Raw genomic sequence first — 57,671 nt, 5'->3', positions numbered from 1 at the left:
AAAGTCCCTGCCCTATTAAATCCTTATAAAGCTTGCGGCTTTCGTTTCCATTGTATTTAAAACTTGCAGCAGTTGGAATCAGGATTTTTGCCCCTTTGAAAATATAAAGAATGCAGAAAATAACTGAGATTCCCTGAGCAATTACAGTTGCAACCGCAGTTCCGCCAACACCCATCTTAAGTTTTGTAATCAAAAGGATATCTAAAATCACATTTATAATAGAAGAAAGTACTAAAAAAATGAGGGGCATAAAGGAATTTCCAATGGCGCGCAGCATTCCAGCAAAAAGATTGTAGGCAAACAAAACTCCGCAGAAAGTTCCTATCACAGAAATATATTCCAAAGCTTCTGAAAGAATTTCTTCAGGCGTTCCAAGAGCAACTAAAACCGGTCTGAGGCAGAAAATACAGAAAAGAGAAATGGCAATAAAAACTGCAGCCATTATGATCAGAGAAGCCGCAACCGCCTTTTTTAGATAATCGCGGTTTCCGGACCCAAAAGCCCGGGCAATTACAATACTGCAGCCGCTTCCAAAACCGTTTCCAAGATTAAGTACCAGCTCAAAAATTGCAGCACAGGCACCAATTGCCGCAAGAGATTTTTCACTTAAATAGTGACCGACGATTACCGTGTCTGCAGTGTTATAAAGCTGCTGAAAAAGATATGAAGTAATAATCGGAAGCATAAAAAAGAGGATTGCCTTAAAAATACTGCCATTAAGAAGGTCTGGATAAATCAGTCGCTTTAAATTCATAAATGGTATTTTAGAAAATTTCGAAATATGCTACAACATCTGCATGGCAAACCTTATTTCTATTAAAAACTGTCGAATTGAAAACAGCCGCAGCACCCTGATTCCCCACCTTGACTGGACTTTTGAGGAAGGGCAGGCTTGGCTTGTAATTGGCCCCAACGGCGGCGGAAAAGCCGATTTTGTAAACGCCCTTAGCGGAAGCAGTCTTAAAATTGTGCCCAACAGTCAGAATGCGGCTGACGGTGCACTTTATTCAAGCGTTTTTGGCGACAGCGTAGAAATAGTTTCGCTGGAACGCGCAGCACGATTAATAGAAGAAGAGCGCCTTAACGACGAAAGTGAATATGTAGAAGGCGGCGTTGATATCGGGCGAACAGGACGCGTTTTTATTGCAGAATCAATCTGCGGAAAAATCAAAAAAAATGCGCCACTTCCGCCGGAAGCACAGCGAATTGAAACTTACCCTGCCATCAAGCTTTGCGGAATAGAAAAAATCCTTGACCGCGGCTTAAAATACATGTCTACCGGCGAAATCCGCCGAACTCTTCTTGCCCGCGCCCTAATCAGCGGCAAAAAACTTTTGATTTTGAGCGATCCTTTTGCCGGGCTAGACATTCAGAGCCGCACAATTCTTCTGGACTTTTTTAATACCATCGTAAAAAAACAGGGCGGCGACCTTCCCCACGTAATTCTTGGCATGGAACGCTGGCACGAAATCCCGGATGCAATTACACACGTTCTGGAATTCAGCGGAAAGGAAATCACCTTCTGCGGTAAACGTGCAGACTACGAAAAATTGATGGCTGAGCGTACGGCTAATAATCAGAATAAAAAAGATGAAGCTAAAGCAGAATTTTCAGATGCCTTTAGCGAAACTTTAGCCGACACTGCCGTCTTAAGAGCCGATTCTGAAAACGCCAGCTCGGGTGCTGCGAAGGCAGAGGAAGAACATGCAGCCGGACCCCAAGCTTCTGAAGGCACTGTCCCTCTTATAGAAATGAACCACGTTAACGTCGGCTGGGACGACCACAAGGTTCTTGTAGATTTGAACTGGAAACTTCTGCGGGGCCAGCACTGGCTGATTCAAGGCCCAAACGGAAGCGGAAAAACCACCTTCCTTGAGCTGATTACCGGCGACAACATGCAGGTTTTCTGCAACGACGTTCGTCTTTTTGGTGCCCGCCGTGGTTCCGGCGAATCAATCTGGGACATTAAAAAACAGCTGGGAATCGTTTCATACAGACTGCACGTTGAATACAGGATGGTAGGGGGCACTTCGCTTTTGAACGTAATTGTTTCCGGCTTCCGCGATTCAATCGGTTTGTACGGTGCCGCCACCGACGTAGAAGCTGCCGCCGCAAGAAAATGGCTGGCACTGGGCGGTTTTGCCGGCCGCGAAAACGAAAGTTTCGGCAACCTCAGCTACGGCGAACAGCGCGCAATTTTAATTCTTCGTTCTGCAGTAAAAACACCAAAAGTTTTAATTCTGGATGAGCCTTGTCACGGCCTTGATGAAGAATACCGTCAAAAAATCTTAAATCTGCTGGAATTAATTGGCGAAGGCGGAACTACAACAATGCTTCACGTTACCCACGACCCGAGCGAAGCCCTTGCCTGCGAACATCACGTCCTGCAGCTTTGCCCGGACGAAAGCCCGATGTATAAGATTTTGGAAAGATAATTTCTATCTATTAATCTTAATCCAGTCCCAAAGGGCCGGGTCTTCAAAGCCTACGCGCCAGAAGCCCATTTTGTGGATGTCAAAGCTTTCGTAGAGGCGGCAGAATTCAAGGACTGAATAAACGTCGTTAAACCAGCCGGTTACTTCTACGTTGGCGGTGTATTTAAATTTCGGGATTTCGCCGTCGTATTCAATTTTTTCAACTCCGTGTTCCGTCATAATGCGGTTGGCCCCGCTGAAGTACCATGCGCCGGCGGTAGTTTCGTTTGCCCAGCTGCGACCGTAAAGAGGAATTCCCATTATCAGTTTTTTTTCAGGAATAGATTTTTTTGCGTATTCGGTGATTTTACGGCACCAGTCCAGAGAGGCAACCGGCCCCGGTGTTCCTCCTGACCAGTGTTCGTCGTAAGCCATTACAAAAACGCGGTCGCAGTATCTGGCAATATCCTTGTAGGGGTAAACGTCCTCTGTCAGCTGCTTAAAGCGGGCAGGCACGCAGACTGTAAACCATTTTTTCTGCCCCAGCATGTAACGTAAGTCGGCAAGGAAGGTGATAAAGTGCCCCCTGTCACGAGCCGGTACCAGTTCAAAATCAATCTGAACGCCGTCGTAAGCCGCGCCCGCCTTTACAATGTCGCGTAAAAGCTTTTTTCGGACTTCCGAGCCCGGCTGCAAGACAAAATGTGTCAAAGATTTACTGTCGCAAACAATTACAAGGTGGCAGCGGGCGCCGTTTGTGTTGATTTTTGAGCGGGCTGGTACACCCACAAGTTCGCCGTAGCAGTTTACCTCGGCAGCAAAAAAACAAATATCTGTAAGGGGAAGTCCAGGAGTGTATTCTCCCAAGCGGGTCTGCATTACATAGCCCCAGCTTTCACGGAGTTTTACAGGTTCACCCAGTGGAGTTTTCAGAGTATATAAAGGAAGAGGTTCGGCAGTTTTTCCGTCCGGCAAGTCATCTGCGCTGATACTGAATTCTATTTCTTCTGCGGGCAAATCATTATTAGGCTTTACCTTTGGCTTAGCCTTTTTTTTAGCAAAACTGGAGTTCAACAAAACCAAAAGGGCGAGTAAAAAACTGATGCATTTCTTCATATTAATATTATCGGTTTTTAGACACCCTTTCCTTACAAGCCTTTTTTCAGTATTATTAAACAAATTTAAGTATTTTTATTGAAAATCGAGGGTATTATGATTTTTTCACCGGTAGAAATTCAGGAAACTGTAAATATGTTTATGCGCCAGAAGCTGGATATCCGCTGCATTACTATGGGTATTTCTCTTCTGGACTGTGCGGATTCTGACAACAAGCGAGCCTGCGACAAGATTTATGACAAGATTATGAAAAAGGCAGGCAATCTTGTAAAGGTCGGTCAGGATATTGAAAAGGAATTCGGTGTTCCTATCATCAACAAGCGTATTTCCGTTACTCCGATTGCCCTGGTTGCCGGTGCCAGCAATGCTAAATCTTATGTTGACTACTGTAAGACGCTCGACCGCGCCGCAAAAGACCTTGGCGTGAACTTTTTGGGCGGATTTTCGGCTCTGGTTCAGAAGGGTATTACTCCGGCTGACCGCATTCTGATTGATTCTATTCCGGAAGCCCTGGCTTCTACTGATTTTGTTTGCTCTTCGGTAAACGTTGGTTCGACAAAATCGGGTATCAACATGGATGCCGTTAAGCTGATGGGAGAAACTGTTGCAAAAACTGCCGAGGTTTCTAAAAACAACGAAGTAAACGGCTGTGCCAAGCTGGTAATTTTCTGTAATGCGCCTGAGGACAATCCTTTTATGGCCGGTGCTTTCCATGGTCCCGGAGAGGGCGACAGCGTTATCAATGTTGGTGTTTCTGGTCCTGGCGTAATTCTTGCGGCTGCCCGCGAATACAAGGGTCAGCCGATTAACGTTCTGGCTGACGGTATTAAAAAAATGGCTTTCAAAATCACCCGTATGGGTCAGCTGGTTGGAAGTGAAGCTGCAAAGCGTCTTGAGACTAACTTTGGTATTCTTGACCTGTCGCTTGCACCTACTCCTGCCGTTGGCGATTCAGTTGCCCGAATTCTTGAAGAAATCGGTCTTGAAGGCTGCGGTGCGCCGGGAACAACAGCTGCTCTTGCCATGCTGACAGATATGGTTAAAAAAGGCGGTGTTATGGCCAGCACAAATGTCGGTGGCCTTTCGGGTGCCTTTATTCCGGTTTCTGAAGATGAGGGTATGATTCACGCCGTAGAAACAGGCTCTATCTGCCTTGAAAAGCTTGAAGCTATGACTACAGTATGTTCAGTCGGCCTTGATATGATTGCAATTCCGGGCGATACTCCGGCAACTACAATTTCGGGCATTATGGCTGATGAATTTGCAATCGGTATGGTAAACAACAAGACTACTGCCTGCCGCTTGATTCCTGCTCCTGGCAAAAAAGCCGGCGACTGGGTTGAGTTCGGCGGACTTCTCGGTGGCTGCCCGGTTATGGACGTAAATAAGTTCAGCTGCGCAGACTTCATCAACCGCGGCGGAAGAATCCCGGCACCAATCCACAGTTTTAGAAACTAGATTACAATGCAAGTTTCGAAGAAACTTGAGGCAAAGGTGCGAAACGCCTGCATTGTAGACTTGATTACGACCTTTGCCAGAAATTAGATGATAATCGAAAATCCGTTAAAAACTGAGCTGCGACAGCGGGTCAGTTTAGGATTATCGATAAAAACATCTCAGCAGCGAGACTAGCGAGCTGCCATCCACTTAAAAACTTCTAAACTCACCTTTTAATAATCCGATAATGACATTATGAAGACTTCTAACAAATCTAACATTACTACAGGCGTTGTTCTGCTTTTAATTGCCGCAATTTTTTCAATCAGTTTGATTTTGCAGGCTTTGGATTTTGGCTCAATGGGAGCAGGAAGCAGCAATCCTTTATTCATTCTTGGAAATGTAATTTTTACCGTTTACGGTTTTTCTAGTACTTTAATTCCGCTTTTTCTTTTTATTGCCGGACTTTCCTGCTTTGCAACAAAATGGTCAGCACGCAAAACAATGCGTCTTTTGACCGCTATCGTTCCATTTTTTACTGCCGTTATCACAGAAAATATCTGCCGCTCGATTCTTGCCCTTGAACATTCGGGATTCCCGGGCGTAAAGGTTTTTGTTGCCGTTGTAACCGGCCTTATGCTCATCATCATTGAATTTTTGGGTGCCGGTATTATTGCGGACAAAATCAATCCGATTTTATTTGGCCCTAAATCTAAGCGCGCTTCTTCTGCTCAGCCAAGAAGAGAATATGAAGAATCTCAGACAGCTGAAAATGAAGGCGATGAAATTTCTGAAGAAAAGGTAAATCCTGCAGAATCTTTTGATTCAATCGGCAAACTGAATACTGAAGGTCTGATTTTTGGAAAGGGAAATGAGGCTCCAGCTGAAACTAAGGTTGAAGTTAAATCTAAGGAAGAACCTGCTCCTCAGGTTGCAACCCTTTCTTGTTCTGACAATTTTGACTCTATAAAATCTGATGAGATTGAAGAACTTGATCCAAATGAAGTTGTTGAAGATGACGAAGACCTTGAGGGTATTAGTGCCGTTAACGCCGTCGACACTGACGAAGTAAATGGAAGTGACCTTCAGGCAGTAAATCAGGAAATCAAGAACGAAGTTTCAAACGTTTTTGATGCCGCTTTGAGCGAAATTAAACCTCACGCAGAGCCTTCAATCGATGTTGAAGAAGAGGATGAGGCTGCAACTCCTGGCGCTTCTATCATCACAGAAGAAGAATACGCTGCCCTCACAGACTTCAGCGATGAACTTGAAGACGAAAGTGAAGAAGAGGAAGCTCCTGCTGAAGAACTGAAATGGGACAATCTGCCGCCAGAGCAGGAGACACTTCCACCTGAATACGATGAAGACTATGCTGAAGAGGATGCCGGAGCAGACTCAGTTGAAGAAGAAATAGACGAGAATGATCCGGCCCTGGAATTTCCGCCAAAAGAGGAAGAGGGCGCTGCCAACTCGGAAGATGACCCATTTTCTGCCTTCGACGTAGATGATGAAAAGGTTTCAAACGCAAAGAAAAACTCAAACGCTGAAAATCCATACAGCGCTGCAAAATACATTGATTCAGTTGTAGAAAATCCGAACTTTGGACACGGAATTACTTTGCGGGACGGCACTGAGCCGGAAGAAAGCGAAGAAGAAAAAAAAACTCCTGAGCAGCCAAAATCAAAATTCCCAAGCCGAATAAATCTTTCTGATTCTGAAAACGAAGACGGTTACGTGGAAGACGAAACTCTTCCATTCCCGGATATTCCGGATGAAGAACCTGAACTTGAAAAAGAAGAAGAGCCCCGCAATCATGCTGTAGGACTTTCAAGCTTTGTTCCTGCAACTTTTGATGATGACGCAATTTCACGCGCCGCAGCAAATTCTTCTGCCCTTTACGCCGCATCTCACGAAAAACCGGCAGAAACATTTGGCTCTGGAAACGTTTTTGATGAAATGGAAGAGGAAATCCGCCGCGAAAGCTTAAAAAAGCTTTCGGAAGAAACTGAAAAAGCTTACCAGAAGGGAGAACTTGAAGAGCCTGAACTCGAGCAGATTGACGCAGAAATTATCGATAACGAAGATGTCGCTGATATAAAAGACACAGACGAAGAACCTCTTCCAACTGTAAATGACCTGACAGCTACAAACGAAGAAGAAATTCAGGCAGAAATCGATGACTCAGAGCACGACGATGTTTTTGAAGATGAAAGCGTCGCCTTCAACGATGAAGTAAACTCTTACACCCCGAACGATGCCTTTGCCCATGAAGATGAACCAAAATCTCAGGAAATTATGGCAAACCCACCAAAGATTGGAAACCGCGCCGTTAAAAAAGGTCCTTATGTAATTCCGTCAAACCTTTTGACCGCTTACAAGGACGACCAGTACTGGATTATTGACGATGCAACAAAAGAATCTGCAATGAATCTTACTCAGACTCTGGCAGAATTCAACATTGAAGCCCAGGTTATAGGAATTAAAAAAGGTCCTGTAGTTACAATGTTCGAGATTTTACCGGCCCCTGGTGTCCGCCTGCAGAAAATTGTTGCCCTTCAGGATAACATCGCCCTCAGCCTTGCCGCTCAGTCGGTTCGTATCGTAGCGCCAATTCCTGGAAAACAGGCCGTTGGTATTGAAGTTCCAAACCGCCACCGCTCAATCGTTGGCTTCCGCGAGCTTATTGAAATGAAGCTGGACGAATGGGACAAGATGGCAGTTCCTGTTGTTCTTGGTAAGGATATTTTGGGTAAGGCTCAGCTTATCGACCTGGTAAAAACACCTCATATGCTGATTGCCGGTGCCACAGGTTCAGGTAAATCTGTCTGCGTAAACTCGCTCATTCTTTCTATATTATATAAGCGTTCTTTCCGCGACGTAAAACTCATTCTTGTTGACCCGAAGGTAGTTGAACTGAAGCTTTACAACAACATTCCTCACCTGCTGGTTCCTGTAATCACAGAACCGAAGAAGGCATTGCAGGCTTTACAGTGGTGTCTTTGTGAGATGGAGCGCCGTTATGCCCTTCTGGACAGCATGGGTGTCCGCGATATTTCTACTTACAACCAGCGTATTAAGGAACGTGACATTGCTACAGAAAAGCTTCCTTATATTGTCGTAATTATTGATGAATTTGCTGACCTTATGGCAACCAGCGGACGCGAGCTTGAATCTACAGTTGCCCGCCTTACAGCCATGAGCCGTGCGGTTGGTATTCACCTTGTACTTGCAACCCAGCGTCCTTCTGTAAACGTAATCACCGGTTTGATTAAGGCAAATATTCCTAGCCGAATTGCCTTTATGGTTTCAAGCCGAACAGACTCTAACATCATCATTGATAGCGTTGGTGCTGAAAAACTCCTTGGCCGCGGTGATATGCTTTACGCTTCTGCCGTTGACCCAGCCCCTGTCCGCATTCAGGGAACCTTTATCAGTGACCAGGAAGTTGAAGATGTCGTTAATGCCGTTAAAGAATACGGCGAACCTGACTACATCGACGATCAGGTTTTCTATGAGGAAGAAGAAGATGGCGATGATTTTGAGCTGAACGGAAACTACGAAGGTGACCCTCTTTACGATCAGGCACTGGAAATTGTAATTCAGTCAGGAAAGGCAAGCGCAAGTTACCTGCAGCGCCGCCTGAGCATCGGCTATAACCGTGCTGCCCGCCTGGTAGAAGAAATGGAAGAGCGGGGAATAGTTGGTCCTGCCAACGGAAGTAAGCCTCGCGAAATCATTCACGTACCTGGGTAATAGCAGCTGGAAACTGTAGCTGGCCGCCGGCGCGAGCGTGGAGGGGAAGTATGCGGGTGTCTTCAGACAGCCGCATACCGGCCGCAGGCAAGCCCGGAAGGCGAGTGGGAGTTGCGACTCGCCTAGTATTCTGATATGTTATACTCATGAAAATAAGTGAGATTTTAAAAAAGAACGAACCTACCCTTTCATTTGAGGTTTTTCCACCAAAAACAAGCGATAAATTTGATTCTGTAGAGGCCGCTGCCGACCAGATTGCGGACCTTCGCCCTCATTTTATGAGCGTCACCTACGGCGCTGCAGGAACAACCCGCGGTTTTACAACTGAAATTGCCGCAAGCGTCCTCAATCACGGAGTAACTCCCCTTGCCCACCTCACCTGCGTAAATGCAAGCCGGGCAGCAACAAAAGAACAGCTGGACTCGCTGAAATCTCACGGAATTGAAAATATTCTGGCCCTTCGCGGAGACATTCCTGAAGGCGCAAATCCTGCCGATTGGGAATTCAAGCACGCCCACGAGCTTATGGATTTTATCAAACAGAACGGGGACTTTTGCGTGGGCGGCGCCTGCTACCCAGAAAAGCATCCCGAAAGCCCTAGCGTTCAGGCCGACGTCCAGTCGCTGAAAATCAAGCAGGACGCGGGCTGCAGCTTCCTTACAACCCAGATGTTCTTCGATAACAGCACTTTTTACAATTTCCTCTTTAAGGTTCGCGAAGCAGGCGTAACAATTCCTGTTGTGGCTGGAATTATGCCCGTTACAAACGCAAATCAGATGGCAAAAATCATCAAGCTTTCCGGCGCCTTTATTCCACGCCGCTATGTTGCCCTTCTTGACCGCTGGCAGGATGATCCGGTTGCCCTCAAGCAAGCCGCAATTGCCTACGCTACCGACCAGATTATCGATCTTATTGCAAACGGCGTAAACCACATTCACATTTACACAATGAACAAGCCGGAAATTGCCGCTAAGATTCAGGAAAATTTGAGCAGCATCATTAAAAAGCCAGAGTAATAAAAAGAAGGCGGCACCTTCGGCGCCGCGTAATTCAAGGCAGTGGGATAAGTGGAAGTGACATACCCGATTGTAAGAAAAACATACCAGGCAGCAGAAATTGAAATCGACCCTGGCGAAGTTCTGCGCTATCTGGGCTACAAAAAAGACCTCGTTACAGCAGAAGATATTTCCCAGGTTGAAGCTTTTATTCCTGAAGCCCGGGCTGCGATAAAACCTGCCGCCTGCTGGGGACGCTTTGCGGTCCAGCTCCATCCCAAAAATAAAATCACCTTTCCCTACGGCGAAGTTATCAGCAAAGATTTAAGCCGAAACTTGGCCGGCTGCAGTGAAATATTTTTATTTGCCGCTACAATCGGGCTGGAATACGACCGCCTGGTTCAGCGGGCAAGAATTTCTTCCATGGCAAAGGCAAGTTTTTTGAACGCAATCGGCGCTGCCTCCGTAGAAAATGTCTGCGACCAGCTCAACGAAGAACTGCGTCAGCTTGCGGCCGGCGAGGGAAAATCTCTGCGTCCCCGTTACAGCGCGGGCTATGGTGACTACACCCTGGAAAATCAGCGGGGAATTTTTGACCTTCTTACTCCTTCCAAATACATAGGACTGGCCTTAAAAGATAACCTTATTATGGTGCCGGAAAAATCTGTAACCGCGGTAATCGGAATCGAAATAAAAGAATAAATCTCGTAAAATTTTATAGTTAAATAAATCTTCTAAATTCAAATACTCTGCTATATAATAGAAAATTGTATAAATAAACATATAGGTAGTTATATGAGAGCATTTACATTTAAAGGCGGAATTCATCCGCGCGAGATGAAGGAGCTTAGCAATCAGTGTCCAATCACTGCGGCTTTTCCTTCGTCAAAAACTGTCACTATCCCGGTGACTATGGGTGGCGCTCCTAATACGCCGCTTGTACAAGTGGGTGACCTTGTGGCAAAAGGTCAGGTAATTGCGAACGGTGATAAATTTATGAATTGTCCCGTTCATTCGTCTGTTTCGGGTAAAGTAAAAAAAATCGCAAAGTGCCTCGTAACCGGTAACTCTGAAGTTCCATGTATTATCATCGAAGCTGATGACGAAAACCGTACGGCATTTATGGAACCTCTTGATCCATTCACCTGCGAGCATGATGCGGCTCTGGCAAGAATCCGCGATGCGGGCATTGTCGGTATGGGTGGAGCTTCTTTCCCGGCTCACGTAAAGCTTAATCCGCCGGAGGACAAGGAAATTGAGTACGTTCTTGTGAACGCTGCTGAATGTGAACCTTATCTTACCTGCGACGAGCGCACAATGCAGGAAAGCCCTGAAAAACTGATTGATGGTCTTGCAATCATCCTTCATCTGGTTGGTGCTGCCGGAATCATCGCGCTTGAAGACAATAAGGCATTTATCAAGCCTATTCTTGAAGAAGAAATTGCTAAAAAAGGCTACGGCGATGATATGACCGTGCGCCTTGTAAAAACAAAATACCCTCAGGGTTCAGAAAAATTCATCGTTTCTGCATGTCTTGGTGTAGAAATCCCTAGCGCAAAACTCCCTGCCGACGCCGGCTGTATCATTTCCAACGTTGGAACAGTATGCGCAATCAGCGACGCCTTCCGCCTGGGAATGCCTCTTATTGAGCGCAGCCTTACAATCAGCGGTGGCGCAGTAGAAAAGCCTTGCAACCTTCGAGTTCCTGTTGGAACTCTGGTAAGCGACCTTATGCCTGAATTCTTTACTCTTAAAGAAAATCAGACTTGCAAGGTTGTTTCGGGCGGTCCTATGATGGGATTTGCAATGATCAGCGCAGACTTCCCGATTGCAAAGGGAACCAGCGGTGTAACCTTCCTTACAGAAAAAGAAACTTATCTTGATGATGAAGATCAGTGTATTTCTTGCGGCGGCTGTGTTCATGTCTGCCCTATGAGATTGAATCCTGTTCTTATGATTCGTGAGCTTAAGGCTGCAAATACTAAAAAGGCAAAACGCTACGGTCTTATGGACTGTATTGAATGTGGATCCTGCGCATTTGTCTGCCCTGCTCACATCAGACTTGTTCAGCGCATCCGTCTTGGAAAATCAATTGTACGAACTCAGATGGCTGAAGAAAGGTCAAAGGCTGCTGCCGCACAGGCTGCCGCTAACGCAACAGGAGGTGCAAAATGAGATTGTCATCAAGTCCGCATTTTACAGAAGGACTAACTACTCAGAAAATTATGGCAGGCGTTCTTATTGCTATGCTTCCTGAGTGTATTGCCGGTGTAGTCGTTTTCGGGCTTCCGGCTTTAATTAGAATTGTAGTTTCAGTTTTTGGATGTGTGCTTTTTGAAGCCCTCTTCCAGAAATTTACAAAGCAGAAGATTCTGGTTTCTAACCTTTCAGCTGCAGTAAGCGGCGTTCTTCTTGCTCTGGTTTTGTCTTCTACCACTCCAATCTGGATGGTTCTTCTTGGTGACCTTGTTGCAATGGTTGTTGCAAAGGGACTTTTTGGCGGAATCGGAAGCAATGTTTTCAACCCTGCTTTGACTGGTCGTGGTGTGCTTGTTATGAGCTTCCCGGCTGCAATCGGTGCACGCTGGTATGATCCTCATCTTATTCCTCACATTCATGAAAAGCTTGCTTCAATGGGAAAAACTGCTGCAGAAATTGATGCTATGAGTCAGGCAACTGTTTGGGATGGAATTACAGCCGCTACAACTTTGAGTAAGGTAAAGGCCGGCACTTTTGTTCCGGATGCCCAGACCTACTGGCAGCTTTTCATCGGTAACCGTGCAGGATGTATCGGTGAAACTTCTATCATGCTGCTTATGGTTTCTTTCTGCTTCCTTCTTTTGACACGCATTATCGACTGGCGCGCTCCACTCGCAATGGTTGGAACTGTAGTTGTCTGTACTTTCTTAGGAGGTATTCACGCTGGCCTTACTGCTGCTGGAACTGATGTTCTTACAGCTCTTCTTACTGGTGGATTGATTTTTGGGGCCACCTTCATGGTAACAGACTACGCTACAACTCCTATAACTGGTCCCGGCCGTTTAATTTTTGGTTTTGGATGCGGTTTAATCACCTGGCTTATCCGTCGCTTTGGCGGCTATCCTGAAGGAGTTATGTTCAGTATTTTGATTATGAACGCTGTTGCTCCGCTTTTGAACAACTTTACAGGCCGCATGTACGGTTACGGTAAAAAAGGAAACCGCCGTCCAACCCCTGCAAAAATCGTTCAGACTTTTGATGTTCAGAATGCAAAACCAGAGGAGGTAAAATAATGAAAGAAATGATTAAACTTGGCCTTACTCTGGCAATTTACGCTGTAATTTCCTGCACTGTTCTTGCTGTTGTAAATAATTTTACAGCTCCTAAGATTGCGCAGAACCAGGTAGAAAAAGTAAATCAGGCTATGGCAGCCTTCTTCCCTGGTGACGGCTACACTTTCGACTCTGTAAGTGATTACGATGCTGCCTCAGTCGGCACAATCAAAATTGAAAGCATGATTATTGCAAAGAAAGACGGCAAGGCTGTAGGCGGCGCTGCTCAGGTAAATGGTCCCACTTATGATCAGGCTACAATCCTTGTTGGAATGAAGGCCGACGGAACAATCACAGGCTTGCAGTTCCTTAAAAACACAGACTCTCCAGGATTCGGACTTAAGGCGAATGATCCTACCTTTACGCTCTCAAATGGTAAGACATTCTACGGTCAGTTCGAAGGAAAGAATGCAAAGGACGGCTTTAAGCTTGGCGAAACTTTTGACGCAATTTCCGGGGCAACTATCACAAGTAACGGTGTTGCAAATCTTCTTTCAGAAGGAACCGGCTCTCTCTTGAAATATCTTGAAAAACAGGGGGCTACTAATGAATAAGCAGCTTCAGATTTTTACCAACGGATTTGTTCGTGAAAATCCGCTTTTGGTTTTGAATATTGGTTTGTGCTCTTCTCTGGGTGTAACCACAAGTATTTTTAATGGACTTGGAATGGGTATGGGTATGACTTTCGTACTTGTTATGAGTGAAATCGTAATCAGTATTTTCAGAAAGAAGATTCCTTCATCAATCCGTCTTCCAATCTTTATTATCATTATTGCGGCCTTTACAACAATCGTTCAGCTGGTTTTGAACGCTTACGTTGAAGCACTTTACGATGCGCTCGGCGTTTTTCTTCCTCTGATTGTAGTAAACTGTATCATCATGGGACGTGTTGAATCCTTTGCGTCTAAGAACAACATCGGAAACTCAATTCTTGATGCTCTTGGAATGGGAATCGGTTATACCTTCGTTCTTGTTTTGATTTCTTTTTTCCGCGAGCTTCTTGGCGGCGGTACTCTGATGGCTGGAACTGCCCTTAAAATCGAGCTGATTCCGGAAGCTTACAGAATCGGCGTATTCAACAGTGCTCCGGGCGGATTTATGGTATTCGGATTCCTTGCCGCTTTGATGCAGGGATTAAAAATCCGTGCCGCAGAAAAACAGAATAAGCCGGTTGAAATTTGTACAGAGCCTTCGTGCGAAGCTTGTAATGCAGTTTGCTCCAGCAAAAAAGAAACTCCGGCAGATGCTGCTTCTCCGGCAGCCCCTGCAAAGGAGGGTGAATAATGATCGATTTAATTCAGCTCATCATAAAATCTGCTATCGTAGATAACGTAGTATTCATTCAGTATCTTGCTATCTGTCCTTTTATCGGTATGACAGCCGAAACTGACAAGGCAACCGGTATGGGTATTGCAACTTCCTTTGTAATCATCCTTGCAACAGCCGTAACCTGGCCAATTTTCAAGCTTGTAATGATTCCTCTTGGACTTGAATTCCTTCAGACTTTGATTTTCATCCTTGTAATTGCCTCTCTGGTTCAGCTTGTAGAATTCTTCCTTAAGAAATCTATTCCTGCTTTGTACCGCTCAATGGGTGTTTACCTCGCCCTGATTACAACAAACTGTGCCGTTCTTGGTGTTACAATCAACTGTATCGGCAAGAACTACAACTACGGAGAAAGCCTTGTTTACGCCCTTGGTTCTGCTCTCGGCTTTTTAATCAGTATGGTAGTTATGAGCGGAGTCCGCAGCCGTCTTAAGATTGCAAAACTCCCTCGTTCTTTCCAGGGAACACCAATTTTGTATGTTGCCGCAGGTCTTTTGAGTTTGGCATTCCTGGGATTCAAGGGCTTGATTAAATAGGTGTTAGGTTCTAGGTGATAGGTTTTAGGGCAGGAGGTGGAAGTCTCCCCCTCGCTTCAGCCCGCCATGCGGTCTTACGCTACCCCCTCTCCTAGGGGCTGGCCCCTAAAACCCCATTTTGGAGGATAAGATGACTTTAGTTATATATACTATTTTAGTTGCCCTGGTAGTAGGATTCCTTTTAGGTGTTCTTCTTGGGCTTTTTAAGAAGATTTTCTACGTTAAGGTTGATCCAAAGGTTCAGGCTGTTCGTGAACTGCTCAGCGGCGGTAACTGTGGTGGCTGCGGTTATGCCGGCTGTGATGCCTTTGCCGAAGCAGTTGTAAAAGGCGAAGCTCCTACAAACGGCTGTGTTGCAGGTGGTGCAAGCTGCGCTGCAAAAGTTGCAGAAATCATGGGTGGAAGTGCCGGTGACGTAGTTCCAAAGGTAGCAGTTCTTGCCTGCCATGGTACAAAAGAAGTTGCCCAGAGCCGCGGTGACTACAACGGTGTAAAAACCTGTGCCGCTGCCCAGCTTACAATGAACGGAACAAAAAAATGTTCATTCGGCTGTATCGGTTTTGGTGACTGTGTAGAAGTTTGTCCTTTCGGCGCCCTTTCAATGGGAGCAGACGGACTTCCTAAAGTTGACCGCTCTAAGTGCGTAGGCTGCGGAAAGTGCGTTAAGGCTTGTCCAAAGCACATCTTTATGCTTATGCCTGCAGATACAAAAGGTGCCTTTGCCTTCTGTTCATGCCACAACGAAAATAAACCTCAGATCCGCAAAGACTGTTCTGTAGGCTGTTTCAAGTGCGGCATCTGTGCTAAAAAATGCCCTGAAGGAGCAATCGACATTACAAGTGGAATCCCAAAAGTGGATTACTCAAAATGTACCTCTTGCGGCGAATGTATCAAAGCCTGCCCGGACAAGGTACTGGGATTATTCTAGGATTGCTTAAAGGTTGACTTTTACGCAAAATATGCTATATTAAAAAAAAACGGAGACGCTTGTAAAAGAGCGACTTGCCTCCGTTAAGCTTGTTTACAAAGCCCGTCAGAAGTTGGTCACTGCATGGCGGGCTTTTTTATGCTCTAAGTCCTATTTTAGCAGGAAGGTGAGCAGGTCTATGATTAATGTGATAATTGCAATGGCAATCATTGCTTTTTCATATTCAGTCACAGACAGCCTCCTTCATTCACGAGAAATCGGAGGCAAGCCGCCGCAAATACAAGCGTCCCTTAGAGTTTGTATAGTATATAAAATTGAAGATAAACTCAAGAGCATTTATATTGAATAATTTTGTAAAATCGTAATTGAAAAAAGGGTGTAATCATGATTCAAATTTTTGGGACTAATAAATCGTTTGATACTAAGAGCGCGCAAAGATTTTTTAAGGAGAGGCGAATTGATTTTCAGTTTGTTGATCTGAAGGAAAAGGAGATGAGTGCCGGGGAGTTTGACTCGGTGGTGACTGCTCTTGCGCGAGTTGAAGGCGGACGGGCTGCTGCCATTGAAGCGATGATTGATAAAAAGGCCAAAGATTATGCCTCTATTGCCTACCTTGATGACAGCGAAAAAGAAGAGAAGCTTTTTGAAAATCAGGCGAAACTATTAAAGCAGCCGGTTTGCCGTAACGGGAAGACTGCGGCCACGGTTGGAATGGCTCAGAAAATCTGGGAAGGCTGGAAGTAAGCTCTGGCCGGGGATTTTCAGGAAAGTGTGGATTCATGCACAATCTGATATTCTTCTATTAAATCATCTATTGTAAAGCGGGCGTTAGCGGGGCTTGTGCTTGGTAGTGTATGGACTTGCAGGTGGAAGCGTTCTTCGTATAGGGCGGCACAGTGCTTTTTCCAGAGGGAGGCGGCTTTCTGACCTGTAAAAAAGACCCGGCTGATTTTTGATTCTGAAAGGATTTTTGAAAAATCGTTAGGAATTTCCCGGCGGATTGATGAGTCTGAGGCGCCTTCTATCTGACAGCTTGCAAGAACATCCCAGAGGGCGAGCTTATGGCGCAGAAGAAAATCGCGTCGTTCCCGGATGGCGGCCTGAGTGTCAGCTGCATTGTTTGGTAAGGCCAAGTTTTCACTGAAAACCTGGGACAGCACGCGCCAGAAGCGGTTCTGCGGGTGCATGTAAAAGAATCCCAGCTGGCGGCTTTTTGGAGAAGGCATTGTGCCCAGAAGAAGAACTTTACTTTCTTCGTTCCAGACTGGCGCAAGCGGATGGGTGATTAAGGTACTGTCGGGCATGGGGCTATTATAGCATGAAAAAACACGGCAACGTAATAATTGCGCTCATAGATTTGTATAATCTTCTGGAAATGTCTGTGTCAAGTATTTTCATCTCAAATTTATTAAACTAAAGATTTAATGTTTGGGACGTTTTTATATTATATAATATGTGTGTATGAAATTATTGACAGAAAATACAATAGAAGAAGATAAACTCCATATAGAATTTGTTGGCTGGACAAATTTCGAAAATCCGAATTATTCTGAAATATCAGATGAAATAAGGGAGAACCTTGTTGCAGATAATGAAGAGCCTGTTTCACATTATGTTCCAAAACCTGAAAAGAAAAATTATGTAAAAATGATGAGGCGTGCAAATCAGCTGGCAGAGTTATTGCTTACTAATAGGATTTTTCTAAAAGGGATCAAATTTGATGGACCATATCATCAGGATGGGGAATACGGATGTCCTCTTTTTAAGATAAACGATACAGGAATTTTTAAGTGGTCATGCTCTTTTAGATATTGGGGTGAAGTGATGGAACATGCGGGCTATGGTCTTTCGTATTGCGATTGGGCTTGGGATAATCCTGAAGAGCCGGTAACTCCAGATATGGTAGAAGATTGTAATTTTTTGAGAGCTGATGGTTTGCATATTTCATAAATATTAAATCGAAATACTGTAATATCTTCCTAGAGCAAGTTTTGTATCGGGCATGGCGTTTAGCCTGATAAAATCTAGCGCCTCCTGTGCAATTCCGTATGGTTTTGTTACTTCATGAACTGACAGAGTTGAGCTTTTTTCTTCTTTAATTACAATCATCTCATCAATTGAAACTTTGTAAAGTTTTGCCAGGGTAACGAGGTTATCCAGACAGGGCAATGTTTTGTCTTTGGGATTTTCCCAGGCGTAAATGGATTGAGGATAGTTAAAATTGAACAATTCTTTTAGCGTGGTGACATCTATGTTGCGTTCCTCGCGTAGACGTTTTAAGTTTTGTGAAGTTGCTTCCACATCAATTACGGGCATGGAAAACGACGGAGAAATCTTGTATTTCAACATGATGTAAATATATAGAGGAAAATGATAAATCGGCAAGAAAATTTAGCTTGTCAAGTTTTTTCTATGAATTTTATTAAGCTATTAGTTTAATGTTTTTTGGATACGACCAGGGTATGATTATGGTATGGAAAATGAAATTACATCTGTACTTGTTGAAAGTAAAATATTTTTGATTCGTGGTAAGCAGGTTATGATTGACCGAGACCTGGCGGAATTGTATGGGGTGGAAACCAGGGCTATTAATCAAGCTGTAAAAAGAAATCTTGAAAGATTTCCTGAAGAGTTTAGGTTTCAACTTACAAATGAAGAGTATGAGTTTTTAAGGTCGCAATTTGCAACCTTAAACGAGGATACAAGTTCTTCAAGATCACAATCTGTGATCTTGGATAAAGATTCAGAAAGTATGCGTGGTAAAAATTTAAAATATCTCCCTTACGTTTTCACCGAGCAGGGTGTTGCGATGCTTTCTGCTGTTCTGCATAGTCCTACGGCAATTCAAGTGAGCATTCGAATTATGGATGCATTTGTAAAGCTTCGGCACTATGTCAGTTCTCAGATTGTTAAAACGGATGACAAAGCTGAACTTGCAGAAATCAGACGACTTCTTTTACTTCACATAGACCATTGTGATAAAAAATTTTCCGAGCAGGATCAGAAAATCAATCAGATTATACAGGTTTTAAATAATCTTATTGAGGAACCGAAATCAAAGAGAAAAATAGGATTTATCAGCGAGGGATAATATGGAAAAATCAAACGATACACAAATTTCTTTTGAAAATGTAATCCTTACTCCTATGGAACGCTGGGTAGATATGGAGTTAGAACTTGAACCTCGTATTATTGAATATCTGAATCAGTTGGCAAAAAAATCAAATCAAAGTGTGGATAATGTAGTAAATCATATTCTGGGAGATTGTCTAGCAGAACACTTGGATCTTTCGGATTTGAATGAAGTAAGCCTGAAAAAGGCGGCTGAAAAAAGTCCTATAATCTTACTTATAAAAGAAGGAAAACCTGTTGCCCGTGTCATAATGCTTAACAGGAAAGATAATAATTATATTTTAGCTTCATCGAAAAATCCGGATAAAGAAGATTGTTCTGAAGTTGAACTTGAACCGGTCACAAATTGTGACCGGTTGGAATGTGTAGCTGCTATTTGAATTACAATTTCAATACTTTGCTGCAAAAAATACCTAATCCGCGCAAAAAATTACTAATCAATAAGGTGCGTGCAGGAACACGCGCCTTATTTTTTTTCTAATCAAAGCAAAAAAATAAAGAAATTAGCGTGCTCCTCCACGCAATCCCAATTTATAATTAAGTAGTACCTTTATAAAAAAAGTTGGTACAAAAAAAAACAAAATTGGGGGACCGATATGAAAAAAATCGTATCATTCATGATGGCTGCTCTTATGCTTTGTGGAGCTGTATTCGCTAAACCTGCAAAAAATGCTGTAAAAGTTGGTGTAGCAATGCCTACTAAATCTCTTCAGCGCTGGAACCAGGATGGTTCAAACATGAAGAAAGAGCTTGAAAAAGCAGGCTACAAAGTTGACCTTCAGTATGCAAACAACGATATCGCTTTGCAGACTCAGCAGATCGAAAACATGATTACAAAAGGAAATCAGATTCTTGTAATCGCTTCTATTGATGGTTCGGCACTTAAAGGTGTTCTTGATACAGCTAAGAAAGCTGGAATCCAGGTTATTGCTTATGACCGTTTGATTATGAACTCTGACGCAGTTACATACTACGCTACATTCGATAACTACAAAGTTGGTACTCTCCAGGGTGACTACCTTGTAGACAAACTCAACCTCAAGAATCGTTCAAAAGCTGACCCAGCTTACATCGAATTCTTCACAGGTTCTCCAGATGATAACAACATCAACTTCTTCTTTGGTGGTGCTATGGACGTTCTTAAACCTTACCTTGACAATGGTGCTTTGGTTTGCCGTTCAGGACAGACATCAAAGGCTCAGTGTGCTACACAGAACTGGTCTACAGAAAAAGCTCAGGCTCGTATGGAAGCTTTGATTGCTTCTCAGAAATATGGCCCAACAGGTACAAAACTTGATGCAGTTTACTCATCAAATGACTCTTGTGCACAGGGTATTACAAACGCTTTGGTTGCTGCTGGATATACAGCTGCTAACTTCCCAATCGTTACTGGTCAGGACTGTGATAAACCTTCTGTAAAGAACATGATCGCTGGAACACAGGCTATGTCTGTATTCAAGGATACACGTACTCTTGCAGCTCAGGTTGTAAAGATGGTAGACGCTATTGCTAAGGGATCAGTTCCTCCAATCAATGACCGCCAGACATACGACAATGGAACAGGTGTAATTCCTTCATTCCTTTGTGAACCAGTATTTGGTGACAAGAGCAACTACAAAAAGCTCCTTATCGATTCAGGATACTACAAAGAAGCTGATCTTCAGTAGTATTGGCCTTCAGACCTTGAATGTCTGAGTGCAATGAGCCGCTCGCCTTCAAAGGAGGGCGGCTTTTTTTGAATTAAAAAAATGGGGGGCTCCAATTGGCAAAAACTTTATTGGAAATGAAAAATATCACAAAACGCTTTGGTCCTGTTGTTGCGCTGGAAAACGTAAATCTGGAAGTTACTGAAGGCGAAATTCATGCGCTTTGTGGTGAAAACGGAGCTGGTAAATCAACTTTGATGAATGTTCTGAGTGGTATTTATCAGTACGGAACTTATGAAGGTGATATTGTTTACGACGGCAATATCTGTAAATTTCAAAATATTAAAGACAGTGAAAAATTAGGAATTGTAATTATTCACCAGGAGCTGGCACTTGTTCCTCTCCTTTCAATTGGCGAAAATATGTTCCTCGGAAATGAACGCGGAAAAACTTCAAAGATTGACTGGGATGAGACTTTTAAAAAAGCCGGTGAACTTCTGGAAATTGTAGGATTGCATGAAAATCCTCACACTCTTATAAAAGATATTGGAGTGGGCAAGCAGCAGCTTGTTGAAATTGCAAAGGCATTGGGAAAAAAGGTAAAACTTTTGATTCTTGATGAGCCTACGGCTTCTTTGAATGATACAGAAGCTAAAAAACTATTGAACTTACTGCTCAAACTCAAAAAAGAGCAGGGCATGACTTCGATTATTATTTCTCATAAATTAAACGAGATTTCCTATGTTGCAGACAAAATTACTGTAATCCGTGATGGTACGGTAGTTAAGACTCTGGATAAAACTAAGGAAGCCTTTGATGAAAATACAATTATTGCGGCAATGGTAGGTCGCAGCCTTACAGACCGTTTCCCTAAGCGCGAATCCCACATCGGGGATGTTTGCTTTGAAGTTAAAAACTGGTGCGTAGATCATCCTGTTTTTGACGGAATCAAGGTTTGTGACAATGTAAGCTTTAATGTTCGTAAGGGTGAAGTTGTGGGCATCAGCGGACTTATGGGTGCCGGCCGAACTGAGCTTGCAATGAGCATTTTTGGTCATTCTTATGGTGCAAACATCAGGGGACAGATTTTCCTGAATGGAAAGGAAGTTGAGTTCCCGAATGTAAAGAGCGCCATTGAGCACGGAATTGCTTATGTTACCGAAGACCGTAAGGGCAATGGACTTATTCTTACAGAATCAATCGCAAAGAATACAACATCAGCAAATCTGAAAAAGATTGCGCCAAAGATTTCAATTGATTTTGATCTGGAAAAGAAATACGCCGAAGAGAAAAAAATTGAAATGCATACAAAGTGCGCTACTGTTATGGAAAATGTAGGAAACCTTTCGGGTGGTAACCAGCAGAAGGTTTTGATTGGTAAGTGGCTTTTTGCAGAGCCTGAAATTCTGATTCTTGATGAACCGACACGAGGTATTGATGTTGGTGCCAAGTATGAAATTTACTGCATCATCAATCAGATGGTTTCTCAGGGCAAATCTGTAATTATGATTTCTTCTGAAATGCCGGAAGTTCTTGGTATGAGTGACCGAATTTACGTCATGAATGAAGGAAAAATGGTTGCCGAAATGCCTGCAAGCGAAGCAACTCAGGAAAAGATTATGACTCAAATCATAAATTCTGGAAAAACCACAAGCTATGCTGATGCATAATTTATAGGAGTATTAAAAAATGAGTGATACATTAATAAAAAAAGAGCCATTAAACTTACGCAAAGTATTAAAAGAAAATACTATGCTTCTGGTACTTGCCGCTGTTATGATTTTGTTCGAGATTTTCATCCGTGCAACTGACAACGGTTCGCTTTTTGTTCCTGCAAACGTAAACAACATCATCCTTCAGAACTCTTATGTTTTGATTCTTGCAGCCGGTATGCTTTTGTGTATTTTGACCGGTGGTAACATCGATTTGTCTGTTGGTTCTGTTATCTGTCTTGTTGGTGCGATTGCGGCAACGCTGATTGTAAACCTGCACTGTAATATTTACCTTGCAATTCTTATCAGTCTTATAATTGGTACAGCAATTGGTGCATGGCATGGTGCTTTTATCGCTTACCTTCACATTCCGCCTTTCATAACAACTCTTTCCGGTATGCTTTTGTGGCGCGGTGTTGCCCTTATCGTTCTTGACGGTATGACAATTTCTCCTCTTCCACAGCCATATCTGAATCTTTTCTCAAGTTATATTCCTGAAGTTTTCCTTCCTGAACTTTCAAAGCAGGCTCTTACTGATACTGCGGCAAAGGCTCAGCTTCAGGGAATTTCTTTGAAAGTAACAATGATTGTTGCAATCCTTATTTGTGTTGCAATGATTTGTTTCCAGATTGTAAGCCGCAAGCGTAAGGAACATAAAGGATATGCAGTTCAGGGACGAGTTGCATTTATTGCCCGCCTTGTAATCATTACTGTTGCCGTACTTGTTGTTTCATGGCTTTTGGGACATCACCACGGTATTCCAACTGTTCTGGTTTTGCTTGCTGTTGTAATTGCCTGCTACACTTACTACACACAGAATACAGTTCCTGGCCGTTACCTCTATGCAATTGGTGGTAACGCTAAGGCTGCAAAGCTTTCTGGTGTAAATACAGACAACGTTATGATGTTTGCCTACACAAACATGGGATTCCTCTCTGCTGTTGCAGCCCTTGTTTGTATTGCCCGCTTCAATTCTGCTGCCCCTACAGCTGGTCAGAGCTATGAAATGGATGCTATCGGTTCCTGCTTTATTGGTGGTGCTTCGGCATACGGTGGAACTGGAACTGTAGGTGGTGCCGTAATTGGTGCTATCTTCATGGGTGTTTTGAATAACGGTATGTCAATTCTTGGTGTTGATTCAAACTGGCAGCAGGCTGTAAAAGGTTTTGTATTGCTGCTTGCAGTAATCTTTGACGTTGTTTCTAAACAGCGCAAATCAAGATAGCTTATATTCAAACTTTATCAGGTAAAAATATATTTAAAAAGGGAGACAGGGGGACCTTTCATTGCGAAAGGTCTCCTTTTTTTTTACAAGCGGGATTTTATGGTTTATAATTGTAAAACTGTATGAAAAAAAGTTTTGTGCTTAGAATTGTTTTTGCTGCTCTTCTTTTTATTTCTATTACATGCTTCGGACTTTATATTGTTTTACAGTCGCAGAATATTGTTACGCGTCCTGGAAATTACGGAACAAGCAGTACAGAACGGAAATATAATATCTTAGTAACTGGAACTCCTGGGGCAGAAGCTTTTGTGCGTCAGATTTACAGAGGTGCCCAGTCTACCGCGCAAAAGTACAACTGTTCTATAGAACTTTATGTTCCAGAAAGCTTAAATTCCAGTGTAAATTTCCAAAAGATATTTGATTATGTCTCTTATGTTGAGCCGGACGGTCTTATTGCTTTTATTCCGGAAGGCATAACAAATGTAACTGCCCCTCTTTATAATGATGATACAATTATTCCCCTGGTTGCGGTTGGACAGTATCTTCCGGAACTTCCACAGATTTCATTTATAGGAATTAATTTTGCTGAACTTGGACGAATTATTGGAAACGAAATTGTTTCTTTTACCGGCGGAAAAGGAAATGTCTGCATTTTGTATTCAGATATCCAGAGGAATCTGTCCTATTCCATGCTGATGAATGAGCTTTTTAAAATTACGGACACTAGAAAGGCCATTAATATAGAAACTTTACGCCTTTCTTCAGATAAAAATACTTCAGAGTTCGATCTTTTTCGTCAGAAACTTTCCGGGGCTTCTCCCTATGATTTAGTTGTTTCGCTTTCAGAAGAAAACACAGTTCTTGCCGCCCAGACAATTACAGAAATCAACCAGACAATTAAAAGCGGAATTATTGGTCTTAGTGAAGGTGCAGAAAGCCGTGCTTACTACGAAAAAGAAATCATCAGCGAGCTTATTGTAATTAACTCTCTGGAAATTGGCGTGCGTGCGGTAGAAGAAATCTTCAATTATAAAAACACAGGTGCGGCAGACCAGCATATTATTGCGGGCATAGACATCTTAAAGAGGGGCCGAAAGTAATGATTTTATTTAGCAGACTTGGCCGATTTTATAAACGTGGCTCTATCAGATATCAGATAATGTTCTATGTAATCTTAAACTCTGTGATTACAGTTGCCGTAATTCTTTTTATGGCCTCTCTTTTTGGGCACATTATGGGCGAAACGGGCGAATCCTTTCAGTCAAACGCAGATTTAGACGCCTATCTTCTGGAGCTGGAAGAAACAAAAACTGCCATGGAGTCTTATATAAAATACCGCACCTTTGGAAGTGTAGATAAATTTTTTAAGATGCAGGAAAAGGCAGAAGCAAGTGTTCAAAAGTTCCATGCAAATCCTTCTACAATAGAGTTTTTTCAGCGGGAATACATAATCAGAAAGCTTTCTTTTTCTTTTTTTGATTTGAGTCAGAAGGCAATTGCTGCAAGACGCGCTAATAACATTCTTAGTTCAGAAGTCTATTTTGCAAAGAGTCTGGACTGTTATTCTCACCTGCGAAAGAAAATCATCGACCTTGATATGCTCTTTTTTACTACAAACGCAAAAAATTACAATTACAACAAGGTTCGCATTAAATCTATAATTCAAAAGCTTGTAATTGCCATGGTCGGGCTTGTTATAATGATGGTGATTTTGCCTTACATAAGCATCCGCAGCATTACAAAGCCTCTTGCAAAAATTTCCGATGTTGCCCGCCGCCTTTCTGAGCGTGATTTTGATGTTCCTCTTTTTAAAAATAACGATAACGATGAAATTGGAAACATCTGCCGCGCTTTTGACGCAATGATTATAAGTATTCGCGAATATATCGACACAATCTGGGAACGCGCTATGAAGGAAAATGAACTGCGCGAAAAGGAGATTGAGCTTCGCGCCCTTTATACCGAGGCCCGCCTTAAAGCCCTTCAGGAGCAGATTAAGCCTCATTTTTTGTTCAATACGCTTAATTCTGGTGCCCAGCTTGCGATGATAGAAGAAGCCTACAAGACCTGTGATTATCTTGAACAGGTTTCTGATTTTTTGCGCTATAACCTTCAGCATCCTGGCAGCGAAGCAACAATCGCAGAAGAGCTTGGCATGCTGGATAACTACATTTACATTATGAAAGTCCGCTTTGACGACAAATTTACTTTTATAAAAGATATTGATGATTCTGTGCTTGGAACAAAAATGCCAAATATGATTTTGCAGCCGCTTGTAGAAAACTGCATGAAGCACGGCTTAAAAAATGTTTCTGAAAACGGCCTTATAAAAATCACCGTAAAGGGAAAGCCTGACTGCATAGAAATTACAATCAGCGATAACGGCTGCGGTTTTGCGCCGGGTGTAAAAGAGCGGCTTTTTGAAGATGTAGAAAAGGGTGGAGAAGGCATTATCTTGGGTGAATCAGACGAACCTGGCGAAAATCACTCAGAAGCTCACGTTTCTGCCGGTCTTGTTAATGTAATTTCGCGCTTAAGAATGTATTATAAATATGATGAAGTATTCAGTATTGCAGATAATCCTGAATGCAAGGCAAATGCAGACGGCGGCAAAGGCTGCGTATTTTTTATAAGAATAAAAAGGTAATTAAAAATGTATTCTATTTTGCTTACAGATGACGAAAAACTTGAAACTGAATCTCTAAAAATTATTCTTACAAAGAATTTTATGGAAGAAGTGGAAATTTATACCGCTAATTCCGGCTCAAAGGCGCTTGATGTAGTTCGTAATCAGAAAATCGATATTGTTTTTATGGATATTCAGATGCCTGGCTTAAACGGGCTGGAAACAATTTCCCTGATTAAGCAGATTAATCCAAATATTGTTGTAATAATTTTAAGTGCCTACAACCAGTTTCAGTATGCCCAGCAGGCCTTGAACCTTGGCGCCTTTAAATATCTTACAAAGCCTGTAAACCGTAATTTGATTGTTCAGACCGTGCGTAATGCCATGAGTCTTATCGACAGCATGCACCAGAACCTTACAGACAATATTGAGCTTCACGAAAAATTGAGTTCTGTTTCTACCATGGTCGAAAGTGATTTCATTTATTCTTGCATTTTTAATAATAAAACCACAGATTTTTCTGACTATCTTTCGTATTTTGGCATTGAAACTTCTTATTATTATATTTGTGCTGTTGAATTACCTAATCAGGTTTTAAATAATCGGCAGAAAGTTTACGACGAACTGCGCGATGTATTTTCTTCAAAGTGCAAATGCATTATCGGTTCTCTGATGGAAAATAAAGTTGTAATCTTTTTGCACGTATCAGGGGATTTTGAAATTAAATCTCTTATGGACGAGATTTTCCTTTTGCTTTCTACGCGGATTTCTTCGGCTATTAAAATTGGTGTAAGCAATTTGTTTTCTGATATTTCTGCCAGTCATTCGGCCTACAACAATTCAATTTCTGCAATTAATTCCTGCGGGTCTAGCGGGGGTGTAAGTTATTATAGGGGGCAGGTTTCCGCTGTTTTTGATGCTGAAAATGCCCGTAAAATTTCTGAGCTTCTGGTAGCAAAACTTTATGCAGAAGACATTACAAGCATAAAATCGCTTTGTGTTGAATATATCGGAGCTCTTTTTGCAATTTACTCAGATCTTGATAAAATCCGCAACAGCCTTTTTGAAACGCTTTTGAATATAAAAAATGCAGTTCTTAAAGTGGATGCTTCCTATAAAAATGAAGCCTTTGAGTCAATTTTTCCGTCGCTTGCAAGATTTTCTGAACAGGAGGCTTTTGAAGCTTATCTTTCATCCCGTGCTGAGGAATGTTTTCTTGCAATTTCTGAAGTTAAAAACAGCAGTGAAAATCCGGTTATTAAAAAGGCATGTAAGTTTATAGAAGAACATCTGTCAGAAGATTTTGGTCTTGAGCTACTGGCGCAGGAGCTTGGCCTTAGTCCTTATCATTTAAGCCGCTTATTTAAGGAAGAAAAAGGTGAAAACTTTATAAACTATGTAACTTCACTTCGGTTGGAAAAAGCAAAAAAACTTTTGGAAAATCCTTCCCTTATCATAAAGGAAATAAGTACAGGGGTTGGTTATAACGATCAAAATTATTTTACAAAACTCTTTAAACAGAAATTTGGATTAACGCCGACTGAATACAGGGAAACTGTAGTTAAGTAGGAAAAATAAAGGTGCGGGGGGGGGCCACACCCCGCAGAGGGGGTGGCGGAAGACCGCGAAGCGGGCTGAAGGCAGGGGGAGGCTTCCCCCTCCTTATTAATCTTTTTTAGTTGGCTTTACCAGGAATACGCTCAGACAGAGTGCTACGATGTAAAGACAGCCGGTAACAATCAGAACGTGCTGATAGCCGGTTGGGTTTACCTTGATACCGTGAAGCTCAACAAACTCGCCGGTTTTCTGAACGATAGCGTTTGCCATCTGATTTCCTGTGAGACCTGCAAAAGCCCAGGCAGAAAGTGTAATTCCGTGGATTGCAGAAATGCTTCCCATTCCGTAGTGGTCAGAAAGCAGAGTTGGGATGTTAGAGAAGCCGCCGCCGTAGCCTGCGTTTACTATGAAAATCAGGGCAAGTACGAAAACTGTAAGGAGGATGTTTCCCGCACCGTTTTCGATACCCTTTGCAAAGTAAACAATTGCTGTGAATGCGATAGAAAGAATGAAAATCAGCTTATAAACTGAGTTACGGTCTTTCATTGAGTCTGCCCATGCAGAGAAGCCGAGGCGTCCGCCTGCATTGAAAACTGCTGAGATTGTAGAGATGATTCCTACTGCGCTTGCAAGGCCAAGACATTTTACAATCATCTTTTCCTGAGAAATCAGGGCAAGACCACAGGTAATGTTGATGTAGAACATAAGCCAGATTGCAACGTAGCTGATAACAGGCTCGCGTTTGAGAGTTGCGATAATTCCTTCGTCCTTAGATTTTGTCTGAGGTTCAACCCAGTCTGCTGGTTTTGCAAGGATAAGGTGGCCAACGAACATCATTACGAAGTAAACGCAGGCAAGAATATAGAACATCTTGAAGATTTCGCCGTTTTTGTTGTCGCCGAGCAGGGCCTGCATGATTGGAGAAGCGATTGCTTTTGCTGCACCAAAGCCTGCAACTGCAAGACCTGTAGCAAGGCCTTTGCGGTCTTTAAACCAGAGCATCAAAGTCTTAACTGGAGAAAGATAACCGGTACCAAGACCTACACCCATAATAAAGCCGTAGCAGATGTAAATTCCAACAAGAGCAAGCGGATTTCCGCGGTGTGCGCCGCCCCACTGAATGAAGAAACCTGTTCCTGCCATTCCGGCTGCGAAAGTGATTGTTGCAATCAAAGATGACTTGTGAATGTTCTTTTCAACAAGGTTTCCAAGGAAGGCTGCTGACATACCAAGGAAGAAAATTGCAAAGCTGAAGGCCCATTCTGTTGCGCCTTTTGAAAAGCCGATGTAATCAGCAATTTCCTGGCTGAAAATAGACCAGCAGTAAACAGTACCGATACTGCAATGAAGAAGAAGGGCTGGGATTGCTCCTCTAATCCATTTGTTCTGAATGTTTTTCATATAAACCACCAATAAATAAAAATAAAACCTCCCCTATTATATTGGTGATTTGATGAAAAATCTATCAGGGATTTAAGAAAATATAATAAGAATTTATAGGCTGTCAGTCTTTTGGGCTCCAGCTGGCCTGAACGTCTTCTATGACGACATTTTCATCAACTTTAACGGCAACCTGGAATTCATCTTCGTAAACAATTTCGCCTGGAAAATTTGTGTAAACAACATAGTATGGATGCTTGTAACGTTCAAGAAGCCAGAGAAGGGGATTTATCATTTTCATCATCATTTTACTGTTTTCAGTTTTAAAATAACAGATAACTTTTTCCTGCCGCTTGCACTGTGGAGGGAATGGAAGATTTTCAAAAAACCAGGATTCAATTTCGTCGAAGAGCCCCACATCCTCATCTTCCATAACGCCGTCGCTTATCATCTGATGAAGCATGCTGAAAATACCCTTGCCGCTCCGTGTATTAGCAGCCAGTTCCTTCCCCTGAATACGACAATATTTAAATTCCATAAGACTCCCGCTTGTGAAGCTTGTGTTAAACAAAAAACGCTTCCGGTTGAAGGAAGCGCTTAGGCATCATGGGCCATCTTGGATTTGAACCAAGGACCAAAGGATTATGAGTCCTCTGCTCTAACCGCTGAGCTAATGGCCCGAAGTTTTTACAATATAACAAATTTCTGAGATTTACTCAACTGTTACCGATTTTGCAAGGTTTCTTGGCTTATCAGGGTCAAAACCGCGCTGAACAGCACAATAATATGCAAAAAGCTGGGCAGGAATTACAGTCAAAAGTGACGCAAGAGTATCAGAACATTCCGGAATCTTGAATACTTCGTCTGTTTTGCCTTCAAAGGCCTTTTCATCCTGAGTGATTACAAGCACAGTTGCCTTTCTTGCCTTTACTTCAACCATGTTTGAACCGATTTTTTCGTACAAATCAGGCTGACTGGCAATCGCAACTACCAGAGTCTGTGGATCTATCAGAGCAATCGGACCATGCTTAAGTTCACCGGCTGCAAATGCCTCTGAGTGCATGTAAGAAACTTCCTTAAGCTTCAAAGCGCTTTCCAAGGAAGTTGCGCTGTCGAACTGACGTCCGATATAGAAAATCTTATCTTTATTAAACTGCTGTGACGCAAACTTCTGGATTGTTTCCTTGCCGTCCAGAATCTCCTGAACTTTTCCAGGAATTGTTTCCAGTTCAGAAAGAAGTTTTGATGCATCATCATCGCTCAAAGTTCCGCGGAGTTTTCCGGCTTTGATAGCAAGAAGATAGAGGCACAAAATCTGAGTTGTGTAGGCCTTTGTTGAAGCAACGGCAATTTCCGGTCCTGCAAGAGTGTAAATTACATCATCAGCTTCGCGGCTGACAGTAGAACCTACACAGTTTGTGATTGCAACAACCTTAAGTCCGTTCTGCTTTGCAAGACGAAGGGCGCTCAAAGTATCAGCAGTTTCACCAGACTGGGAAATTACGATAAAAATATCATCTTTATCAAGAATCGGGTTGCGGTAGCGGAATTCACTTGCTACATCAACATCAACCTTCATGCGGGCAATTTTTTCAAAAGCGTATTTTGCAACAACGCCGGCATGATAAGCTGTTCCGCAGGCTGTGATTACAACGCGTTTTGCCTTGCGCCATGCGTCATCCATCTTGTTTTCTTCAAAATAAACGTCTGTAGGGCGGCCGCTTCCGTCTTTTACGATTCTTGGACGCATTGTATCAAGCAGACCCTTTGGCTGCTCGTGGATTTCCTTAATCATAAAGTGAGGATAGCCGTTCTTTTCGGCAGCGTTCATATCCCAGTCAACGTGACTTGGCTTTTTGATGATTTTATTGCCGTCAAAATCAAAAATATCAACATGATCGCTGTAAAGAACTACAAGCTCTTTTTCACCAAGATAGTAAACGTCGCGGGTGTGCTCAAGAATTGCAGGAACATCAGATGCGATGAAGTTTTCATCCTTTCCTACGCCAACAATAAGAGGGCTTTCCTTTCGGCAGGCAATAATGCGGTCAGGATAATCCTTGCAGAGAACTCCAAGCGCATAAGAACCTTCAAGAACATGAATTGTCTTCTGAACTGCCTTAAAAATATCTTTTTCTTCTTTATAATTCTTATCGATAAGATGAACTACAACTTCTGTATCTGTCTGAGACTGGAAAACTACGCCCTGAGCCTGAAGCTTTGCCTTCAATTCAGCATAGTTTTCGATAATTCCGTTATGAACGATTGAAATTGTGCCGTCCATGCTTGTATGAGGATGGCTGTTTGTATCGCTAGGTTCACCGTGAGTTGCCCATCTTGTGTGACCAATTCCCATGCTACCCTTTACAAAATCGCGGATCTGCTCATACAAAGCATTTTCAGCCTGAGTATAAGCTTCGTCCTTCAAGTTTTCAGGAACAACCTGACCTGTAATTTTTTCAGCAAGATTGATGAGTTTTCCCTTTGCTTTTTTTACAAGAATATCTTCGCCGGTATAAACTGCAATTCCTGCAGAATCATAACCGCGATACTCAAGTTTTTTAAGCGCCTTAATCAAAACTGACGCTGCATTTTTATTTCCGATATAACCAACGATACCGCACATAAAATCCCCCCTTACTGCATTACGCTCATCGGATATTCACCGCTGAAGCAGCCTTTGCAGAATCCGTATGAATCGGCGTTACAGCTGCGCAAAGCTTCAAACATTCCTTCAAGCGAAATAAAGGCAAGGCTGTCTGCACCGATTTCTTTTCTGATTTCTTCTATATCATGTGTGCTTGAAATAAGCTCTGATTTAGTCGGTGTGTCGATTCCCAGATGGCAAGGAAATTTTACCGGTGGCGAACTAACACGGAAGTGAACTTCCTTAGCACCGGCACGACGCAAGATCTGAACCAGACGGCGGCTTGTTGTACCGCGGACAATTGAATCATCAATTACGATAACTTTTTTGCCGTTCAAATCGCTTGAAACTGCGTTCAGCTTTACAAAAACCATATTTTCACGCTCTTTCTGAGTTGGCGCGATAAAGGTACGACCGATATATTTATTTTTTACAATTCCCATTGAATAAGGAACGCCGCTGGCCTGAGCATAACCCATAGCAGCACCCAGACCGCTGTCTGGAACACCGATTACAACATCAGCATCAACAGGGCTTTCCTTTGCAAGCTGGGCACCCATCTTAAGGCGGGCAGTCTGAACAGGAATTCCATCGATTACCGAATCAGGGCGGGCAAAATAAACGTACTCAAAAATACAGGTACGTTTAGCTGTCTTTTCACCAAAATTAAATGAAGAAATTCCGTCTTTATTGATTGTGATGATTTCACCAGGTTTGATGTCGCGGACAAAAGTTCCGTTCATAGCATCAATTGCGCAGGACTCGCTGGCAAGAACATAGCCGCCTTCAACCTGACCAAGACAAAGCGGACGGATTCCGTTAGGATCGCGAACACCAATCAAAGTGTCTTCTGTCATAACACAGAGGGCGTATGAACCTTTAATCATCTGGATTGTATCTGAAATTGCCTTTGCAAGACCTTTTTTGTAGCTGCGGGCAATCATTTTTAAGATAACTTCTGTATCACTTGAAGAACTGAAGGTTGAACCTGCATCTTCAAGCATTTCACGGAGCTGTTCGTAATTTACAAGCTGACCGTTATGAGCAAGAGCAACGCTACCAAGCTTAAACTGATTAAGCATTGGCTGGGCATTTTCGATTGTTTTTGAACCTGCAGTTGCATAACGAACATGACCGATTGCTACATTTCCAGTCAGATTGCCAAGATTTTCGGCATTAAAAACGTCGGCAACAAGCCCCATATCCTTGTGGATTTTTACGTTTGTGCCATCGCTGGTAACAATACCCGCGCTTTCCTGACCACGGTGCTGCAGGGAATAAAGCCCAAAATATGCCAGAGAAGCAGCGCTCATCTGTTCTTTTTTGCTATCGTTTATAAAAACGCCAATTACGCCGCACTCGTCACGGAGCTTGTCTTCTTCGCTCATTTCAAAACTATTCATTATGCTTTCCTGCTTTTTTTATAGAAAAGATGAATTAGTATAGATGAAAAATACATATTTTGGAAGATATAGAGTGATTTTAACCTTTCAAATGCATTATTCTTTCCACCAGAGTCGGATGTGAATAATTCCAGAAAACATAAAGTTTTGGAGGAATCAATTCAGAAAGATTTTCACTGTTCAGCTTGATAAGCCCTGTGATTAAAGGCTCCGGACTGCCGCAAACTTTTGCGCCAAAGGCATCAGCCTGATATTCCTGCTTGCGGGAGAAAATGTTCGAAATTGGAGTTACAATTTCACTTACCGAGCCCCAGAGCATTGAAGCAAGGAAGATTCCAATAAACTGAAAGCCAGCCACTGTAATATCTCTAAAACCAAAAGCCGTGTAAAGACTTGGAAGATTAGTCATTTTATACAAAATGAACATAACCACAAACTCCATCGGAATCATAACAAAAAGTCGTTTTGTGATGTGATGAAGCTTAAAATGACCGAGTTCATGTCCCAAAACTGCAGCAAGTTCATCAGCTGTAAGTGATTTTAAAAGTGTATCGTAAAGCACGATGCGTTTAGTCTTTCCAAAACCGCTGAAATAAGCATTACTGTGTCCGCTGCGCTTAGAAGCATCCATAACAAAAAGTCCGCCGTTCTTAAATCCAACCTTTTCAAGAATTGCCATGATTTTATCTTTTGCCTCGCCTTCTTCAAGTGGAGTAAATTTATTGAAAAGAGGAGTAATAAATTTCGGATAGACAACCTGCATGATAAAGGTAAAGGCAATCATAACTGCGGCAAGCATGAACCACCAGCTTCTTTCGCACTTTACAAAAAGCACAGCTGCAAGGAAAGTCAAAATTGATATGAGAATCAGTCCAACAAAAAGACCCTTAATCTGATCTGTAATCCAGAGTTTCCAGGTCATTTTTGAAAAACCGAATTTCTTTTCTATAACAAATTCGCCGTAAAGGGAAAAAGGCAGCCCAAGAATTGTTGAAGGCAACCCCGAAAGAATCATAAAAAGAAAGAAAGCAGAAAAAGTGCTTGTAATTGTCACAGGAGAGTCTGTAAAAAAGCAGATAGAATTAAAAATAAAAGGATAAAAGCCAAAAAGAACAAGGGCTAAATCCAGGACAAGTGAAGAGACAGAAGAAATGCACCATTTGAAATATTTTGCGTTTTCGTAGTCGCTGATATTTTTAAGCTTTGCAGTATCAAAAGTTTCTGCTGCCAGCGGGATATTCTGTAAAACAGCCGGCAAAGTTCCGCCGTTTTTGCAGCGGGCACGGTAGTCGATAAACTCTAAAAAGTGATTGATAAAGAAAGTGGCGATTGTGCCGCAGATAAAAATTAGAATGAAAGGATTTGAAAGATTAACAGATAAGTTCATAACGAAAATATATCACATAATATAAAAAAAATTAGCCACAGATGAACACAGATTAGACGCAGATTTGCAATGGTTAAAAATACAGTCTTTCAATTACGAATTCATCTAACCATTGCTTAACTTGCGCAAAGCGCAAGTTGCATAATTATCCGTGTCTATCTGTGTTCATCTGTGGCTATTATTAAGCTGTTAGCTTATTAATACATTCCACCCATATTTGTTGCGGCTTAGCAACTGATATTAAAATCGTCAGTTATCCATGCCGCAACTCAAACTTGCTGGCGCAAGTTTGCACTAGTACATCATGCTAGGATCTGCAGCTGGGGCAGCAGGGGCTTTTGGCTCAGGGATGTCTGTAATTGCACATTCTGTTGTGAGGAGAGTTCCTGCAACTGAAGCGGCATTCTTCAAAGCTGAGCATGTAACCTTAGCTGGGTCGATGATTCCGGCTTCGAGCATGTTTACCCACTCGTTTGTGCGGGCATTGAAACCAACACCTTTCTTTTCGTTCTTAGCGCGTTCAGCGATTACTGCACCGTCAAGACCTGCGTTTTCTGCAATCTGGCGGATTGGTTCTTCCAATGCGCGGCGAACAATCTTAAATCCAACTTTTTCGTCTTCTGTCAAATCAGCAGGGATTGTTTCCAAAGCCTTAGAAGCTTCAATCAAAGCAAGTCCACCACCTGGAACAATACCTTCTTCCAAAGCAGCACGAGTAGCAGCGATTGTATCTTCTACGCGGAACTTCATTTCCTTCATTTCAGTTTCTGTGTTAGCACCAACGTTGATTACAGCTACGCCACCTGCAAGTTTTGCAAGACGTTTCTGAAGCTGTTCTTTGTCGTAGCTTGAAGTAGATTTTTCGATAGCAGTTTTGATTTCTGCAACACGGTCTTTGATTGCCTTAGGATTTCCGGCACCGCCAACGATTGTAGTGTTGTCTTTGTCAATCTTGATTGATTTAGCCTGACCAAGAACTTCTTCACCACAAGATTCAAGCTTAAGACCAACTTCTTCAGAAACTACAGTACCACCAGTCAAAATTGCGATATCCTGCAGCATATCCTTACGGCGATCACCAAATCCTGGAGCCTTAACAGCACAGCACTTGATTGTTCCGCGAATGTTGTTCAATACCAGAGTTGTAAGAGCTTCTCCGTCAACATCTTCACAGATGATTACGAGAGCTTTTCCTGCGTTAGCAACTTTTTCCAAGATTGGAAGAAGGTCTTTCATTGCAGAAATCTTTTTGTCGTAAATCAAAACAGCTGCATCGCTGAAAGAAGCTTCCATGCGCTCGCGGTCTGTTACAAAGTAAGAAGAAATGTAACCGCGGTCAAACTGCATACCTTCAACAGTATCAACAGTCATATCCATGTTCTTTGACTCTTCTACAGTGATAACACCGTCTTTTCCTACCTTTTCGATAGCGTCAGCAAGCATCTTACCAATTTCTGGGTCGTTGTTAGCAGAAATTGTAGCGATGTTTGTAATATCATCAGCGCCCTTTACAGGTTTTGCGTTCTTTTTAATTTCATCAACGGCAATTTTTACAGCCTTATCGATACCGCGTTTAATTTCAATTGGAGTCATACCGGCAGCAACTGATTTTACACCTTCACGTACCAAAGCGTAAGAAAGAACTGTTGCAGTTGTAGTACCATCACCGGCATCATCATTTGTTTTTGAAGCAACTTCGCGAACAAACTGAGCACCCATGTTTTCAAATGGATCAGCAAGTTCGATTTCCTTTGCTACTGAAACACCGTCCTTTGTGATTACTGGCGAACCGTATTTTTTGTCCATCATAACCATACGTCCGCAAGGACCAAGTGTTGTTTTTACAGCCTTAGAAATCTGTTCTACGCCCGAAAGCAGCTTTTTGCGTGCATCTTCATTAAACAATAACTGTTTAGCCATTTTCTATTTACCTCTTTAAATGATTTGAAATTTAATTGTTATCAATAAAGATATAAAAAATCTTCTTTATCGGCAAGTTTTTTTATGATAAAATTATCTATATGAAGAAAGTCCTTATCATAGATGAGAATCCCCTGTTTCGCGAGTATTTAAAGCAAAAACTTTCAGAAGAACAGATTGAAGTTGTGCTTACACAGGAACGCCGCGACAGCTTTGCCAAGATGATTACAAATCTTCCAAACCTCATCATTTATGATATAGAAAAGATTAATTCGGGCGAAAACGAATTTTTTGAACAGAAACTTTCCGAACCAAATACAATTACAATTCCTACTATTGTAACAGGTCCTCATCAGGATAAAAATCACATTGCAGGCATGGCAAAATACGGAGTTATCAAATATTTTGAAAAACCCGTTCAGTTCGATCTGCTTCTTGAATCAATCGGTAAAGTTCTGAAAACACCTCTTTATATGGATGATTCTCCCTGCGTGCTGGACATTCACAGAAACGGAGAAGTGATTTTCATTGAACTTGCCATGGGCTTAAATCACGAAAAAATCATGCTCATGCGTCACCGCCTGATTGAAATGATTAACCGTGAAAACATCGACGTTCCGAAAGTCGTTATAATGCTTACAAACCTTAACCTTACTTTTGCTGATGGCTTCAACCTTGAATTCCTTCTGGACAGCATTCTTACCTGCCCGAAAGTTCAGCAGAAGTATGTAAAAGTACTTTCTTTAAGCCAGTATATGTGCGATTTTTTGAGCGGACACGCAGATTACAACGAAATTGAAATGTCCACTACCCTGCCGCGTATTTTGACGTCACTGCTGGGAACTCAGGGCAGTTCAAACGTTTCAGATTTAATTACCGACAAAATCCTAAGTCAGTCAGAAAATCTTGGAAGCGATTCTACTTCAGTTGATACCCGCTTTTCTTCTGACACATCAGTTTATAACTCGCAGCACAAAAATACAGGAACAGTCCTGAAAGTTGCCGTAATTGATGATAATCAGAGTTCTCAGGAAGAAATCATAAACATTTTTAATGCAATCGGTGCAGAATGCGTTGGTTATACTTCCGGTCAGGAATTTTTACAGAAGTATCACGAAGAAAACTTTAATGCCATAATTCTGGACGTTCTTTTAAAAGACCAGACGGGCTTGAATCTTATAAGGGCATTAAATACTGAGCCGCTTTCGCCACCGGTAATTGTTTACTCTCAGGGCGTTCAGCGTGATTTTATAGTAAAAATCCTTACTTCGGGCGCAAAAGGCTTCCTTTTAAAACCGCAAAAACCTCAGGTTCTGGTTCAAAAAGTTCTTTCCCTCTTAGATCAGTAACAGGATACTTAAAATGATAAAAAAAGCTAATTTTCACACTCACACAAATTTCTGCGATGGTCACAGCACTGCAGAAGAAATGGTTTTATCTGCAATTGAAAAAGGTTTTAACCTCCTGGGATTTTCAAGCCACTGCATGTACCCTTTTGCAAGCAGCTGGCACATTCCGGTAAAAAACGTTGAGGCCTACTGCGAAGAAATCCGCCGATTGAAAGACCTTTATAAGGAAAAAATTGATATAAAACTGGGTTTTGAAGCAGATTATCTTCCTGCCTTTACCTGCCCTGACAAAAATGCTGATTACAAAAAATTCCAGCCTGATTTTCTGATTGGTTCGGTGCACTATATCGTAAAGGAAGATGGAAATTTTTCTGTAGATGATAGCGCGGACAATGTCCGCGCGGAGCTTACAAGGTTTTACACCAAAGGCGGCGACTGGAAGTCAATCGATTCACGGGCCTATGTTCACGACTACTTTGAAGCGGAACGCCTCATGCTTGAAAAAGGAAACTTTGACATTATAGGCCACGCAGATTTAATCCGAATGAGAAACACAGTGCTTCATTACATGGACGAAAAGGAAAGTTACTATAAGGAAGAAGTTAAACTTACTGCCGATGCCATTGCCCGCGCGGGAGTAATTGCTGAAATAAATACAGGCGCCATCGCCCGCGGCAATATGGATGACGTTTATCCTTCTTCATATTTTTTGAATCTTTTGTATGAACGCGGGGTGCCGGTTTGCATAAACTCTGACGCACACGATGCTAAAAATCTGGATGCGGCATTTGACAGGGCGGCTGAAGCGGCAAAAAAAGCAAGTTATAAGGAACTGAATTATCCGGGTGGGATTGTAGTCAGATTGTAGGTTTTAGGGTCTAGGTTTTAGGTGCTAGGAAAGCAGGCGTTGCGGGCGGCGTTTGAGCCCGCAGAGGGGGTAGCGGAAAACGGGAGCAGCCAAGCTGCGGATGTTTGCAGCGAGGGGGAGCCATCCCCCACCCCTATAACCTGACCATGCGTCGCTCGCTAGTCTCGCGACGAAGCATTTTATCGATAATCCTAAATCGACCCGCTGTCGCAGCTCGATTTTTAACGGATTTTCGATTATCGCTATCTATTGCGTCTTTCTTCCGCACTTGCGCAGTTAATGCACATAAGGGCATATGGAAGGGCGCGGAGTCTTTCTTCCGGGATTTCTTTACCGCAGGCTACGCAGTAACCGTATTTTCCCTGAGAGATTCGTTCGAATGTGTTCTGAATGAGCTTAAGGCGGTTTGCATCCTGTGAACCAAGAGAAGTAAGCAATGTTCGGTCGATTGCATCTGCCGCAACGTCGGCTTCATCACCGCTTTCAACTGACTTTACAAGGTCACGCATTTCATCACTCTGGCTTGCCAAAGATTCCAATATAGTTTTTTTCTGCTCGTGGAGCAAAGCTTCCATTTCTTTAATGAATTCTTGAGTCATAATCCCCTCACTTTTACTGATGTTGTCAATATTTTTAGATTCGTATATACTAATATAATCGCAAAAAGTTGAAAAGACAACTTTTTTTTCAATCTATTTTATTAAAGGTTAATCATGGCAAAAGAAGAAGCTATTGAAGTTGAAGGAATTGTAAAAGAGGCACTTCCAAACACTACTTTCCGTGTTGAATTACAGAACGGTCACATTATTCTGGCTCACCTTTCGGGCAAAATGAGAAAGCACTATATCCGCATTGTTCCGGGTGACAGCGTAAAAGTTGCCCTCTCTCCTTACGATTTGAACAAGGGAAGAATCATCTTCCGCGAAAGATAATCTTAAATTAAAAATCAACATTACCGAAGGGATTTCCCTACATCATACGTCCTCGTCAAGGCACGCTACGCTTAAAGCCTTGACAAGTCCGTTTAGCGGTTGTCCCTCAAGAGGATACAACCACTATGACACTTTTTGAAGACTTAAAATGGCGCGGACTTATTAAAGACGTTGCAGGCGAAGAAGCAGATTTACAGAAGGTTCTGGACGGAGCCCCATTTTCTTTTTACTGGGGAACTGACCCTACAGCCGATTCCCTTCACCTTGGTCACTACTCTTCTCTTTGTATGGCAAAGCGCCTTGCAAATGCCGGTCATCATCCGGTGCTTTTGTGCGGTGGCGCTACTGGCCGAATCGGTGACCCACGCCCTACAGCTGAACGCGAAATCATCAGCGAAGAAAGAGTAAACGCAAACATCAACGGAATACGTAATCAGATTAAAACTCTTGTTCCAACAGCAGAACTTGTTGATAACTATGACTGGATGAAGGATTACACTTTCCTGAACTTCCTTCGCGACATTGGTAAGTACATAAACGTAAACTACATGCTGGATAAGGATATTATCCGCCGCCGTCTGGAAACAGGAATTACCTTTGCAGAGTTCTCTTACATGCTGCTTCAGGGCTATGACTTTATGCACCTCTACCAGGAAAAGAACTGCATTATGCAGGTTGCAGGTTCTGACCAGTGGGGTAACATCACAACAGGCGTTGATTTAATCCGCAAAAATCTTGATAAGACTGCTTATGCCTTCACAATGCCTCTCATTCTTGACCCAAGCGGAAAGAAATTCGGTAAATCTGAAGGTAACGCCCTCTGGCTTGATAAGGACAAGACTTCTCCATACGAAATCTACCAGTACCTTATCAACTCTGATGACTCTAAGGTTCTGGAATATCTTAAGGTATTCACATTCCTTTCAAAAGAACAGATTGAAGAAATTTATAAACAGCAGCAGGCAGCACCGGAAACCCGCATTGCACAGAAGACCCTAGCCTGGGAAGTTGTAAAAGACATTCACGGTCAGGCAGAAGCTGATAACGCTGTAAACGTAAGCCAGAAGCTTTTTGCAGGCGACTTCAAAGGTCTTTCTGTAAAAGACATTAAATCCGGCATGAAGAGCGTTCCTTCTTTTGACTTTGCAGAGGAGCTTCCTCTTGTTGATGTACTTGTAAACAACAAGATTGCATCTTCAAAACGCGAAGCCCGCGAGTTCATCAGCGGCAACGCAATCAGCGTAAACGGCGAAGTAATCAACGACCCGACAAAAGTCATCACAAAAGACATGGCAATTGAAGGCGAGATTCTGATTTTCCGCCGCGGCAAGAAGAAGTATTTTATTGGAAATATTAGCAAATAGCTATAAGCATTGAAAATGCATCACACAAAAAAAACTGTGGGACGCAGGCAAAAATTAGGGGGGAACCCGTGAGGGGGTGGTACCCTGATTTTCGCCGTCGCTGGGACCCGCAGTTTTTTTTGTTAACTGCAATTTTCCTTGTGTTTTTTGTTTCTATGCATAATAATTTTATATTATGTTAATAAAAGTTTTTCTCTTACTCGCCTTTTTTGTCATTTTTATTCAAGTCGGCATCAAATGCCGCAATTCCAGTAAAAATGTAAACGGTTATGTTCTTGGTGGACGTTCTGTCGGTCCCTGGCTCACAGCCTTTGCTTACGGAACTTCTTATTTTTCTGCCGTAATTTTTGTTGGATATGCCGGTCAATTCGGGTGGAACTTTGGTGTTGCTTCCACCTGGATAGGACTGGGAAACACCTTCATCGGTTCTTTAATGCCATGGGCAATTCTTGGCCGCCGTACCAGAATTATGACCCAGCATCTTAATTCAAAGACAATGCCTGACTTTTTCGGACAGCGTTTTGAATCAAAAAAACTTAAGATTGCCGCTTCTGCCATCACCTTCCTCTTTTTGATTCCTTACACCGCTTCACTTTTCAACGGACTTTCCCGCCTTTTCCGCATGGCCTTCAACGTTGATTATTCAGTCTGCGTAATCGGAATGGCAGTCCTTACAGCCCTTTACGTTATCATCGGCGGCTACATGGCAACTGCAATCAATGATTTTATTCAGGGCATTATCATGCTGGTGGGAATTACAGCTGTTGTAGGCTCCGTTCTTGCTAAAAACGGCGGCTTCATGCAGTCGCTTGCCCTTATGAGCGAAATTGAATCGCCGGTTATGAAGGGGGCCTATACTTCCTTCTTTGGCCCGGATCCATTTTACCTGCTGGTTGTAGTTCTTCTTACTTCGCTGGGAACCTGGGGACTTCCACAGATGGTGGGAAAGTTCTATGCAATCAAAAACGAGCGTTCTATTAAAATCGGAACTGTCATTTCAACCTTCTTTGCAACAATCGTTGCAGGCGGCTGTTACTTCCTGGGCGGTTTTGGACGCCTCTTTACAACTGGCGACCTCGTAAAGGCTCAGGGCTTTGACAGCATCATCCCGACAATGCTTTCGGGTTTAGGTGACCTTCTGATTGCAATCGTTCTTATTCTCGTTCTTTCGGCTTCAATGTCAACACTTTCTTCCCTGGTTCTTACTTCAAGCTCGACACTGACTCTGGACTTTATCAATTCCTTTAAAAAGGAAAAAGCATCAGAAAAAAGTAACCTCATCGTTCTGCGCTTCTTTGTTGCAGTTTTCATTTTGATTTCTGCTGTTATCGCAATCGTTCAGGCAAAATCACGTGTTACTTTCATCGCCCAGCTGATGGGTATTTCCTGGGGTGCTCTTTCTGGTTCCTTCCTGGCACCTTTCTTCTATGGACTTTACTGGAAAAAGGTTACAAAACCGGCAGTTGCCCTTTCCTTTATCTTTGGTTCAGTAATGATGATAATTCAGCTGCTTATTTCAATGAAGATAATAGTAGTTGGAGGCCCGGTACTTACTTTGATTTTCAAGAACTCCCTTTACTCAGGCGTTTTCTCTATGCTGGCTTCACTTGTGCTTGTGCCTTGCGTAAGCCTTCTTACAAGAAAATCAGTTCCGGCAGACGTTGAAAAGATGTTTGACTGCTATAACCAGACAGTTATGGTTCCTGTAAAAGAAATTCTTACAGACGACGAAGAAGATAAGTAAAAGAGACTTATTTATTGTAACTTCTGACTAATCCACGGACAGCGGTAAACACGCCGCTGATTCCGTTACTCATCACGCTAAGCCATATAATAAATCCGAAAGGAATAAGATAAATTGCAAAGCGAAAGAAATAAAGTCCTATAAAAATCTGTGCTGCCTTTGAAAAAAGCATCTTCCATAAATCACTGCGGCTGTAACGTCTTCTCTGGCGAGGGCGGCGGGTGTAAGTATAATTCCAGCCGTTATAATTATTGTAATTACCGTATGAGCTGCCGTTCGCTGACTGATTAAACCACTGATAGAAAGGATCATTCTGATACTGCTGCTGACCGTAGCCTGAGCCTTGAGAAGAATATGAGTAATCAGAAGATGCACCTAAATCATAATTGCGGCGCTTTGCTTCGTCACCTAAAACATCGTAGGCGGCGGAAATCTGCTTAAACTTTTCCTCTGCTTCAGCATTACCCGCATTTCTATCCGGGTGATATTTAAAGGCAAGAGTACGGTAAGCTTTTTTAATTTCGTCGGCGGTGGCATTTTTAGAAACGCCAAGCACTTCGTAGTAATCAGTCATATATAGTAAAATAAACAAGAAATGGAAAAGTTGCAACAATAAAATCATTTAACATAATTTTATGTTGCATACAACATTTTTTCTTTGACTTTTTGGCATTTCGAATTTATATTTATAATAACAGCGAATCAAAGACGCTGATTCCCCATAAGCGAGGTAAAACTATGGCAGAAATTAACGTAACAGCGGCAACTTTCCAAAAGGAAGTTTTGGAATCGGACAAACCGGTTTTGGTAGATTTTTGGGCTCCATGGTGCGGTCCGTGTAAAATGCTTGGCCCTGTTGTTGCAGAAATTGCAGAAGAACATCCGGAAATTAAGGTATGCAAAGTAAATGTAGATGATGAAGATGAACTTGCTCAGCAGTTTGGAGTTATGAGCATTCCTTTTGTAGCAGTTTTCAAAGACGGAAACCTTACAAAATCAACAGTAGGCTTTCAATCAAAAGAAAACCTGTTAAATCTCATTTAAGTACTTTTATAATTTTTTTGATGTGGTAAAATGGTGATAGTAAAACTATCACCATTTTATTTTCAGGAGCCACCTTCTATGACTATTTACGAAAATATTAATCGACTTACTTCTTATGCACTTCTTAATTCACTTATCACAAAAGAAGATGTAATCTACACAAAAAACCGCCTGCTTGAGCTTTTCCAGCTTGACGGCTTTGAAAATGAAGAAGAAGCAGCTGCACTTCCTCAAGTTAAAACAGAAGAACTCGAAGAAATCCTTAAAGAAATGCTGGACTGGGCCGGCGAAAATAAGATTTTTGATGACCAGGGAATTGTTACCCGCGATCTTTTTGATACAAAGATTATGGGACAGCTTGTTCCTCCACCTTCTGATGTAATTGATATTTTCAACACAATTTATGAAGAAAAATCTCCTGAAGCCGCAACTGACTGGTATTACAAATTCTCAGGCGACACAGACTATATCCGCCGTTACCGCGTCTGCAAGGATTTGAAATGGAAGACCGAAACTGAGTACGGCGACATTGATATTACAATCAACCTTTCAAAACCGGAAAAAGATCCTAAGGCTATTGCAGCAGCCCGCAACGCAAAGCAGTCAGGTTACCCGGCATGCTTACTCTGCAAGGAAAACGAAGGTTATGCAGGCCGCCTTAATCACGCTGCCCGCCAGAATCACCGCATTATTCCTCTTACTCTCAACGGCGAAAGCTGGAATCTTCAGTATTCACCTTATGTTTACTACAACGAGCATTGTATCGTTTTTGATTCCCGCCACATCCCGATGAAGATTGAACGCGCAACCTTTGCTCGCCTTTTGGACTTTGTAACTCTCTTCCCTCACTACATTTTGGGAAGCAACGCAGATATTCCAATCGTAGGCGGTTCTATTCTTACCCATAACCACTTCCAGGGCGGCCGCTATGAATTCCCGATGGCAAAAGCCCCTGTAGAAAAAGAATTCAAGCTTAAAAAATTCCCTAAGGTAAAGGCCGGAATCGTAAAGTGGCCTATGAGCGTTATCCGTATCACTGCAAAAAAGGCAGATGACCTTGTAGACTGTGCAACTTACATTCTGGACAAATGGAGAGCCTACACAGATAAAGAAGCTTTCATCTTTGCAGAAAGTGACGGCGAACAGCACAACACAATCACACCGATTGCCCGCCGCCGCGGAAAGCTTTTTGAACTCGACCTTGTACTGCGCAACAACATAACAACAGAAGAGCATCCGATGGGAGTCTACCACCCTCATGCAAACCTTCACCACATCAAAAAGGAAAACATCGGTTTGATTGAGGTAATGGGACTTGCAGTTTTACCAAGCCGCCTTAAAAAGGAACTTGCAGACCTTGCCAAAGCAATGTGCAATAAAGAAGACCTTCGCAAAAATGAAGAGCTTTCAAAGCACGCAGACTGGGCAGAAGATATTCTTAAGCGCTACCCTGACTTCAACAGCGCAAACGCAGAGGAAATTCTCCGCAAGGAAACCGGAATTGTATTCAGCAAGGTTCTTGAAGACGCCGGCGTTTATAAGCGTGATGAAAAAGGCAAGGCTGCCTTTGACAGATTCATAGCAGTATTATAAAGGAACAATAATCCCGCCAAAATATTCGGGATCTCCATCCTTATCGCTTAAGACAAAGCCCCTGGTAGTCAGCAGGACATAAGTGCCGTCTGCCTTGCGGGCTCTGTACTTAAGTGGCAGTAAATGGGCATCTGAATTATACAAAACCATATCTATCGCTTCCCGGTAAACTTTAAAATCATCAGGGTGAATGTTTTCTTCCCAAAGCTTATCCGCCTGATACATGTATTCAGAAGGCATACTAAAATCAGTTACCAGCGAAAAAGACCAGCGTGAAAAATCATAGCGCAAATCATTAAGATAAACATAACCGCCGTCACTGACCGTACATAAAGCACCGAAGATTGCATCAAGCTGGCGTTTACGTTCATCAGTAATGGGAACATCAATTTTATCAGTATCTTTTGAAAGCCTGTTAATAAAAATTGATTTCAGTTCCTTTTTATTTTTATACATCAGCTTGTCAGCCCGGTTAAAAACCCTGGAAAAAGACTTATCCGAGTCCGGCTTGTAAACAGACATTCCAGCAGCAATTACAGGACCCGACCGTGCTTTCTTATTTTCGAGGCTTTCATTCATAAGCTTTTCAAGAAGCTTTTTCCGGTTTTTATAATCTTCCCCGGATAAAATTACAACAAATTCATCACCACCGATTCTGAAAACCGGGCTGTGGGTAAAGATATTACAGATAATGCGGCTTGCCCTTTGAATGGCTTCATCCCCGAAATTGTGACCCCGGGTATCATTCATCAGTTTAAGGTCATTCATATCGCACAAAATAAGACCGAATGAAAAATTCTTTTCTCCGCTTTTGATTTTATCATCTATTGATTCTGAATATTCCTTAAAGGCATTTTTGTTACGAACACCTGTCAGTTCATCAAATCTTGCCATACGCTCAGCCGATTCAAGATTTTTTTTCTGCTCTTCTTTTTTTGCAAAATCATCCTCAATATTTTCAAGGCAGCAGATTGCATGAGCAGTGTCGGGACATAAAAGGAGAGAACGCTTCATATGAACGATTTTTTCATCGATTATCATTCTGAAAATATGTGAATATACATCGCTTTTAGCAAGGGCTTGTATTATTGTATTTTTATCGCTGATTTTTTTTATGCTTTCCAGATCATTGGGATGAACACATTTACTTAAAAATTTTACGGAATCTGAATAAAAATCATCGCCGGTAAAGGGCACTCCCAGTTTTTTAAAGGCCTTATAAGGAACAAGAGCTGTATAATGTCCTGTGTTAATATCTACATAATAAGCTCCGTCGTAATGGTTTAACAGAGTAATGGCAAGCTGACTGAATCCTTCCTGTTTTTTTTCCATTTTACTTTTTTCCGTACTTTTTAATAAATTCATCTACCGGCAGCGGCTGGGAAAAATAGAAGCCCTGCAGATAATCACAGCCAAGTTCTTCCATACCCTTGGCCATTGCCTTACTTTCTATACCTTCAGCAGTTACGGTAAAGCCTGAGTGCTTAAAAGCCTGAACAAGGGCAGGGAGAATTTCTTCCTTTGTATTAAAATATTCCCAGACAACCTGCATATCAAATTTTATATTCACAAAAGGATATTTATTCAGACGGGTTACATTGGAATAGCCCGCCCCAAAATCATCAAGGACAAATTCAAAACCGGCATTTTTTATGTCAAAAACCTGTTTTTTAAGAAGAGCATAATCTATCATTGCTTCTTCCGTAATTTCAAGATGGATTTTTTCAGGATCAACCTGATATTTTTCAATAATTGAAGTAAAGCGCTTTGATAAATCACGCTTTAAAAACTGCAGGGGAGAAAGATTTACATTTATCCAGGAAAGACCAAGTTCTTCAATTTTATGTGTATTCATAAAATTACAGGTTTTTTCCAGCATCTGTTCACCAAGCCGGTTAATAAGTCCGGTTTTTTCTGCAATAGGAATAAATATGCCGGGAGAAATAATATTTCCATAACTATCGCGGATTCTAGCAAGCGCTTCAGCACCAACAAGTTTATGATTTTTTGCAGAAACAATTGGCTGAAGGAACATTTCTACATTCTTATTTTCAACAGCCTTCTGAACAATACGTTTAACATCAGTTACCTTTTTGATATTATCAAGAGTTTCTTCCGAAATAACCATGTCGGCATCTGAAAGTTCACTTATATTATTAAAGGCAGAAAGAATTCCCTGCAGAAGATTTTCTGCGTTGTCAACATTCAGATGCTGACAAACTTCCATAAAATGAACATCCAGGTAAACTTCCATATCTATCCCTGGATTTTTCCACGGTTTTTTGAATCGCTCGCGAATATGTTCTTTTTCAATTTCAAAATCATATTCCGATGTATCGCCAATCATTACAAATCTTCCGCTGTTTATATAAAAACAGGAAAGTCCGGGGTATGTTTTTTTCAGAAAACTGGCAATCAAACCTAAAGCATCATCGATTCTTGGGCCGGTGTAAATTTCCCTCATATCATTATAATTATGAATTTGAATACCCAGAATGAAAGGCTGCCTGCCTAACAGTTCTTCAATAAGCAGAGACAAGGCTTCAAGACGAAATGCCTGAGTTCTGCTTTCAATATAAACTGCTGAATCTTCAAAAGAAAGATACATAATGATAATTGCAAGCATGCAGAAAAAATCCATTATCAGATAATGCGGGAACATAAGACGGATTGTATAACCTGCAAATAAAATCGTATTAAAAGTAATGGCACTGATAAATAAATTTTTTCGTAATTTTCTTCTATTTATTATCAGAACCAGAAGGGAAACTCCAACATAAAAGAAGGAACAGATATAAAGAATATTGTAAAATTTAAATCGATGATAACCAGAATCATCCAGAATAAAAAGGGTCGGTGTAAAAAAATTGGCAAGAGCTACCAGAATACAGATTATGAAAACAGAATAAGTCAGAAGAAGATTTTTTATCGTACGTTCCGGCTTAGGAGTGACCAGAACATAATTAAAATGGAAAAAAAATGCAGAACGCGTAAAAAAAGCAGCAAAAAAAAGTACATTAAATATAAGATGAAAAAATAAAGGATAGGAATTGTACTCTTCAAGTGCTCGTGAAGCAATTATATCTAATAAGATTATAAAAATTTCTATTGTCAGGATACGCAAAAAGGCTCTGTTTTTACTGATAGGAATATGCGGCTGCAGAAAATAAAAAATCAGAAAGGTAATGAGTAAGCTGATATTCGGAACTACAAAGGTATAATTCCACATTTTAGTCTCCATAACTTTACAAAATAAAACGTAGTTATAATTATGGACTGATTTTTTGTAATTAGCAAATTTTATTTATAAACGGGGGGGGGCGTTGCGGGGGGGCTAAGCGAAGCGACCCCCGCTAGAGAGGGTAGCCGGCAACGAAGTGCCGGCGCAGGGGGAGACTTCCCCCTCCTTTTTATTTCATTAGTTCTCTATATTTGAGAGCTAAACGTTTACTCTTAACCGCTGCTAAACCACAGTAATTTGACGGCTGCTCAAAGAACTGAGCAGGATTTTCTACTCCGAGTTTTTCGAGCTGGGCTGTGATGTCGGCAAATTCTTTTTCGTGAGTTTTGAGAACTTCGAAGAAGGTTTTTCCTGTCTGCTCGGCTTCAAGAGTAATCTTACGGATAACCTCGTGACCGTCATTGTAACCGGCCTCGCCAAGAAGAATGTAAGCTGGTTCTGCAAGAACGCCGCCCTTAACCTTTCCGCCGGCATTCTGAAGATTGCGTGCCATGCCTTCTTTATCAGCCTGAAGCCCTTTAACAACAGAATTCATGCGGGCAACTGCCATTGTAAATCCGCTTACATAGTCAGCAATAAAGCGCTGGGAAGCAGAATTTGTAAGGTCACGCTGATGCTCAGAAATCTGATCCATGTAGAAAGTAATTACGCGGGGACACATTGCCTTCCAGAGGGATTTTACGTGCTCGCTGTTCCATGGGTTACGCTTCTGTGGCATTGTAGAAGAACCAACCTGGGTGCTGGCAAAATATTCAAATACTTCACCGATTTCTGAACGCTGAAGGTTACGGAGGTCATCTGCAAGGTTAGCGATGATACCGAATGCTACGTTCATCTCAAGAAGAAGGCGGAGAACGTGCTCAGGCTCAACAAGCTGGTTAGAATATTCAGAAGGCTGGAGACCAAGAAATTCAGTGTAAGTGCGTTCAAGCTCTTCAGGATCTTTTACAATCATGGAAGGGCCGTTATAAGAACCAACCGGGCCGGCAAGCTTACCAACCAGCTGATTAGAAAGCTCTTCAATGCGGAGAATTGATTTTCCAAGGCGGGCAACAAATTCAGCAATTGACCATCCGAAAGTAATAGGAACTGCGTGCTGACCGTGAGTACGGCCTACCTGAGGAGTAGCACATTCACGTTCTGCAATGTCGCAGAGATAGTTTTCAAGTTTTTTGAGTTCTGGAAGTACAACATTTTTAGTAACATCACGCATGCGGCAGCTCAAACCGGTATCAAGAATATCAACCGAAGTTGCACCCAAGTGAATAAGAGGGCCGATTTCTGCATCAACCTTTGTCTTCATTACGTTTACAAGGGCGCGGATATTGTGCTTTGTCTTTTCTTCTTCAGCATAAACTTCCTGAGGGTCGATATTATCAGCAACCTCATCAAGCTTTTTTGCAACAGCATCTGTAAGCTGACCGCGCATCTTAAGGTGAGCCTTTACAAGAGCGGCTTCACAACGAGCGTGCGAACGAATACTGGCCTCTTCAGAAATGTACTTAGAAAGACCGGCAAAAGCGTCAGCCTCCGACAAAGAGTATCGGTGATCGATACAAGACAGGTTTTCAAAAATGTTACGAGTTTCCATGTGGAAAATATAGCAGAATTGGGAAAGATTTTAAATATACTAAAGAAATTTAGTAATGGGTAAATGCATTATAAATATTAATTGAATTGGCGCGAGGTAGTGCAGTAAGGGGCAAAAACATTCTGGTTGTGACGGCCGCGAAAGCGGCCAATTTTAAAGTTTCTCTACCACAACCAGCATGTAGCGCGATATCGCGCGGTTTTGCACCTTACTGCACGACCGGGAGCCGAGATTTAGTTAAATTAATACATTTGTTAGCGTTTATTTACCCTAGCGCAAGATACCACGTTTACACCGGTTCCTAAAATGTCGTGTAAGAGCACATCACCAGTTTTAACTGGTGCTTTTACTGTGGCACGGCGGATAACTTCCATACACTGCAAAAGCATTTTCTTTGGAACTTCGCCGGCAGTTTTAACAGGTACTACAGTCAAATCACCATTCTGAACAGTGATTGTTGTAGTAAGAGTTCGTGTCGGATTCAAAAGTTCTTTTTCAACGTATTCAGGGCCACGCTTACAGCCGTTGTCGGTTACGCTGACTACGCGGCGGTTTGCGCCCTCGCCTTCGGTGGTAACTTCCATTGTGCAGCCCATAGGGCAGATTATACATGTCATTGGGAAAGTTTTTTTCTCGCTCATTAGTCCATATCCTCCTCTGGGATTTCGATTGATACAGTTAAGTTATCATGCACCTTTGCCAGCTGCTCGGGATTAAGTTCAAGCACCTGCATTTCGCCCGGGCGGACAATCTTCTTTTTCATTGCCTTGATGCGCTCGTTATTCGAGTAGGCAACAATCTGAACATTGCGGTAAACGTCGGTAGGACGGAACATTATTGAAATCGGAGTTTCAGATTCTGTAGATTCAATGTGCTGAGGAACTGTATAGCGAACACGGTTTCCAGGACGAAGAACAACATTTTTAGGATTTTTAGCTTTTGCCCCCTGAACGTATTTGGCGGCATTCTCACCGGCACGAATACTTTCTGCAGTTACAAAGTCTACAAGGTCGTGAACGTGAACAGTGTTTCCGCAGGCAAAAATGCCTTCTACACTTGTCTGCATATGCTCGTTTACGACAGGACCGGAGGTTGTAGAGTCAATGCTGATTCCACAGCCGTTTGAAATCTCGTTTTCAGGAATAAGACCAACCGAAAGAAGAAGGGTATCACATTCAATAAACTCTTCTGTTTCAGGAATAGGACGGCGGTTTTTATCAACTGCGGCAACAGAAACGCCTTCAACACGCTCTTTTCCGTGAATCTTTGTGATTGTGTGGCTGAACTTAAGCGGAATATTAAAGTTTTCAACACACTGAACGATATTTCGGCGAAGTCCGGCACTAAAAGGCATAAGCTCGCAAATCAATTTTACTTCTGCACCTTCCAGAGTAAGACGGCGTGCCATAATCAAACCAATATCACCCGAACCAAGAATTACAACCTTTTTACCAGGCAGATAACCGTCAATGTTTACAAAGCGCTGGGCAGAACCGGCGGTAAAGATTCCGGCAGGACGGGTTCCCGGAATGACCAGGGCACCGCGGGTTCGTTCACGACAGCCCATTGCAAGAATTACAGCCTTTGCCTGAATCATCATAAGGCCGTCTTTTGTGTTGATTGCAGTTACCTGCTTTTTGGCATTTACTTCCAATACCATTGTGTCTGTCTTGTATTCAATACCGAGTTTTTCAACTTCATCGCTGAAGCGGCCTGCATATTCAGGGCCTGTTAGCTCTTCACCAAAATGATGAAGACCAAATCCGTTGTGAATACACTGAAGCAGGATTCCGCCGATTCTTGTATCGCGTTCCAGAATCAGAATGCTGTCACTTCCGGCCTTTTTTGCCGCAACTGCCGCTGCCATACCAGCAGGGCCGCCGCCAACTATTACAATGTCATATTTCAAATTTGTCATATTTTCCTTCCCCCGCCGTCTACCTGATTTTACTGTTCAAAATGTATGAACATCCGCCGTTTTTTGTTACCGATGTCATCGGAATTGAAAGCTCGCGGCTGATGATTTCTGTAACGCGAGGCGAACAGAAACCGCTCTGACAGCGTCCCATACCGGCTCTTGTACGGCGCTTTACACCGTCAAGGTCTCTTGCTCCAACAGGCGAATGAATTGCGGCAACAATTTCAGCCTCGGTAATCATTTCGCAGCGGCAGATAATGCGGCCGTAAAGCGGATTTTCTTCTATTAATTCAGCTTTTCTTTTGTCACTTGCGTGCTTAAAAGATTCAATTCCCTTTCGGATTGCAGTAAAGTCAGGATTCTTTTCAAACTTTACATTCAGAGCCTTTTCAACAAGCCCCGCAACATAAAGACCGATTGCAGGAGCGGCAGAAAGTCCCGGAGAACAGATACCGGCAACGTTGATAAAGCGCTTTGCCTTTTCATCTTCTTCTATTATAAAGTCCTTAATCACGTTTCCATTTTCATCATAAGGAATGGCACGAACACCGCTGAAAGAGTTGATGATATTTCTCTTTGGAATATTTGGAATCGTTTTTTCAGCTTTTTCTGTGATGATTTCCTGTCCGCTGCGGGTTGTGGCAGTATTTGTCTTATCTTCATCATCATCTGCGCTAGGACCAACAAGAATGTTTCCGTCGGCAGTAGGAGTTACAAGAACGCCCTTACCCTTCTCATCCGGGCACTGGAAAAGTGTGTGATGAGCAAGGTCGGAGCATTTGTTATCCAAGAGGAAGTACTCACCGCGGCGAGGCTTGATTGTAAACTTTCGTGCCCCCGCCATTTCGCTGATTTTGTCTGCAAAAAGCCCTGCAACATTGATTACGCAGCGGCATACAACATCCATCTGACCGGTTTTAATTGTCCAGTAGCCGTCTCGGGTTTCAGGAGGCACGATTTCATGAACTTCATTTTCCAAAAAGAGTTTTACTCCGTTCTGAACAGCATTTTCTGCCACCGCCCAGGTCGCCTGATAAGGGCTTGTAATGCCGGCTGATTCTGCAAGAAGGGCACCCACAGCTTCCTCAGAAATATTAGGCTCAAGCTTACGAAGCTCTTCCTGATTAATAATCTTCATTCCAGGAACACCGTTTGCAATTCCACGATCATAAAGCTTTTTGATGTGTTCCATATCGGCATCAGAAAAACCAACCACCAGCGAACCTATATTTTTATAATCAAAATGAAGTTCCTGCGAAAGCTTTTTGTACATGGCAGTGCCTTCTACATTTAATTTTGCCATCAGGCTTCCCGGAATCGGGTCGTAGCCCGCATGAACAATTCCAGAGTTTGCCTTTGAAGTTCCGCAGGAAACATCATCCGCTTTTTCTACCATGCACACAGCAAGTTTATATTTTGAAAGTTCTCGTGCAATGCAGGAACCAACAATTCCCGCACCGATTATCGCAACATCATAAGTCATATATTTCTCCTATTCACTCCACTTTTTAGCCCGCTCTACAGCCTTTTTCCAGCCGCCGTAAAGTTCAGTTCTTCGTTCATCTTTCATTTCCGGCTCAAAAACCCTGTCAGTTTCACGGCGCTGTAAAATTTCATCCTTGCTCTTCCAGAAACCAACGGCAAGTCCTGCCAGGTAGGCGGCACCCAGAGCTGTAGTTTCAACATTCTTAGGGCGACAAACCTTTGTATTCAGAATATCAGCCTGGAACTGCATCATCACGTTACTTACGCAGGCGCCACCGTCAACATTCAGGGTATTTATGGCAGTTCCCGAGTCTCTTACCATTTCATCAAGAACATCACGGACTTCGTAGGCAATTCCTTCAAGGGCGGCACGACAGATATGAGCCTTTTTTACACCGCGGGTAAGACCAACAATAGTTCCGCGGGCATACATATCCCAGTAAGGAGTTCCCAGACCAACAAAGGCCGGAACAAGGTAAGCCCCGTTTGAATCCGGAACACTTTCTGCCAGGCGGTCAATTTCCGGCGCAGTTGAGATAAGCTCAAGTTCATCACGAAGCCACTTGATTACAGCTCCGCCAATAAAAACGCTTCCTTCAAGCGCATATTCCACCTTGCCGTTCATTCCAAGGGCAATTGTAGTAAGAAGATTTTTGCTGACAACAGGCTTGTCACCGGTATTCATCAGCATAAAACAGCCGGTTCCGTAAGTATTTTTTGCATCGCCTTTTTTGAAGCAGCCCTGACCAAACAAGGCCGCCTGCTGGTCACCAACTGCAGAAGCAATCGGAACACTCATTCCGCAAACTTCCTTATCAGTTTCGCAGTAAATCTTGCTTGAATCGCAAACCTGAGGCAAAATGCAGCGCGGAATGTTCAAAAGACGCAAAAGTTCCTCATCCCATTCGCATTCATAAATATTGAAAAGCATGGTTCGGCAGGCATTTGTAACGTCAGTAACATGAGCCTTTCCACCAGAAAGCTTCCAGATAAGCCAGGTATCAATTGTACCCGCAAGAAGTTCTCCCTTTTCAGCACGCTCGCGCACGCCGGGAACATTATCCAGAATCCATTTGATTTTTGTTCCGCTGAAATAAGCATCAATCAAAAGACCGGTTTTTTCCTTGATAATTTCATCATAACCGTCTTTAGAAAGCTTTTCGCAGATATCAGCAGTACGGCGGCACTGCCAGACAATAGCGTTATAAACCGGTTTTCCAGTAACCTTATCCCAGATTACAACCGTTTCACGCTGATTTGTAATTCCTATTGCCGCAATTTCATCGAATTTAATGTCATTATCAATGATAACGCTTTCCAGAACCTTGAGCTGACATTTAAAAAGCTCCTCGGCATCGTGCTCTACCCAACCCGGCTGCGGATAATATTGGGTAAATTCCCGCTGCTTTGAGCCAACCGGATGAGCATTCTGGTCATAAACAATCGCTCTGGAAGAAGTCGTTCCCTGATCCAGCGCAATTACATACTTTTTTGCCATGTAATTTCCTCTACTATTTCTCCGATAGTATTTATATTTTAATGATAGCATAACTATCACTAATTGCAAGAAAAATCCTATACGAGTTTTGCGTAAGCAAAAGTCGCATGCATGGTTCACTGCATTCGAAAGTTGGAAGTATACATTACGACCATGCTAGTTTTTGTACTTTTTTTAAAGGAGGGCGGAGCCCCGCCCTACGCTCACACTTTGTTGTTCGCTACCCACCCTGCGGGGACACCCCGCAACGCCCCGATAGACGGAGTTTGACAAAACCCATGTTTTTTGTCAAAATAAAGTCATGAATACATTAGTCGCATTATGCGCAGTCGGTGCAGAAAAGATTTTAGGCAACGAAATTAAACATTTAGGTTATAAACTCATTTCAAACGCACCGGGCCGTGTTACTTTTGAAGGTGATGATGACGCCCTCTTCCGCGCAAACCTCTGCCTCCGCACTGCCGACAGACTTTATCTCCAGCTTGCTCAATACAAGGCCTTTGGTTTTGATGATTTATATGACGGCGCCTATGCCGTAAACTGGCAGGATTTCTTGAAAAAAGATTCCCGCATTGTAGTAGATAAAGTTCGTGTTTACAAAAGCAAACTCAATTCTCAGAACAGCATTCAGGGAATGGTTCACAAGGCAATCTATGCAAAATTAGGTGACGTATGGCACATGCAGACTCTGCCCGAAACCGGTGAAGAATCAGACATCCGCGTTTACGTCGATGACAATCAGGTTTACATTCTTCTTGATTTGTCTGGTCTTCCGCTTCATAAACGCGGATACCGCACAGACGGCGGCATTGCACCATTACGCGAAACTACAGCAGCCGTTCTTCTTCAGGAAATGATGTGGCGCCGTAAGACTCCTCTTCACGACCCATTCTGCGGTTCGGGAACAATCGCTATTGAAGCAACATTGTATGCCTTCAACGTGGCACCAGGACTTGGCCGCCGTTTTGCACTGGAAAATCTTCCTATTTTTAATGCAGAACGTGCAGAAGAAATCCGCGCTCAGGAAGCTGCAAACATCCGCACAGACGTAGAAGTCCGCATTACAGGAAGCGACATCGACGCCCGTGCAATTGAACGCTCAAAGCAGAATGCAGAACACGCCTGCGTAATGGCAGGACGAGCCCTCAAATCAATCGGAATAAGCAAACACATCATCCGCCCTGACTTTGTTCAGGCAGATTTTGCAGACCTTTCCGCTCCATACGATTCAGGTCTTCTTCTTTGTAACCCGCCTTACGGTGAACGCCTTGGCGAGCTTGAAGAAGTAAAAGAGCTTTACGGCAATATGGACAGCCTCTGGAAAGATTTCCCCGGCTGGGATTTAGGCGTAATCACATCCTGCGACACCTTCCAGGACGATTTTGCCCACAACGCAAACAAAATCAAAAACTTTAAGGCCGGAAACCTGGACACATATTTTTACATTTACAACCGCGCCCAGGCCGAACCAAAAGCGCAGAAGCCTGCTAAAACCGAAAAATTCGTGCCTCACAAACATAAGGCAGAACAATTCTAAAGAGGATAAATATGGCAATTGTTGTTGAACATGACAAAAGAAAACATGAAATCCTTCAGAAATCTCTCGACGTATTTATTGACGAAGGATATGAAGACGCAACCTTCCAGAAAATCGCCGACCGCTGCGGAATCACCCGCACCACCCTCTACATTTATTTTAAAAACAAACACGAAATCTTTTTGGGCAGCATAAAAGAGCTGCTTTCCGGCCTGGAAGTAACCCTTTTAGACATAGCCGGAAACACCAGACTTACAGCAAAAGAGGCCCTCATTCAGATTTTGCACGAAATCATCAAGTCCTGCACCGAAAATAAAAAGCTTTTCAGCGTCCTCTTAAGCTACCTGATTCAGCTCAAAAAATCCGGCCAGGATCCAAACGAGCGAGTCCGCCGCCGCGTAATCAAACTCCGCCACCTCATGAGCACTATCATCATCCGCGGAATCCGCGCCGGCGAGTTCAAACGCCTCATCGTAAAAAACATGAACGAACTCATCTACGGCCTCACCGAAGCCGCCATTTTCCGCCTCGCCGTCCTCAACGAAGACAGCACCAAGGAAATCCTCGACGCCATGGAACTAGCCATTACATCTTGGGAAGTGTAAAAGGAAATTTTTATTATGGTGTGCCTGTTTCCGCCTGCAAAACAATCTACAGTTTTCAGTTCAAGCAGCGGAAACACAAGTTTCTAAAGAAACTTGCATAAGGGTGTGACCGCCAAGGCGGTCGGCGCTTTGAACTGAACCCCAAAAGTTGGACACTTTTGGAGGAAAAATGCAAAGAAAATTCGATGTAAATTTCAAATTATCTGTAGTTCAGATGTATTTAAAACATGATGAAGAACTACATGTAATAGCAGAAAGGATGGGTATTCATTCCTCAGTAATTTTGGATTGGGTAAAACTTTACCAATATCACGGAGAGGCAGGTCTGAAAACCAGAAGTTCTCATTCGAAATACGAAACAGCCTTCAAGGAAAAGGTTAAGGCAGAAATAAGAAAAAAAGCCTCAATAAATTCCCTTAGCATGAAATATCACATATCCCCTTCCACAGTT

At 42.6% G+C, this 57,671-nt stretch carries 50 protein-coding genes and 1 tRNA gene (1 of these 51 running past the window's edge); 31 read left to right on the top strand and 20 right to left on the bottom strand.

Annotated features, from left to right (window positions below):
• Nucleotides 1-754, bottom strand: partial view of an MATE family efflux transporter gene (locus tag T530_RS0110880; protein ID WP_038074496.1) — the 5' portion only. The gene continues 614 nt to the left of window position 1, outside the view; the window shows 754 of its 1,368 coding nt (coding positions 1-754); the start codon lies at nt 752-754; the stop codon falls past the left edge of the window.
• A gap of 43 nt (nt 755-797) precedes the next feature.
• On the opposite strand from T530_RS0110880, the gene T530_RS0110875 reads away from it, so the two are divergent.
• Nucleotides 798-2,435 carry an ATP-binding cassette domain-containing protein gene (locus T530_RS0110875; protein ID WP_027729033.1) on the top strand — a complete coding sequence of 546 codons (1,638 nt, stop codon included), beginning with the start codon at nt 798-800 and terminating at the stop codon, nt 2,433-2,435.
• 3 nt (nt 2,436-2,438) lie between these two features.
• Here T530_RS0110875 and T530_RS14245 read toward each other — a convergent pair whose 3' ends face one another.
• On the bottom strand, nt 2,439-3,530 hold the full coding sequence (locus T530_RS14245; protein WP_051537958.1) for a glycosyl hydrolase family 18 protein: 1,092 nt from the start codon (nt 3,528-3,530) through the stop codon (nt 2,439-2,441).
• Between the two features lie 96 nt (nt 3,531-3,626).
• Between T530_RS14245 and T530_RS0110865 the strand changes: the two genes are divergently transcribed.
• The 11 genes from T530_RS0110865 to T530_RS0110810 all read left to right on the top strand — a co-directional run bounded on the left by T530_RS0110865 (nt 3,627) and on the right by T530_RS0110810 (nt 16,560).
• On the top strand, nt 3,627-4,988 hold the full coding sequence (locus tag T530_RS0110865) for a PFL family protein (RefSeq protein WP_027729032.1): 1,362 nt from the start codon (nt 3,627-3,629) through the stop codon (nt 4,986-4,988).
• Between the two features lie 234 nt (nt 4,989-5,222).
• Complete coding sequence (locus tag T530_RS15365; protein ID WP_051537957.1) at nt 5,223-8,720, top strand: DNA translocase FtsK; 3,498 nt, start codon at nt 5,223-5,225, stop codon at nt 8,718-8,720.
• 146 nt (nt 8,721-8,866) lie between these two features.
• Nucleotides 8,867-9,736 carry a methylenetetrahydrofolate reductase [NAD(P)H] gene (gene metF / locus T530_RS0110855; RefSeq protein WP_027729031.1) on the top strand — a complete coding sequence of 290 codons (870 nt, stop codon included), beginning with the start codon at nt 8,867-8,869 and terminating at the stop codon, nt 9,734-9,736.
• A 51-nt stretch (nt 9,737-9,787) separates the two neighbouring features.
• Entirely contained in the window at nt 9,788-10,417 is a 630-nt protein-coding gene (locus T530_RS14870; RefSeq protein WP_051537956.1) for a hypothetical protein, read from the top strand.
• 93 nt (nt 10,418-10,510) lie between these two features.
• On the top strand, nt 10,511-11,890 hold the full coding sequence (rsxC, locus tag T530_RS0110845) for an electron transport complex subunit RsxC (protein WP_027729030.1): 1,380 nt from the start codon (nt 10,511-10,513) through the stop codon (nt 11,888-11,890).
• Nucleotides 11,887-12,987, top strand: a complete 1,101-nt coding sequence (locus T530_RS0110840) for an RnfABCDGE type electron transport complex subunit D (protein WP_027729029.1) — start codon at nt 11,887-11,889, stop codon at nt 12,985-12,987. The genes rsxC and T530_RS0110840 overlap by 4 nt, the downstream gene beginning before the upstream one ends.
• Nucleotides 12,987-13,580 carry an FMN-binding protein gene (locus tag T530_RS0110835; protein ID WP_027729028.1) on the top strand — a complete coding sequence of 198 codons (594 nt, stop codon included), beginning with the start codon at nt 12,987-12,989 and terminating at the stop codon, nt 13,578-13,580. Before T530_RS0110840 ends, T530_RS0110835 begins: the two co-directional genes overlap by 1 nt.
• Nucleotides 13,573-14,310 carry an electron transport complex subunit RsxE gene (gene rsxE, locus T530_RS0110830; RefSeq protein ID WP_027729027.1) on the top strand — a complete coding sequence of 246 codons (738 nt, stop codon included), beginning with the start codon at nt 13,573-13,575 and terminating at the stop codon, nt 14,308-14,310. Before T530_RS0110835 ends, rsxE begins: the two co-directional genes overlap by 8 nt.
• Nucleotides 14,310-14,888 carry an electron transport complex protein RnfA gene (locus T530_RS0110825; protein WP_027729026.1) on the top strand — a complete coding sequence of 193 codons (579 nt, stop codon included), beginning with the start codon at nt 14,310-14,312 and terminating at the stop codon, nt 14,886-14,888. The genes rsxE and T530_RS0110825 overlap by 1 nt, the downstream gene beginning before the upstream one ends.
• A gap of 130 nt (nt 14,889-15,018) precedes the next feature.
• Entirely contained in the window at nt 15,019-15,816 is a 798-nt protein-coding gene (locus T530_RS0110820) for an RnfABCDGE type electron transport complex subunit B (RefSeq protein ID WP_027729025.1), read from the top strand.
• Nucleotides 15,817-16,200: 384 nt separating this feature from the next.
• The gene (locus T530_RS0110810; protein WP_038074493.1) at nt 16,201-16,560 is read left to right on the top strand and encodes an arsenate reductase family protein; all 360 of its coding nucleotides are present in this window, start codon (nt 16,201-16,203) and stop codon (nt 16,558-16,560) included.
• 17 nt (nt 16,561-16,577) lie between these two features.
• On the opposite strand, the gene T530_RS0110805 is transcribed toward T530_RS0110810, so the two are convergent.
• The gene (locus T530_RS0110805; RefSeq protein WP_027729023.1) at nt 16,578-17,120 is read right to left on the bottom strand and encodes a DNA-deoxyinosine glycosylase; all 543 of its coding nucleotides are present in this window, start codon (nt 17,118-17,120) and stop codon (nt 16,578-16,580) included.
• 157 nt (nt 17,121-17,277) lie between these two features.
• Here T530_RS0110805 and T530_RS0110800 point away from each other — a divergent pair, with 157 nt between their 5' ends.
• Nucleotides 17,278-17,766 carry a hypothetical protein gene (locus T530_RS0110800; protein WP_027729022.1) on the top strand — a complete coding sequence of 163 codons (489 nt, stop codon included), beginning with the start codon at nt 17,278-17,280 and terminating at the stop codon, nt 17,764-17,766.
• A gap of 3 nt (nt 17,767-17,769) precedes the next feature.
• Here T530_RS0110800 and T530_RS14865 read toward each other — a convergent pair whose 3' ends face one another.
• Nucleotides 17,770-18,165, bottom strand: coding sequence for a helix-turn-helix domain-containing protein (locus T530_RS14865; RefSeq protein ID WP_051537955.1), 396 nt, complete (start codon nt 18,163-18,165; stop codon nt 17,770-17,772).
• A 124-nt stretch (nt 18,166-18,289) separates the two neighbouring features.
• On the opposite strand from T530_RS14865, the gene T530_RS0110790 reads away from it, so the two are divergent.
• From T530_RS0110790 to T530_RS0110755, 8 genes are all read left to right on the top strand, one after another.
• Nucleotides 18,290-18,907, top strand: a complete 618-nt coding sequence (locus T530_RS0110790; protein ID WP_027729021.1) for an ORF6N domain-containing protein — start codon at nt 18,290-18,292, stop codon at nt 18,905-18,907.
• A 1-nt stretch (nt 18,908) separates the two neighbouring features.
• Nucleotides 18,909-19,328, top strand: a complete 420-nt coding sequence (locus tag T530_RS0110785) for a hypothetical protein (protein WP_027729020.1) — start codon at nt 18,909-18,911, stop codon at nt 19,326-19,328.
• Nucleotides 19,329-19,544: 216 nt separating this feature from the next.
• The gene (gene chvE, locus T530_RS0110780; RefSeq protein WP_027729019.1) at nt 19,545-20,615 is read left to right on the top strand and encodes a multiple monosaccharide ABC transporter substrate-binding protein; all 1,071 of its coding nucleotides are present in this window, start codon (nt 19,545-19,547) and stop codon (nt 20,613-20,615) included.
• A gap of 95 nt (nt 20,616-20,710) precedes the next feature.
• Nucleotides 20,711-22,264, top strand: coding sequence for a sugar ABC transporter ATP-binding protein (locus T530_RS0110775; RefSeq protein WP_027729018.1), 1,554 nt, complete (start codon nt 20,711-20,713; stop codon nt 22,262-22,264).
• A gap of 19 nt (nt 22,265-22,283) precedes the next feature.
• Nucleotides 22,284-23,531: a multiple monosaccharide ABC transporter permease gene (mmsB, locus tag T530_RS0110770; protein ID WP_038074491.1), complete on the top strand. Its 1,248-nt coding sequence runs from the start codon at nt 22,284-22,286 to the stop codon at nt 23,529-23,531.
• Nucleotides 23,532-23,653: 122 nt separating this feature from the next.
• Complete coding sequence (locus T530_RS0110765; RefSeq protein WP_027729016.1) at nt 23,654-24,631, top strand: substrate-binding domain-containing protein; 978 nt, start codon at nt 23,654-23,656, stop codon at nt 24,629-24,631.
• A complete protein-coding gene (locus tag T530_RS0110760; protein WP_027729015.1) occupies nt 24,631-26,178 on the top strand; it encodes a histidine kinase in 1,548 nt (515 codons plus the stop codon). The genes T530_RS0110765 and T530_RS0110760 overlap by 1 nt, the downstream gene beginning before the upstream one ends.
• A gap of 6 nt (nt 26,179-26,184) precedes the next feature.
• Nucleotides 26,185-27,726: a response regulator gene (locus T530_RS0110755; protein WP_027729014.1), complete on the top strand. Its 1,542-nt coding sequence runs from the start codon at nt 26,185-26,187 to the stop codon at nt 27,724-27,726.
• A gap of 96 nt (nt 27,727-27,822) precedes the next feature.
• Here T530_RS0110755 and T530_RS0110750 read toward each other — a convergent pair whose 3' ends face one another.
• From T530_RS0110750 to groL, 7 genes are all read right to left on the bottom strand, one after another.
• Nucleotides 27,823-29,115 carry an MFS transporter gene (locus tag T530_RS0110750; RefSeq protein WP_038074489.1) on the bottom strand — a complete coding sequence of 431 codons (1,293 nt, stop codon included), beginning with the start codon at nt 29,113-29,115 and terminating at the stop codon, nt 27,823-27,825.
• Between the two features lie 103 nt (nt 29,116-29,218).
• Entirely contained in the window at nt 29,219-29,632 is a 414-nt protein-coding gene (locus T530_RS0110745; RefSeq protein WP_027729012.1) for a hypothetical protein, read from the bottom strand.
• Nucleotides 29,633-29,701: 69 nt separating this feature from the next.
• A tRNA-Ile gene (locus T530_RS0110740) sits at nt 29,702-29,774 on the bottom strand.
• A 32-nt stretch (nt 29,775-29,806) separates the two neighbouring features.
• Complete coding sequence (glmS, locus tag T530_RS0110735) at nt 29,807-31,720, bottom strand: glutamine--fructose-6-phosphate transaminase (isomerizing) (RefSeq protein WP_027729011.1); 1,914 nt, start codon at nt 31,718-31,720, stop codon at nt 29,807-29,809.
• Between the two features lie 11 nt (nt 31,721-31,731).
• Nucleotides 31,732-33,144, bottom strand: a complete 1,413-nt coding sequence (gene purF / locus T530_RS0110730) for an amidophosphoribosyltransferase (RefSeq protein WP_027729010.1) — start codon at nt 33,142-33,144, stop codon at nt 31,732-31,734.
• Nucleotides 33,145-33,223: 79 nt separating this feature from the next.
• A complete protein-coding gene (locus T530_RS0110725; protein ID WP_027729009.1) occupies nt 33,224-34,531 on the bottom strand; it encodes a M48 family metallopeptidase in 1,308 nt (435 codons plus the stop codon).
• 294 nt (nt 34,532-34,825) lie between these two features.
• Nucleotides 34,826-36,451: a chaperonin GroEL gene (gene groL, locus T530_RS0110720; protein WP_027729008.1), complete on the bottom strand. Its 1,626-nt coding sequence runs from the start codon at nt 36,449-36,451 to the stop codon at nt 34,826-34,828.
• A 101-nt stretch (nt 36,452-36,552) separates the two neighbouring features.
• Between groL and T530_RS0110715 the strand changes: the two genes are divergently transcribed.
• Together T530_RS0110715 and T530_RS0110710 are read left to right on the top strand one after the other, a co-directional pair.
• A complete protein-coding gene (locus T530_RS0110715) occupies nt 36,553-37,800 on the top strand; it encodes a response regulator (protein ID WP_027729007.1) in 1,248 nt (415 codons plus the stop codon).
• Nucleotides 37,801-37,813: 13 nt separating this feature from the next.
• Nucleotides 37,814-38,668, top strand: coding sequence for a histidinol-phosphatase (locus T530_RS0110710; RefSeq protein WP_027729006.1), 855 nt, complete (start codon nt 37,814-37,816; stop codon nt 38,666-38,668).
• Between the two features lie 242 nt (nt 38,669-38,910).
• Here the strand turns inward: T530_RS0110710 and T530_RS0110705 are convergent, their stop codons facing one another.
• Nucleotides 38,911-39,267, bottom strand: a complete 357-nt coding sequence (locus T530_RS0110705; RefSeq protein ID WP_009105498.1) for a TraR/DksA family transcriptional regulator — start codon at nt 39,265-39,267, stop codon at nt 38,911-38,913.
• 114 nt (nt 39,268-39,381) lie between these two features.
• Between T530_RS0110705 and infA the strand changes: the two genes are divergently transcribed.
• The 3 genes from infA (at nt 39,382) to T530_RS0110690 (ending at nt 42,708) form a co-directional block, all read left to right on the top strand.
• The gene (gene infA, locus T530_RS0110700) at nt 39,382-39,600 is read left to right on the top strand and encodes a translation initiation factor IF-1 (RefSeq protein WP_009105500.1); all 219 of its coding nucleotides are present in this window, start codon (nt 39,382-39,384) and stop codon (nt 39,598-39,600) included.
• 125 nt (nt 39,601-39,725) lie between these two features.
• Nucleotides 39,726-40,964: a tyrosine--tRNA ligase gene (tyrS, locus tag T530_RS0110695; RefSeq protein WP_027729005.1), complete on the top strand. Its 1,239-nt coding sequence runs from the start codon at nt 39,726-39,728 to the stop codon at nt 40,962-40,964.
• Between the two features lie 175 nt (nt 40,965-41,139).
• On the top strand, nt 41,140-42,708 hold the full coding sequence (locus tag T530_RS0110690; protein ID WP_027729004.1) for a sodium:solute symporter: 1,569 nt from the start codon (nt 41,140-41,142) through the stop codon (nt 42,706-42,708).
• Between the two features lie 7 nt (nt 42,709-42,715).
• Here T530_RS0110690 and T530_RS14225 read toward each other — a convergent pair whose 3' ends face one another.
• The gene (locus tag T530_RS14225) at nt 42,716-43,282 is read right to left on the bottom strand and encodes a DnaJ domain-containing protein (protein ID WP_051537953.1); all 567 of its coding nucleotides are present in this window, start codon (nt 43,280-43,282) and stop codon (nt 42,716-42,718) included.
• A gap of 164 nt (nt 43,283-43,446) precedes the next feature.
• On the opposite strand from T530_RS14225, the gene trxA reads away from it, so the two are divergent.
• Both trxA and galT read left to right on the top strand, forming a co-directional pair.
• Entirely contained in the window at nt 43,447-43,752 is a 306-nt protein-coding gene (trxA, locus tag T530_RS0110680) for a thioredoxin (protein WP_027729003.1), read from the top strand.
• Between the two features lie 78 nt (nt 43,753-43,830).
• Entirely contained in the window at nt 43,831-45,345 is a 1,515-nt protein-coding gene (gene galT / locus T530_RS0110675; protein ID WP_027729002.1) for a UDP-glucose--hexose-1-phosphate uridylyltransferase, read from the top strand.
• On the opposite strand, the gene T530_RS14220 is transcribed toward galT, so the two are convergent.
• The 7 genes from T530_RS14220 to glpK all read right to left on the bottom strand — a co-directional run bounded on the left by T530_RS14220 (nt 45,340) and on the right by glpK (nt 55,078).
• On the bottom strand, nt 45,340-46,677 hold the full coding sequence (locus T530_RS14220; RefSeq protein ID WP_197018276.1) for a diguanylate cyclase domain-containing protein: 1,338 nt from the start codon (nt 46,675-46,677) through the stop codon (nt 45,340-45,342). The two genes, galT and T530_RS14220, sit on opposite strands and share 6 nt — an antisense overlap.
• A gap of 1 nt (nt 46,678) precedes the next feature.
• Nucleotides 46,679-48,574 carry an EAL domain-containing protein gene (locus tag T530_RS0110665; RefSeq protein WP_027729001.1) on the bottom strand — a complete coding sequence of 632 codons (1,896 nt, stop codon included), beginning with the start codon at nt 48,572-48,574 and terminating at the stop codon, nt 46,679-46,681.
• A 181-nt stretch (nt 48,575-48,755) separates the two neighbouring features.
• The gene (locus T530_RS0110660) at nt 48,756-50,177 is read right to left on the bottom strand and encodes a lyase family protein (RefSeq protein ID WP_027729000.1); all 1,422 of its coding nucleotides are present in this window, start codon (nt 50,175-50,177) and stop codon (nt 48,756-48,758) included.
• Nucleotides 50,178-50,431: 254 nt separating this feature from the next.
• Nucleotides 50,432-50,818: a DUF1667 domain-containing protein gene (locus tag T530_RS0110655; RefSeq protein WP_027728999.1), complete on the bottom strand. Its 387-nt coding sequence runs from the start codon at nt 50,816-50,818 to the stop codon at nt 50,432-50,434.
• Nucleotides 50,818-52,095, bottom strand: a complete 1,278-nt coding sequence (locus tag T530_RS0110650) for an NAD(P)/FAD-dependent oxidoreductase (protein ID WP_197018275.1) — start codon at nt 52,093-52,095, stop codon at nt 50,818-50,820. The genes T530_RS0110655 and T530_RS0110650 overlap by 1 nt, the downstream gene beginning before the upstream one ends.
• Before the next feature lie 19 nt (nt 52,096-52,114).
• Complete coding sequence (locus T530_RS0110645; protein ID WP_027728997.1) at nt 52,115-53,578, bottom strand: NAD(P)/FAD-dependent oxidoreductase; 1,464 nt, start codon at nt 53,576-53,578, stop codon at nt 52,115-52,117.
• A 9-nt stretch (nt 53,579-53,587) separates the two neighbouring features.
• The gene (gene glpK / locus T530_RS0110640; protein WP_027728996.1) at nt 53,588-55,078 is read right to left on the bottom strand and encodes a glycerol kinase GlpK; all 1,491 of its coding nucleotides are present in this window, start codon (nt 55,076-55,078) and stop codon (nt 53,588-53,590) included.
• 301 nt (nt 55,079-55,379) lie between these two features.
• Here glpK and T530_RS14215 point away from each other — a divergent pair, with 301 nt between their 5' ends.
• The 3 genes from T530_RS14215 to T530_RS14210 form a co-directional block, all read left to right on the top strand.
• Nucleotides 55,380-56,615 carry a class I SAM-dependent RNA methyltransferase gene (locus tag T530_RS14215; protein ID WP_051537951.1) on the top strand — a complete coding sequence of 412 codons (1,236 nt, stop codon included), beginning with the start codon at nt 55,380-55,382 and terminating at the stop codon, nt 56,613-56,615.
• 11 nt (nt 56,616-56,626) lie between these two features.
• Nucleotides 56,627-57,220, top strand: a complete 594-nt coding sequence (locus tag T530_RS0110630; RefSeq protein WP_027728995.1) for a TetR/AcrR family transcriptional regulator — start codon at nt 56,627-56,629, stop codon at nt 57,218-57,220.
• A 169-nt stretch (nt 57,221-57,389) separates the two neighbouring features.
• A partial coding sequence (locus tag T530_RS14210; RefSeq protein ID WP_156011632.1) for a helix-turn-helix domain-containing protein occupies nt 57,390-57,671 on the top strand: 282 nt, incomplete at its 3' end.

It is taken from the genome of Treponema sp. C6A8 (assembly GCF_000619925.1).
Classification (GTDB): Bacteria; Spirochaetota; Spirochaetia; order Treponematales; family Treponemataceae; genus Treponema_D.
The sequence above is the reverse complement of the archived record's forward strand: the minus strand, read 5'-3'. Positions and strand labels throughout refer to the sequence as shown.

Excerpts from the sequence above, each read along its gene's own strand:
- T530_RS0110875 (WP_027729033.1), top strand. The coding sequence starts at position 798 with ATGGCAAACCTTATTTCTATTAAAAACTGTCGAATTGAAAACAGCCGC.
- T530_RS14245 (WP_051537958.1), bottom strand. The coding sequence starts at position 3,530 with ATGAAGAAATGCATCAGTTTTTTACTCGCCCTTTTGGTTTTGTTGAAC.
- T530_RS0110865 (WP_027729032.1), top strand. The coding sequence starts at position 3,627 with ATGATTTTTTCACCGGTAGAAATTCAGGAAACTGTAAATATGTTTATG.
- T530_RS15365 (WP_051537957.1), top strand. The coding sequence starts at position 5,223 with ATGAAGACTTCTAACAAATCTAACATTACTACAGGCGTTGTTCTGCTT.
- metF (WP_027729031.1), top strand. The coding sequence starts at position 8,867 with ATGAAAATAAGTGAGATTTTAAAAAAGAACGAACCTACCCTTTCATTT.
- rsxC (WP_027729030.1), top strand. The coding sequence starts at position 10,511 with ATGAGAGCATTTACATTTAAAGGCGGAATTCATCCGCGCGAGATGAAG.
- T530_RS0110840 (WP_027729029.1), top strand. The coding sequence starts at position 11,887 with ATGAGATTGTCATCAAGTCCGCATTTTACAGAAGGACTAACTACTCAG.
- T530_RS0110835 (WP_027729028.1), top strand. The coding sequence starts at position 12,987 with ATGAAAGAAATGATTAAACTTGGCCTTACTCTGGCAATTTACGCTGTA.
- rsxE (WP_027729027.1), top strand. The coding sequence starts at position 13,573 with ATGAATAAGCAGCTTCAGATTTTTACCAACGGATTTGTTCGTGAAAAT.
- T530_RS0110825 (WP_027729026.1), top strand. The coding sequence starts at position 14,310 with ATGATCGATTTAATTCAGCTCATCATAAAATCTGCTATCGTAGATAAC.
- T530_RS0110820 (WP_027729025.1), top strand. The coding sequence starts at position 15,019 with ATGACTTTAGTTATATATACTATTTTAGTTGCCCTGGTAGTAGGATTC.
- T530_RS0110810 (WP_038074493.1), top strand. The coding sequence starts at position 16,201 with ATGATTCAAATTTTTGGGACTAATAAATCGTTTGATACTAAGAGCGCG.
- T530_RS0110805 (WP_027729023.1), bottom strand. The coding sequence starts at position 17,120 with ATGCCCGACAGTACCTTAATCACCCATCCGCTTGCGCCAGTCTGGAAC.
- T530_RS0110800 (WP_027729022.1), top strand. The coding sequence starts at position 17,278 with ATGAAATTATTGACAGAAAATACAATAGAAGAAGATAAACTCCATATA.
- T530_RS14865 (WP_051537955.1), bottom strand. The coding sequence starts at position 18,165 with ATGTTGAAATACAAGATTTCTCCGTCGTTTTCCATGCCCGTAATTGAT.
- T530_RS0110790 (WP_027729021.1), top strand. The coding sequence starts at position 18,290 with ATGGAAAATGAAATTACATCTGTACTTGTTGAAAGTAAAATATTTTTG.
- T530_RS0110785 (WP_027729020.1), top strand. The coding sequence starts at position 18,909 with ATGGAAAAATCAAACGATACACAAATTTCTTTTGAAAATGTAATCCTT.
- chvE (WP_027729019.1), top strand. The coding sequence starts at position 19,545 with ATGAAAAAAATCGTATCATTCATGATGGCTGCTCTTATGCTTTGTGGA.
- mmsB (WP_038074491.1), top strand. The coding sequence starts at position 22,284 with ATGAGTGATACATTAATAAAAAAAGAGCCATTAAACTTACGCAAAGTA.
- T530_RS0110765 (WP_027729016.1), top strand. The coding sequence starts at position 23,654 with ATGAAAAAAAGTTTTGTGCTTAGAATTGTTTTTGCTGCTCTTCTTTTT.
- T530_RS0110760 (WP_027729015.1), top strand. The coding sequence starts at position 24,631 with ATGATTTTATTTAGCAGACTTGGCCGATTTTATAAACGTGGCTCTATC.
- T530_RS0110755 (WP_027729014.1), top strand. The coding sequence starts at position 26,185 with ATGTATTCTATTTTGCTTACAGATGACGAAAAACTTGAAACTGAATCT.
- T530_RS0110750 (WP_038074489.1), bottom strand. The coding sequence starts at position 29,115 with ATGAAAAACATTCAGAACAAATGGATTAGAGGAGCAATCCCAGCCCTT.
- T530_RS0110745 (WP_027729012.1), bottom strand. The coding sequence starts at position 29,632 with ATGGAATTTAAATATTGTCGTATTCAGGGGAAGGAACTGGCTGCTAAT.
- glmS (WP_027729011.1), bottom strand. The coding sequence starts at position 31,720 with ATGTGCGGTATCGTTGGTTATATCGGAAATAAAAATGCAGCGTCAGTT.
- purF (WP_027729010.1), bottom strand. The coding sequence starts at position 33,144 with ATGAATAGTTTTGAAATGAGCGAAGAAGACAAGCTCCGTGACGAGTGC.
- T530_RS0110725 (WP_027729009.1), bottom strand. The coding sequence starts at position 34,531 with ATGAACTTATCTGTTAATCTTTCAAATCCTTTCATTCTAATTTTTATC.
- groL (WP_027729008.1), bottom strand. The coding sequence starts at position 36,451 with ATGGCTAAACAGTTATTGTTTAATGAAGATGCACGCAAAAAGCTGCTT.
- T530_RS0110715 (WP_027729007.1), top strand. The coding sequence starts at position 36,553 with ATGAAGAAAGTCCTTATCATAGATGAGAATCCCCTGTTTCGCGAGTAT.
- T530_RS0110710 (WP_027729006.1), top strand. The coding sequence starts at position 37,814 with ATGATAAAAAAAGCTAATTTTCACACTCACACAAATTTCTGCGATGGT.
- T530_RS0110705 (WP_009105498.1), bottom strand. The coding sequence starts at position 39,267 with ATGACTCAAGAATTCATTAAAGAAATGGAAGCTTTGCTCCACGAGCAG.
- infA (WP_009105500.1), top strand. The coding sequence starts at position 39,382 with ATGGCAAAAGAAGAAGCTATTGAAGTTGAAGGAATTGTAAAAGAGGCA.
- tyrS (WP_027729005.1), top strand. The coding sequence starts at position 39,726 with ATGACACTTTTTGAAGACTTAAAATGGCGCGGACTTATTAAAGACGTT.
- T530_RS0110690 (WP_027729004.1), top strand. The coding sequence starts at position 41,140 with ATGTTAATAAAAGTTTTTCTCTTACTCGCCTTTTTTGTCATTTTTATT.
- T530_RS14225 (WP_051537953.1), bottom strand. The coding sequence starts at position 43,282 with ATGACTGATTACTACGAAGTGCTTGGCGTTTCTAAAAATGCCACCGCC.
- trxA (WP_027729003.1), top strand. The coding sequence starts at position 43,447 with ATGGCAGAAATTAACGTAACAGCGGCAACTTTCCAAAAGGAAGTTTTG.
- galT (WP_027729002.1), top strand. The coding sequence starts at position 43,831 with ATGACTATTTACGAAAATATTAATCGACTTACTTCTTATGCACTTCTT.
- T530_RS14220 (WP_197018276.1), bottom strand. The coding sequence starts at position 46,677 with ATGGAAAAAAAACAGGAAGGATTCAGTCAGCTTGCCATTACTCTGTTA.
- T530_RS0110665 (WP_027729001.1), bottom strand. The coding sequence starts at position 48,574 with ATGTGGAATTATACCTTTGTAGTTCCGAATATCAGCTTACTCATTACC.
- T530_RS0110660 (WP_027729000.1), bottom strand. The coding sequence starts at position 50,177 with ATGGAAACTCGTAACATTTTTGAAAACCTGTCTTGTATCGATCACCGA.
- T530_RS0110655 (WP_027728999.1), bottom strand. The coding sequence starts at position 50,818 with ATGAGCGAGAAAAAAACTTTCCCAATGACATGTATAATCTGCCCTATG.
- T530_RS0110650 (WP_197018275.1), bottom strand. The coding sequence starts at position 52,095 with ATGACAAATTTGAAATATGACATTGTAATAGTTGGCGGCGGCCCTGCT.
- T530_RS0110645 (WP_027728997.1), bottom strand. The coding sequence starts at position 53,578 with ATGACTTATGATGTTGCGATAATCGGTGCGGGAATTGTTGGTTCCTGC.
- glpK (WP_027728996.1), bottom strand. The coding sequence starts at position 55,078 with ATGGCAAAAAAGTATGTAATTGCGCTGGATCAGGGAACGACTTCTTCC.
- T530_RS14215 (WP_051537951.1), top strand. The coding sequence starts at position 55,380 with ATGAATACATTAGTCGCATTATGCGCAGTCGGTGCAGAAAAGATTTTA.
- T530_RS0110630 (WP_027728995.1), top strand. The coding sequence starts at position 56,627 with ATGGCAATTGTTGTTGAACATGACAAAAGAAAACATGAAATCCTTCAG.